Raw genomic sequence first — 53,330 nt, forward strand, 5'->3', positions numbered from 1 at the left:
GGCGCTTCGCGAAGTCCCGCAGTTCGTGGCGAGCGGCGGCGTGCACGCGGACGGACACCATCGCCTCGATCGAGAACCCCAGGCGCGCGACGTCCACCTCGGCCCGGTAGCCGCGGATCACCCCGGCGTCCTCGAGGGCACGGACCCGGGCGAGGCACGTCGAGGGCGCGATGCCGACCGCGGCCGCGAGCCGGTTGTTCGGGATCCGGGCGTCCGCGGCGAGGGTCCAGAGGATGCGCTCGTCGACCTCGTCCAGGCGCGGAGCGGGGTCGGGGCGACGTGCGGGTCGGCCAGACACCCCTCGACGCTACCGCGGCGGCGCGAGCAGGGCGCGGAGGGCGTCCTCGAGCGCCGCCGACACGACGGCGTCGTCGGCGGATGCCAGGGGTTCCACCGCGGTGGACTGCCGGAGCATCGACATCCCGAGCACCACCGCGAGCGCGATCTCGGCCCGGACGAGCAGCGCGTCGGACCCGGCACCGCCGACGGTGCCCGCGAGCCGTTCGGCGTAGCGACGCAGCGTCTCGCGGCGGATGGCGTCGGCACCGTCGTCGCCGGAGGACCGGAGCAGGAGCATCAGCTGCAGCGAGTCGTCGTCGGTGGGCGTCCGCACGATGTGGGTGATGATCCCCGTGAGCGCCCGCTCGAGCCCCTGTTCGCTCGTCTCCTCGGCGCCCAGGTCACGGACGACGCGGTCGAGGCAGGCGCGGAACAGCCCTTCCTTCGACCCGAAGTACCGGTTGATCAGGGCGACGTTGACCCCGGCGTCCCCGGCGATCTCGCGCACGGTCGTCGCGCGGTACCCGTCGAAGGCGAACCGTCGGCGGGCGGCCTGCACGAGCAGGAGTCGGGTGGCCGCGGCGTCCTTGCTCATGGAGCGCAGCCTAGCGGTCCTCACAGGGATGTAAGCAAGCGTTGACATGCGGTCGTTCCGGCGTACGCTCGTGATGTCAGCAGTTGTTTACATCGACCACGAGCACACGGAGCACGATGACCGACACCATGCAGGGCCCACGGACCGGCTCGCACCCCACCACGAACGGGCGCCGGCCGAACAGCACGGCGATCATCGTCTCCCTGTCCCTCGGCGGCCTGTCCTTCGCGGTCCTGCAGTCGCTGGTCGCCCCGGCGCTGTCGACCATCGGCCAGGACCTCGGCGCCTCCACCAGTGCGACGAGCTGGGTGCTCACGGCCTACCTGCTCTCCGCCTCGGTGCTCACGCCGATCCTCGGTCGCCTCGGCGACATGATCGGCAAGCGCAAGGTCCTGATCGTCGTGCTGTCGATCCTGCTCGTCGGGGCCGTGCTCGCCGCCCTCGCGCCGAACCTCGGCGTGCTGATCGTCGGACGGGCACTGCAGGGCGCCGCCGGTGCCGTGATGCCGCTGTCGATCGGCATCGTGCGGGACGAGCTGCCGAAGGAGAAGGTCAGCGTCACGATCGGTCTGCTGTCGGCGATCTTCGGGATCGGTGCCGGTGTCGGCATCGTCGCGGCCGGCCCCATCGTCGAGCACCTGTCCTGGCACTGGCTGTTCTGGCTCCCCGCCGTGCTCGTCGTCATCGCGCTGCTCGGGGCGGTCTTCGGCATGCCGGAGTCCCCCGTGCGGAAGCCCGGACGCCTCGACACGGCCGGCACGTTCGTCCTGGCGGTGTCGCTCGTCGCGATCCTGCTCGCCGTCAGCGAGGGCGAGACCTGGGGCTGGGGCGACGCCAAGACCATCGGCCTGCTGGTCCTCGGCGCCGTCGCACTGGTCGTGTTCGTCCTCGTCGAGCTGCGGGTCGCCGAGCCGCTCATCGACGTGCGGCTCTTCGCCGTCTGCGGCGTCTGGACCGCCCACGTCGTCGCACTGGTCTTCGGGTTCGCGATGTTCGGCACCTTCGTCCTCGTCCCGACGCTCCTGCAGCTCCCGACGGCGCTCGGCTACGGCTTCGGCAAGGACGTCACCCAGGCCGGGCTCTTCCTGCTGCCGACCGTCGTGATGATGGTGGTCGCCGGGCCGATCGCCGGCGTCCTGGTGCGCAAGGTCGGCCCGAAGCCGCCGATGCTCATCGGCGGGTTCGCCATCGTCGCCGCGTTCGTGCTGCCAGCCATCGCACACGCCGAGCTGTGGCAGGTGGTGGCCTCCGGCGTCCTGACCGGCATCGGCATCGGCATGGCCCTGGCAGCCTGCTCGAACGCGATCATCGAGAGCGTCCCCGCGAACCAGACCGGCGAGGCCATCAGCGCCAACACGGTCGTCCGCACCATCGGCTCGAGCGTCGGCACCGCCGTCATCGCCGCGCTCATCACCTCGCACAGCACGCCGCAGGGGCTGCCGACCGACGACGCCTTCACGATCGGGTTCTGGGCGTGCACCGGGGTCGCGGTCGTGGCCGTGCTCGCAGCACTCGTCGCCCCGTCGATGCGTGCCCGCCGCGCAGCGGCCGCCGCCCGCGGGATCGACGACCTCGAGGAGGTCACCGAGTAGCGCGGTGGACCCGGCCACCCCGCCAGGCCCGTCCTGCGTCGTCGACGCGGGGCGGGCCTCCGCGTCCGTTGCACAACCTGGGAACGCACCGCACGCACGCGCGGCGGCGTGACGATCATCGGGTCGGTCGCGTCCTGTCAGGGGACGCGGACCGCCGCGCCCGGACAGGAGACCCTCATGAGCAGCACCGATCACGACGACACCACCGCACCCGGCCGGCCGTCGTTCCGCGACACCGTGACCGCCGGACTCGTGCAGAAGGCCCTCGAGCCGGTGCTGCGCGCGGTACGTGAGGAGGTCGCCTCGGCGCGGCGGGAGATCGGCGAGCGCGCCAGCGGTGCGAAGACCGGGCTGGTGCTCACCGGGGTGGCCGTCGGGTTCGCCCTGACGACCCTGGTCGCACTGGCGGGCTTCGCGGTGGCGCTGTTGGCCCTGGCCCTGCCGCTGTGGGCGGCGACCGGGATCACGTTCGCGGCGTTCGCGATCGTCACCGCGATCCTGTTCGTCGTCGGCCTGCGCGGGATCCGGCGCGGGGTACCGCCGGTGCCGAAGGACACGATCCGGGCGGCCAAGCAGCGGGTGACGCACGCGGCGGACGCCCCGGCGGACAGCGCCGCGCGCGACTGACGCCCCCGCTCCCGCCGTCGCTGCGGGCGCAGCGGCTGCTGCCGGCGCGGGCTGGGCTGGGCTACATCGCCAGGGTCATGCCGACCACGGCGACGGTCATCGCGAAGACCTCGCCGCTGCGGACGGCTCGCCGGTCCTCGCGCCCCCACTCGTACCGGAGCAGCCAGCCACTGAAGGCGCAGTAGCCGATCACGCCGGCACCGAGCACCGCGGACAGCGCGATGCCGTGCCCGGCGTGGTCACCGGCGACGCCCGAGGCGTGGCCCATCAGCAGCATCCCCGCCATCACGACGGCGGAGAGCGCGCGGTGCACGTCCATCGGCTCCGCACGGCGGCCGTCGGCGCGGCGTCGACGCATGACGGGCAGCGGTGCGAGCAACAGCAGCAGGGTGGCGGCGAACAGGGTCCACACGGCGCCGGCGTCGACGACGGGCATGAGCATCGCGACGAGCATCACGCCCGCCGGCACGATCACGCCCGGACGCGGCCGGTAGCGGTCACCGACGATGCAGCACACGGACGCGAACTGCGGCACGACCAGCATGGCGTCGGCGACGGTCTCGTGCACGTGGGGCGTCCTCGGTGCGGCGGAGTGGTGCGGGTGGGGTCAGTCCTCGGCGCGGGCAGCGGCCTTGGCGGCACGCTCCTGCTTCACGCGGGCGTTCTCGGCGTGCACGGCGGCCTGCGTCGCACGCTCACGGACGAGCCACTCGGGCTTCTGCTCGAGCAACGTCTTGATGTCCGCCGTCGTCAGCGCGTCGTCGATCCCGGCGCGGCTCAGACCCGAGATCGAGATGCCGAGCTTCTGCGCCACGACGGGCCGCGGGTGCGGGCCGTCGCGTCGGAGGTCCTCGAGCCAGGTCGGGGGTTCGGTCCGGAGCTCGTCGAAGGCGGTCCGCGTGAGGGGAGCGCTCTGGAAGGACTCCGGAGCGGCCGTCAGCAAGATGCCGAGCTTCTTCGCAGCCGTCTCGGGCTTCATGGTCTGTTCCTGCGCCATGAGGACAAGGGTACGGCCCCTATGCTCGTCTGCATGACCGCGGCTCTCACCATCGCCTTCGTGCCGGGGGTCTCCCCCGCAAAGTGGGCCCGTGTCTGGCGGGATCGCTTCCCCTCCATCGAGCTCCGGCTGCGGCCGATCGGTGCCGACGACGTCGACGACACGCTGGCGGGCGAGGCTGACATGGTCTTCGCGCGCATGCCCGTGTCCGAGCGGCACAACGCCATCCCGCTCTGGACCGAGACGGCCGTCGTCGCGATGCCCAAGGACTCCCCCTCGCCGAACTCGCCGAGGTCGACCTCGCCGACGCCGAGGTCCACGTGATCGACGCGGGCCCGGTGCCCGCCGACATCGACGGATCGCTCGACCTGGTCGAGGCGAACGTCGGCGTCGTGGTGCTCCCCCAGTCGCTGTTCCGCGCCGCCAGCCGCAAGGACCTGGTCGGTCGTCCGCTCATGGACGCCGAGGGCACGCGCATCGCGCTGGTCTGGCGGGACGAGGACGCCACCGAGACCACCGAGGAGTTCATCGGCGTGGTGCGCGGGCGGACCGCCAACAGTTCGCGCCAGCCAGGAGGCCCGGATCGCGACGGCGACGACGACTCACGTCCGGCTCGTGGCGGCGCCAAGGCCGGCTCGGGCGCCAAGGGCGCGTCGGGCGGGTCGGGTGCGTCGGGCTCCAAGGGCGCCGGCGGCGCCGGCGGCAAGGCCAAGGCGAAGTCACCCGGCAGCGGCAAGTCCGGCGCCGGCAAGAAGTCCAACACCGGCAAGGGGCCCACGCCCGGACGCGGCAAGATGCGCGGCAAGCCGAGCCGGGGCTCCAAGGGCAGCCGATGACCGACACGCGGCTCGTCGCGATGCCGGCCACGCGCCTCCCGGCCTGGCTCCACCGCACGATGGCCGAGTACGTCGAGTCGCGGATGCAGGCGGGCGAGAGCCGCGAGCAGGCCGAGGCGAACGAGCAGCAGTCGCGGGACCGCTGGTTCCCGGACGGCTCCCCCGCTGACGGCCACCTGGTGTGGGAGGTCCTCGACCAGGACGACACCGTCGTCGGGTCGCTCTGGATCGGGTCGTTCACGACGGGCAGCACCGACTGGTGGGTGTTCGACGTCGAGATCGACGAGGCGCACCGGCGTCGCGGGCACGCCCGTCGCGCGCTCGAGCTCGGGCACCGCGCCGCTGCCGAACGCGGTGCGACGAGCATCGGGCTGAACGTGTTCGGCTACAACACGGGAGCGCAGGAGCTGTACGCGGCCCTCGGGTACCAGGTGACGTCGGCGCAGATGCGGAAGCCGCTGCGCTAGCGCAGGACGGCCGCGGGCGCGGCGCCGGTCACAACACCCCGCCTGCATGGCCCCGAGCGGTCACGAAGTGTCGGCTGGCCGCGCCCGGAACGACGTGTCGTGACCGCTCGGCGGAGACCAGCGGGGATTCGTGACCGTGTGGAGGTCCGCGTCAGCGCAGGACGGCTGCGGCGGCGCGGGTCACCCGGTCGCCGCGCGATTCCTCGGCTGCTGCACGGGCCCGGGCGATGACGACGGCGTCGGCGCGCTCGGCTGATCCGTGGTCGAACGGAGGCTGCGGGTCGTACTCGATCTGCAGCTGGATCGCCTCGGCCGCGGGGCGTCCGGCGAGCTCGGCCGCGAGCCACAGCGCCATGTCGATGCCCGCGCTCACCCCGGCGGCGGTGACGACGGCGCCGTCCCGAGCGATCCGGGCGTCGACCGGCTGCGCACCGAAGGCCTCGAGCATCGGCTTCGAGGCCCAGTGGGTCGTCGCGCGACGGCCGGCGAGCAGCCCGGCGGCGCCGAGCACGAAGGCCCCGGTGCACACCGACGTCATCCACGTGGCGTCCTCGGCCTGGCGCCGGACGAAGGCCACGACGTCCGGGTCGAGCATCGCGTCGAAGGCACCGTCACCGCCGGGGACGACCAGCACGTCCGCGGCGCCTGCATCCTGGATCGTCACGGTGGGGACGAGCGCGAGGCCGCAGTCGCTCGGCACGGGGTCGAGCGTCGCCGCGACGTACTCGACGCGCGCGCCGGGCACGCGGCTGAGCACCTGGGCCGGACCGGTCAGGTCCAGCTGGGTCAGGTGCGGGAACAGCAGGAACGCGATCCGGATCTCGTCGGCCATGTCGTGACCATAGTCCCGGCGCTCTCGTTCTCGTGCTCGTGGGCTCGGCCGTCAGTTCCAGACGCCCGAGGTCCCGCGCCGGTGGCTGCCGACCAGGTGGGTGTCGACGATGCCGAGCGCTTCCATCAGGGCGTACATCGTCGTCGGCCCGACGAAGGCGAAGCCGCGCTTCCGCAGCGCCTTCGACAGCGCGAGGGACTCGTCCGACTTCGTCGGGACCTCGGCGGAGGACCGAGGCTCGGGCGTGGTCGTCGGCCGGAACGACCACACGAAGCCGGCGAGCCCGCCGTCCTGCCGCAGGGCGATCGTGGCGTTCGCGTTGGTGATCGTGGCGAGGATCTTCGCGCGGTTCCGGACGATCCCCGCGTCGGCCATCAGCCGCTCGACGTCGTCCTCGCCGAAGGCCGCGACTATGTCGGCATCGAAGTCGGCGAAGGCTGCGCGGAACGCCGGTCGCTTCGCCAGGATCGTGCGCCACGACAGACCGGACTGGAACGCCTCGAGCGACAGCCGCTCGAACACCCCGCGTTCATCGCGCACGGGCATGCCCCACTCGGTGTCGTAGTAGGCGCGCAGCAGCTCGTCCGACGACGCCCAGACCGGCCGGGCCAGGCCGTCGTCACCGGTGACGAGGTCGGGCACGGGCGGGACGGCGACGGGCTCGGTGCTCATGCGACCATCCTGGCGGGCGCCCCCGACACCCCAAGACTCACTCGGCGGGCGGACCGTCCTGCGTCGCCTGCTCGTCCATCCACACGTACTCCCAGCGGTGTCCGTCCGGGTCGGTGAAGCTCCGCTGGTACATGAAGCCGAGGTCCATCTCCGGGCGGTCCTCGGTGCCGCCGGCTGCCACCGCGGCGTCGACGACACGGTGGACGTCCTCCTTCGACGGTGCGCTGAGCGAGTTGATGACCTCGATCGTGTCCGGACCGGCGATCGTCTTGTCGGTGAAGTCCGCGAACTTCGCCGTCGTCAGGATCATGACGGAGATCGTGTCGCTCACCACCACGCACGCCGCGGTGTCGTCGCTGAACGCCGGGTTGATCGAGTACCCGAGCGCCTCGTAGAACGCCTTCGAGCGCTCGAGGTCGATGACGGGCAGGTTGATGAAGACCATCGTTTCCATGGCGGTTCCTTTCGTTCCGCTCAACCTGGACCCAGCTGGATCAGCGCGCAACCGTTTCGTGGGGGAACCAACCGGTACGGGCGTCCGACGATGAGGGCTGAAACGACGAAGTCGCTGTCGTGCGACAGCGACTTCGTCGTTCTGCGTCAGGCCGGGGATGCCCGAGCCAGACGGGCTCAGGCCAGCTCGCGCCCCTCGCCCGCGGCACGCTGGTGTGCCTCGGCCTCAGCCTGGCCGATGATGTCCTCGGCGGGCACGGGGTTCAGGCGGTCCCAGAGGAAGAACAGCCCGCCGCCGACGAGCAGCGAGATCCCGACCCACAGGTTGATGTGGATCCCGCCGGTCTTCTCGGGGTCGGTGTTCCAGTGCACGATCCCGACGATGGTGGTGATCACGCCGTACAGGACGAACAGGCCGCCGAGGATGCGGCGCAGGTCGAGCCGGCGGGTGGAGCGGACCAGGGCAGCCTTCTGCTCCTCGGTCATCGCGCCGGGGGTGGTGGTGTCACTCATGAGCAGTGGTCTCCTTCGCGGATCAGAGGAACGGGAGGTACAGGACGACGCACAGCACGAGCGCGACGGTGCCGAGCAGCGCGGGCGAGCGGTACCAGGCGGTGTCCGTCGCAACCGAGTCGCCGTGCAGGTCGATCTTGCCGATGCCGTAGACGAGCCCGCCGAGTTCCTTCTCGTCCTTCGGCTTGGTCAGCATCGAGACGACGAAGCCGACGACCAGCACGGTGACGAACGAGATGATCGCGCCGTACAGGGTCTCCGCGGTGGCCGTGGCGAACAGGTCGGGGTTCACCAGGTACGCGATCCAGGTGATCGTCGGGGTCACGATGCCGAGGACGTAGCCCCACAGCGCACCCTGCGTCGTCATGCGCTTCCACAGCAGGCCGAGGATGAACACGGCGAACAGCGGTGCGTTGAAGAACGAGAACAGCGTCTGCATGTAGGTCATGATGTTCGACGCCTGGGCCGCGATGAACGCGGTCGCGATGCCGACCACGACGCCGACGACGGTGACCCAGCGGCCCGTCTTCAGGTAGTGCAGGTCGGGCATGTTCGGGCGGATGTAGCGCTGCCAGATGTCGTAGGTGAAGACGGTGTTGAACGACGAGACGTTCGCCGCCATGCCGGCCATGAACGATGCCAGCAGACCGGTCACCGCGATGCCGAGCACACCGGTCGGCAGGTACATCTGGATGAGCTTCGGGATCGCGTCGTTGTAGGTCAACGTGCCGTCGGCGAACTGGTTGCCCACCACGGCCGCGGCGATGAGGCCGGGGATGACGACGATGGCCGGGATGAAGAGCTTCGGGATCGCGGCGATGAGCGGGGTGCGGCGGGCCGCGGACATGTTCTTCGCCGAGAATGCACGCTGCACCTCGGTGAAGTTGGTGGTCCAGTAGCCGAACCCGAGCACGAAGCCCAGGCCGAGCACGATGGCGAGCCAGTTGGCACCGATCGGGTTGGTGACGTCACCGAAGCCGGTGCCGGCCCAGGCCTGCAGGTGCTGCACACCCTGGGTCTTGGTGATCGCCTTCGACAGGCCGTCCCACCCGCCGACGCGGTGCAGACCGACGATCGTCAGCGGGATGAGCCCGGCGATGATCACGAAGAACTGCATGACCTCGTTGTAGATCGCGCTCGAGAGTCCGCCGAGGGTGATGTAGACGAGCACGAAGCCCGCGGAGACGATGATCGCCAGCCACTCCGGCCAGCCGAGCATGGCCTCGATGACGATGGCCATCGCGTACAGGTTGATGCCCGCGATGAGCACGTTCGACACCGCGAACGCGATCGCGTTCACCAGGTGCGGCGCCTTGCCGAAGCGGCGCAGCATGAACTCCGGCACCGAGCGGACCTTCGAGCCGTAGTAGAACGGCATCATCACGAGGCCGAGGAACACCATCGCGGGCACGGCGCCGACGAGGTAGTAGTGCAGGGTGGCCATGCCGATCTGGGCACCGTTCGCCGCCATGCCGAGGATCTCGGTGGCACCGAGGTTCGCGGACACGAACGCCAGGCCCGTGATCCACGCCGGCATCGAGCGGCCGGACAGGAAGAAGTCCATGCTCGTCCGGACCTGCTTGCGGGCGGTGAACCCGATCCCGATGACGACCGCGAAGTACACGATGATCATCAGGTAGTCGACCCAGCCCAAGTCGAGCCGGATCCCTTCGTTCGCTGCAGCGAGAACCATTCACATCTCCACGTCAGTGTGTTGCAGTCGACAACTCTGCCGACCCGGACGAAGACGTTACACCGGTTTGTGACCGTTCACATAGCCCGCGCATGCATCGTCCGCGCCGCGCATCGCTCCCCCGGTTCGCTACGCTCGGCCCATGACCGACGCGTCGCGCATCCTCGTCCTCAACGGCCCGAACCTCGACATCCTCGGGCGCCGCGACCCGGAGCAGTACGGCACCGTGACGCTCGCCGAGATCGAGGCGATCGTGCACACCGAGGCGGCGGTGCACGGGCTCGAGGCCGACTTCCGCCAGACCAACCGCGAGGGCGAGCTGGTGGAGTGGCTGCACGAGGCGCTCGACGACTTCGCCGCGGTCGTGATCAACCCCGCCGCGTACGCGCACACCTCGGTCGCACTGCACGACGCGGTGGAGGCCCTGTGGGTCCCCGTCGTCGAGGTGCACCTGTCGAACACGTGGAAGCGCGAGCCGTTCCGCCACGTCGACCACGTCGCCACCGCCGCGACGGCGGTCATCGCCGGCGCGGGTGCCGACGGCTACCGACTGGCGGTCGCGCACGTCGCGTCCCTGCTCGCCTGACCCGCAGACGACCGGGAGGCCCGTGGCGGCGCCGCCACGGGCCTCCCGTCCGCCTGCTGCTCACGCCGGGTCGCGCCCGTTCCTTCCAATCGCACGCGCGATGCCAGGTGGTTCCGGGCGTCCCTGATGGGAACTTCCGACCAGGGACACCCGGAAGCACCGGGTACGCCCGGAAGGACGGGGCGCACGCGCGCGGATCAGAAGTCGGCGGGACGCCGCACGTCGGTGAGGCCTGCGGTGGCGAAGCCGCCACGGATCAGCGGTACGGCGCGGCGCACGGCCTGGTCGATGCGGAGCTCGAGGTCGACGCTCGCGATGTCGTAGCCACCCTCGCGCTTGGTGAAGTCCCGCTCGTTGCCGAACACCCCGAGCGGCAGCGTCGTGGACTGGAAGAAGCCGAACAACGGGCGCATCTGGTGCTCGACGAGCAGGGCGTGCCGGTCGCTGCCACCGGTGGCAGTGAGGAGCACCGGGGTGTCGACGAGGTCGTACTGGCCGACCCAGTCGAAGAACAGCTTGAAGGCGCCGGAGTAGGCCGCGCGGAAGGCCGGGCTGCCGACGACGAGCACGTCCGCGGCCTCCACCGTCTCGAGGGCCCGGCGGGTGCGGTCGGACATCGTCTCGCGACCCGAGGCCGCGCCGAGGTCGGCCAGCAGCGGGCCGATTTCGATCGTCTCGGTCCGGGCGCCGTCGATCTCCTCGGCCAACCGGGCCACCGTCGCCGCGACCAGGGTCGAGGTGCGCGAGGGGTCCGATGGGCTGCCACTGACGCCGACGACCAGTTCTCCGCTCATGCGGTCGATGCTCACACGCTGCCGGGGCGGGCGGCACGTTCGTGACGACATGTGTCGGGTGCCAGTCGGTCGGGGTAGCGTCCGCGCCATGCAGACCTTCCTGCCGTACGCCGACTTCCGGGCTTCCGCCGAGGTCCTCGACGACCGGCGGCTCGGCAAGCAGCGCGTCGAGACCCTGCAGGTGATGCGCGCACTGACGCTCCCTGACTACGGCTGGCAGCACCACCCGGTGACGGCGATGTGGCGCGGCTACCGTCCGGCGCTGATGGCGTACCAGGAGGCCACGTGCCGTGTCTGGGCCGAGCGCGGGTACGCCGACACGTGTCTCGAGAAGACCCTGCTCGACCTGGGCCGGTTCCCGGAGGACCTGGCGGCGTACGAGCGCGGCGACGTGCCGATCCCGCCGTGGAACGACGACGAGGCCCTGCACGTCTCACACCGGTCGAAGCTCGTGCAGAAGGCGCCCGAGCACTACCGGGAGCTGTTCCCGGACGTACCGGACGACCTTGCCTACGTCTGGCCGGGGACCCCCGAACCGGCGACGCCCACCGTCTGACCGTCAGGCGACCGCCCGGCTCTCAGGCGACCGGTATCCAGCGGCCGCCCTCGCGCCGGGTGACCACGTCGGAGCGGATCTCGACGACGTCGCGCAGCCCGTCGACGGTGGCGTCCCGCACGGCTGCGGCGGCCCGGTCGTCCTCGGCCTCGAAGCGCACGACGGCGCACGGCACACCGCGGAGCAGTCGGACGTCCTCGGCCTCGACCACGGCGTGTTCGCGCACCAGGGATGCTGCGGCGGGCAGGACGGCGTCCGGGGCCGTCCCGGGCGCGAGGGCACCGATCGCCAGGGTCACGCGGTACGAGGGCATGCACCGACGCTACCGGGGAACCGGAACCCGCCGTGGGCTGCAGGGGAACCGACGCCGCTGGAGGGGTGCGGACGTCGACCCACGGCGGGATCGCGGTGTACGGCGGGACACGACGACAGGGGAACGTCGCGCCCCGCGCCGGACGCCGATCAGGGGGTCGACATCCGGTCTGGGTCCACCGCGCGGCTCGGTTCAGGGGAACCGCACGGTGGTGGACCTCAAGGGTGTTCGGTGTCCTCTCGGTACCGGTCCGTCTCGGTCGGTGCAGGCATCGACCGGTGGGCGGCGGCTGGCCGGACCATCGGGAGCAGGGCACTCCCGGCGGTCGCGAGCGCTCCGACCACGGCGATGAGCCCGAGCGGGGCCGTGCCGAGGTCGTGCTGCGCTGCCAGGGCGAGCGCGACGAGGGTGGCCGGCGCCGGCAGGAGCTGCACCGCTCGGAAGCGGTCGTCCCGTCGTGTCCGGGCCACCATCACGTTCGCCATGACGACACTCTGACGCAGATCGGTTGTCCGCAGAAGAGGGGACACGTACCCAGAGATGGAGTAGAACGTCTAGTACACCTCAGCCGAGGGCGCGGACGGTCGCCACGGCGTCGGCCACGGCCCCCACGACGAACGGGACATCGCCGGCCGTGAGCGTCGCGTCGAACGTCAGACGGAGCCCGGTCCGGGCCACGTCCTCGGGGATCCCGAGCGCCGTGAGCACGTGCGAGGCTTCCGTGCTGCCCGCTGCGCAGGCGCTGCCCGACGACGACACGACGTCGCGCTGCTCGAGCTCGAGCAGGACGGTCTCGCCGTTGACGCCCGGGAAGCAGAACGACGCGTGCCCGGGCAGCCGGTGCTCCCGCGACCCGGAGACGAACGCACCGGGGACGGCGGCGAGCACGCCGTCGAGCACCGCGTCGCGCACCGTGGTCGCCGTGCCCGCCCCCGACCGCACCGACTCCGCCGCCAGCCCGAGCGCCGTGGCCACCGCCACCGCTCCGGCCACGTCCTCGGTGCCGGACCGCCGGCCCCGTTCCTGACCACCGCCGTGCAGCAGCGGCTCGAGCGGGACGCCGGAACCCACGGCGAGCACGCCGGTGCCCTTCGGAGCACCGAGCTTGTGCCCGGACAACGACAGCGCGTCGACGCCCAGGGTCCCGAGGCCGATCGGCAGCCAGGGCGCGGACTGCACGGCGTCGGTGTGGAACCGCGCCCCGACCTCGTGCGCCACCGCGGCGAGCACGGGGACGTCCTGCACGGTGCCGATCTCGTTGTCGGCGTGCGCGATCGAGACGAGCGTGGTGTCGGGGCGGAGCGCCGCGCGCAGCACCGCCGGGTCGACGCGGCCGTCCGGCCCGACGGGCAGCACGGTGACGTCGAAGTCGTGGAAGCGGGCGAGGTAGGCGCAGCTCTCGAGCACGGCCTCGTGCTCGATGGCGCTCGTGACCACGTGCCGACCGCGGGGCGCGGCGAGGGCGATCCCCTTGATCGCGGTGTTCGCCCCCTCGGTGCCGCCGGTGGTGAAGACGACCTCGGCGGGCCGGCACCCGAGCACCGCGGCGACGGCGGCCCGTGCGGCGGTGAGTCCTCGCGCGGCCTCGTCCCCGACCCCGTGCGTCGACGAGGGGTTGCCGAACACCCCCGTCAGGTAGGGCCACATCGCCTCGAGCACCTCGCGGCGGACCGGGGTGGTGGCCGCGCGGTCCAGGTAGAACACGACTAGTCCTGCACGGGCACCGCGACGTGCTCGGGCACCGCGACGTCGATGTCGAGCCCCAGGTCGAGCGCCCGCGCCGAGTGGGTCAGCGCCCCGACCGAGATGACGTCGACGCCGGTGGCCGCGATCGCCGCGACGGTGTCGAGCGACACGCCTCCCGAGGCCTCGACGAGCGCGCGCCCGGCGACGATCCCGACCCCGGTCACCAGGTCGTCGGGGGTGAAGTTGTCGAGCATGACCGTGTCGACCCCGGCCGCGACGACTGCTTCGATCTGGTCGATGCGGTCGACCTCGACCTCCACGTGCACGGTGTGCCCGAGCCGCTGGCGGGCCTGGGCGATCGCGTCGCCGATGCCGATCCCGCCGGCCAGGAGCACCGCCAGGTGGTTGTCCTTGGCGAGCACGGCGTCGGAGAGCGAGGTGCGGTGGTTGTGTCCGCCACCACACCGGACGGCGTACCGCTCGAGTGCCCGGAGGCCCGGCGTCGTCTTCCGGGTGTCGACGATCCGCGCAGCGGTGCCCGCGGCGGCGGCGACGTGGGCCGCGGTGACCGTGGCGATGCCCGACATCCGCTGCACCAGGTTGAGGGCGACCCGTTCGGCCCGCAGCACGGCCCGCGCCGACCCGGTCACGGTCGCGAGGACGTCGCCCGCCGCGAAGTGCGTGCCGTCGGCGACGTGCACCACAGCCTGGATCGACGGGTCGACGGCGTGCATCACGGCGACGAACACCGCGCCGCCGCTCAGCACGCCCGGCTCGCGCGCGCCGAGGGTCGCCGTCGCGGTCGCCTCCACGGGGATCAGGGTCTCGCTGGTGACGTCGCCCCAGGGCGCGTCCTCCTCGAGCGCGGTCTCGATCACGCGACGGAGCGCGTGCGGCGGGATGGTGCCGGGGTCGGTGGTCATGCGGGTACCTCCTGCGGGACGGCTGCGGAACCGTCGGCGCGTTCGTGGGCGTGCTGGTCGGGACCGGCGTCGGTGCGGTCGGCGACCCAGGCGTACGAGGCCGGGGCGGTGGGGTCGGTGTCGGGGTGGTCGGTGCGGGCGTGCGCCCCGCGGGACTCGGTGCGGGCCTCGGCGGCGAGCGCGACGAGTCGGGCCAGGTCGAGGAGCGCACGGTCCTCGTGCTCACGCACGCCGCCGCCGGTCGGCGCGGTCAGCGCGTCGAGGTCGCGGCGCGCGCTCGCCAGCCCGACGGCGTCACGGAGCAGGCCGACGCGGTCCGTCATGACGGACTGGACCGCCTGCCGGACGGCACCGGCGTCGTCGAGGTGGGTCGCGCCTCCAGGCCGGGTCGGACTGGGCCCACGCCTGCCGGTTCCGGCGCGCTGCGGAGCCTGCGGAGCGGCGTGACGGCCGAGCAGGTGGGGGGAGGAAGGGGTCGCGTCGGCCGCTCGGGGCACGCTGGTGACGTGGAGACCGGCGTCCCCGCGCAGGCGGAGCAGGCCGGGTCGCGGTGCGGCGACCGCGTCCGCTGCGCGGACCGCGAAGACGAGCCCCTCGAGCAGGGAGTTCGAGGCGAGCCGGTTGGCGCCGTGGACCCCGGTGCAGGCGGCTTCACCGACGGCGAGGAGTCCGGGCAGGCTGGTGCGGCCCTCGGCGTCGGTGGCGATGCCGCCCATCGAGTAGTGCGCGGCCGGTGCGACCGGGACGCCCTCGCGGGTCCAGTCGAACCCGGCGGCGCGGGTGGCCCGGGTGAGTCCGGGGAACCGGGTGACCAGGAACCCGGCGTCGAGGCCGGTGGCGTCGAGGAGCACGGGTGCGCCGCCCTGGTCGCGCACCGCGGCGGCGATCCCGCGGGCGACGACGTCACGGGGGGCGAGCTCGGCGTCCGGGTGCACGTCCGTCATGAAGCGGTGTCCGGCGGCGTCGCGGAGGACGGCACCTTCACCGCGGACGGCTTCGGACACCAGGCCGCCGCCGGGGACCGCCAGCCGCGTCGGGTGGAACTGGACGAACTCCAGGTCGGCGAGTACGGCGCCGGCTCGCCAGGCGGCGGCGACCCCGTCGCCCGTCGCCACCAGGGGGTTCGTCGTCTCGCGGTACAGGTGCCCCGCTCCCCCGGACGCGATGACGACGGCGTCCGCGTCGAGCCGGCGGGGTTCTCCGAGCAGGTCCAGGACGTCGGCGCCGACGACTGCCCCGTCACGGACGACGAGGTCGGTCAGGCTGGTGCGCTCCAGGATCGTGACGTGCCGTCGGTGCAGTGCCGCGATGAGGGTGCGCTCGACGGCGGCCCCGGTCGCGTCGCCGTCGGCGTGCACGACGCGCCACCGGCCGTGCGCGGCTTCACGACCGCGGGCCAGGTCGTCGCCGTACCGGTCGAGGGTCGCCGGGTCCGACGACCGGTCGAAGGGCACGCCGAGGGCGAGCAGGTCGCGGACGCGGGCCGGGCCGTCGGTGCACAGGACCTCGACGGCACGCGCGTCGGCACTGCCGGCCGCGGCGACGTGGGTGTCGGCCTGGTGCAGTGCCGCGGAGTCGTCGGCACCGAGCGCCACCGCGATGCCGCCCTGGGCGTACGCGGTGGCGCTGTCGGCGAGCGCCCCCTTCGTCACGAGGGTGACGTCGTGCAGGGCACTGGCGCGGATCGCTGCGGTCAGCCCGGCGATGCCGGAGCCGACGATGACGACGTGCACGGTGGTCTCCCTCGTTCGGTCGGACTCGTGTGTCAGCCGCGGGGCTTCGCCGCGAGCATGCGCTCGAGCGCGACCTTGGCGTCGGCCTGCACGTCGGCGGGGACGACGATCTCGTTGAGGACCTCGCCGCGGACGAGTGCCTCGAGCACCCAGGCGAGGTAGCCCGGGTGGATCCGGTACATCGTCGAGCAGGGGCAGACGACCGGGTCGAGGCAGAAGATCGTGTGCTGCGGGTACTCGGCGGCGAGCCGGTTCACCATGTTGATCTCGGTGCCGATCGCGAAGGTCGTCGGTTCGGTGGCGGCAGCGACGGTCTTCCGGATCAGGTCGGTACTGCCGGCGTGGTCGGCAGCGTCGACGACGGCCATCGGGCACTCCGGGTGCACGATGACCCGCACACCCGGGTGCTCGCGGCGGGCCCGGTCGATCTGGTCGACCGTGAAGCGACGGTGCACCGAGCAGAAGCCGTGCCAGAGGATGACCTTCGCCGCTTCGAGTTCACTCGTCTCGTTGCCGCCGAGGGGCTTCCGGGGGTTCCACATCGGCATCAGGTCGGTGCTGATGCCCATCGCCTTCGCGGTGTTGCGGCCGAGGTGCTGGTCGGGGAAGAACAGGACGCGCTGCCCGCGCTCGAAGGCCCACTCGAGCACCGTCGCTGCGTTCGACGAGGTGCAGACGATGCCGCCGTTGCGCCCGCAGAAGGCCTTGAGGTCGGCGGCGGAGTTCATGTAGGTGACCGGGATCACGGGCACGCGGCCGTCGGCGGCGGGCTCGGTGCCGTACACGGCGGTGAGCTCGGCCCACGCGGCCTCGACGCTGTCGATGTCAGCCATGTCCGCCATCGAGCAGCCGGCGGCCAGGTTCGGCAGGATCACGCGCTGGTCGTCGCGCGCCAGGATGTCGGCGGTCTCGGCCATGAAGTGCACGCCGCAGAACACGATCGCCTCGGCGTCGGGCTTGGTCAGGGCGGCGTTCGCGAGCTGGAACGAGTCACCGAGGAAGTCCGCGTGCCGGACGACCTCGTCGCGCTGGTAGAAGTGCCCGAGGACGACGACCCGGTCGCCGAGGGTGGCCTTCGCCCGCTCGATGCGCTCGTGGAGCTCGTCGGTCGGGGCCGTCTTGTACTCGTCGGGCAGGACGCCCTGGCGCGGGGCACTCGTCGGGATGACGTCGGACATCGACGATCCCGGGCCGTACCCGGGGCGGGAGTCGAAGTCCCACGTCGGCATCGCGAGGTCGGGCGTGCAGGTGCTGCCGCCGGCCTTGCCGTTGGAGATGAGCTCGATCGTCGTGGCGATGGACACGGGGTTTCCTATCGGTTCCGCTGCTGGTGCTGATCGGCCCCGGTCTGCAGCGGGCCGTTGTCCGCGTAGGCCAGGTCGGGGTTCGAGCGGTACAGCCGAGCCGGACGGTGCCGGCCCCCGCTCGTGGTCTCGTCGGTCGGCAGGACCGCGTCGGTCTTCTCGACCTGCCGACGGAAGTTCGCGGGGTCGAGTGCTCGGCCGAGCACCGCCTCGTACACGCCGCGGAGTTCGGCGAGGGTGAACCGGTCACCGAGGAACGCCTGCGCGATCCGCGAGTACGACATCTTGTTGCGCAGCCGCCACAGGGCGTACTCGACGATGCGGTCGTGGTCGAAGGCGAGCGGCGGGTGCTCGTCGGCCAGGAACCACCGGACGTTCCAGTCGTCGGGCACGACGTTCGCCTCGTCCGGGTGCACGAGCGCCCAGTACACGATCGACACGACCCGGCTCGGGGAGCGTCCGACGTCGCCGAACGCGTAGAGCTGCTCGAGGTAGCGCGGCTGGACGTTCGTCGTCTCGCGCAGTCGGGCGGCCGCCGAGTCCTCGAGCCCCTCGTCGTCGCCGACCCAGCCGCCGGGGAGCGCCCAGGATCCCTCGAACGGTTCGGCGACGCGACGCACGAGTGGCATCCACAGCGCCGGCGCACCGGTGTCGGGGTGCGGGCGCAGCGCCACGATCACGGTGGAGACCGCGACGCGGATGCCTGGTTCGTCCATGAGGGAGATAGTGTCAATCTGACTCGAAGTGTTCGGGTTGGGATGACACTATCACTGCCGACGGTGCGCGCTCGTCACGAGCCGGAAACAGATCGTCACGGGGCCGAAAACTCCCGGGAGCACGCCGCGGTTAGCGTGGAGGGCATGACGACGGTGACGAGGGTGCATGCCGTGGTGTCGGGGACCGTCCAGGGGGTCGGGTTCCGGTACTGGACCGCTCGGAAGGCCGACGGGCTCGACCTGGTCGGCTACGCGAGGAACCTCTGGGACGGCACGGTCGAGGTCGAGGCCGAGGGCCCCTCGGTCGCGGTCGACTCGCTGATGGCGTGCCTGCGCACCGGGCCGCCGTCGGCGACCGTGACCGACGTCTCCCTGCGGTCGGTCGTGCCGCACGGGGACGCCGACGGGTTCGCGATCCTGCACTGAGCGGACACGCCCGACGTCGCACGGGCACGTCGGGGGCGGCGCCGATCGTCCACCCGCGGATGTTGCCAGCGAAGCGGAATAATCGCATCCACTCAGGGAGTTGGCCTGTCTGCGCGCCCTGCGCCACACCCGTTCCACCCGTCGTGACCCACCAGGAGCACCCGCATGACCCAGGCCGTCGATTCCGCCCCCCGCACGGGAAGCGTCTCGCAGCCGTCCGCTGCCGAGACCCGACTCGTGATCGGGCTGCTGCTCGTCTCCGCGTTCGTCGTCATCCTCAACGAGACGATCATGGGCGTGGCGCTGCCCCGGCTCATGGACGACCTCGACATCAGCGCCGCGACCGGTCAGTGGCTGACCACCGGCTTCCTGCTCACCATGGCGGTCGTCATCCCGATCACCGGGTTCCTGCTGCAGCGGTTCAACACCCGCCCGGTGTTCGTCTGGGCCATGGGCCTGTTCTCGGTCGGCACGCTGATCGCCCTGCTCGCCCCCGGGTTCACGGTGCTGCTCATCGGCCGCATCGTGCAGGCCAGCGGCACCGCGATCATGATGCCGCTGCTCATGACGACGGTCCTGACCCTCGTCGACCCCGCGCACCGTGGCCGCATCATGGGCAACATCTCCATCGTCATCTCGGTCGCACCGGCGATCGGCCCGACGATCTCCGGCCTGATCCTCAACGCCTTCTCGTGGCGCTGGCTGTTCGGCTTCGTGCTGCCCATCGCGATCGCGGCGCTCATCCTCGGCATGGTCAAGGTGCAGAACGTCTCGACGCCGCGCAAGGCGCCGATCGACGTCGTCTCGGTGGTGCTCTCCGCCTTCGCGTTCGGCGGCATCGTCTACGGCCTGTCCAGCATCGGTGAAGCCGGCGCGACCGGTCCGCTCGTCCCGGTGACCGCCCTGGTCGTCGGCGCCGTCGCCCTCGCGGTGTTCATCGTCCGGCAGACACGCCTGCAGCGCACCGACAGCGCCCTGCTCGACCTGCGCACGTTCCGCACCCGCGGCTTCACGGTGCCGATCGTCGCGATGGGTCTGAGCTTCATGGCCATGTTCGGCACGCTCATCCTGCTGCCCATCTACCTGGAGCGCGTCCTCGGGCTCGAGGTCCTGCAGGTCGGCCTGCTGCTGCTCCCCGGTGGTCTGCTGATGGGCCTGCTCTCCCCCATCGTCGGTCGCATCTACGACCGCCGTGGCCCGCGCGTGCTGCTCATCCCCGGATCGATCATCGTCAGCGCTGTGCTCTGGGCGCTCTCCACCGTCGGCGTCGACACGAGCGTGTGGTTCGTCCTCGGTGCGCACGTCGTGCTGAGCATCGGGCTGGCCCTGACCTTCACGCCGCTGTTCACCGCGGCGCTCGGCGGGCTGCCCCCGAAGTTGTACTCGCACGGCAGCGCGGTGCTCGGCACGGCGCAGCAGCTCGCCGGTGCAGCGGGCACCGCCCTGTTCGTCACGCTGCTGACGATCGGTGCGGCCACCGCCGTCGAGGGCTCCGGTGCCCGTGGGGTCCAGGTGGCCACCGCGTCGGGCGTCGGCACCGCCTTCATGGTCGGTGCGATCATCTCGCTGTTCGGCATCCTGGCGTCGGTGTTCGTCCGCCGACCCGAGGTGCCCGAGGGCGCACCGACGCCCCCGCCCGCGCACTGACCGACGGACCCCGCCGGGCGCCGACCCCGTGACGGGGACCGGCGCCCGGCTCACACCCGGCTCGCGCCGGGCGCCGGACTGCGTGGCAGGGTGGGCGCCATGCGGTCGACGACGAGCGAGCTCAACTGGTCCGGCACGGTCACGTACACGGCCGAACGGGTCGTCCGTCCGTCGTCGATCGACGAGGCCGCCCAGGTCGTGGCGGACGCCGAACGGGCGCACGGACTCGGCACCCGGCACTCCTTCAACGACGTCGCCGACTCCCCGGGCGTCCTGCTCGACCTGACCGGGATCCCCACCGACCTGGTCGTCGACGCCGAGCACCGCACGGTGACGCTCGGTGCCGGCACCCGGTACGGCGACGTCGCGTCCGACATCGACCGCGCCGGGTTCGCCCTGCACAACACCGGATCACTGCCCCACATCTCCGTCGGGGGCGCGGTCGCGACCGGTACCCACGGCTCCGGCACGGCGCTGGGTTCACTCGCCACCGCCGTGCAGGCGTTCGAAGTGCTCGGTCCGGACGGCTCCGCCCGGACGATCGACCGGACGGACCCCGGGTTCGACGGTGCGGTGCTGCACCTCGGCCTGCTCGGCATCGTGACCCGGGTGACCCTCGACGTCGAGCCCACCTACCGGATGCGTCAGGACGTCTACGGCTCGATCCCCTGGGACACCTTCACCGCGAACGTCGCCGAGGTGCACGCCGCCGCGTACTCGGTGTGCGCGTACACGGTGTTCGGCGACGCGATCACCGAGGTCCTGGTGAAGTCGCGCGTGCCCGACGGCGGCGGGGACGTGCCGGTTCCGGACGCGCTGGCCGGGGCACCCCGCCTGCCCGGCACCCCCGGCGACGACCACCGGACCGCGCGCGACGGCTCCGTCGGCCCGTGGTGGGACCGGCTGCCGCACTTCCCGATCGGGTCGGTCCCGAGCCACGGGTCCGAAGTGCAGAGCGAGCACTTCGTCCCGCTCCGGCACGCGGCTGGAGCCCTCGACGCGCTCCGAGGACTGGCGGACCGGATCCAGCCGCACCTGCACGTCTGCGAACTCCGGACGATGGCCGCGGACGACCTCTGGCTCAGCCCGACCCAGGGCGAGGACGTCCTCTGCATCGCGTTCACCTGGCAGAAGCACCCGGCCGAGGTCGCCGCGCTCCTGCCCGACCTGGAGGCCCGGCTCGCGCCCTTCGACGGCCGCCCGCACTGGGGCAAGATGAGCTCGCTCGACCACGCGGCGATCGCCGCGCTGTACCCGCGGCTGGCGGACTTCCGCGACCTGGTCGCCCGAGCCGACCCGGAGCGGACGTTCGCATCCGCGTTCGGCGAGCGGGTGCTCGGGACCTGACCCGGGCCTCTAGGCCGCGCAGTGCAGGCAGCGCCGCGCAGCGCCGCGCAGTGCCGCGCAGTGCCGGGCAGTGCTGCCGTCGCCCCGCCGGAGGTCAGATCGACGTGAACGCGAGCGGCGTGATCGTCCGCGTCTCACCGTCCCAGTGCCGGACACCGCCCACGTCCAGCGTCTCCGGCAGCGGCACGGCACGCAGTGCCGCGACCGCCCGTGGCAGGTCCTCGTCGCGCACCCGGCGCGCCAGCGTGACGTGCGGCGACCAATGCCCGGGCACCGACGTCTCGACGCCGCCGGGGGCGACCGCGTGCACCTCGTCGTGGAAGGTGGTGAGCGCCGTGTCGAGGACCACCGCGCGCACGAGCACCGAACGGCCGGCGCCCGCGGGGAAGAGCAGCAGCCCGCCCAGCCGGATCGACGTCGGGACCGAGGTGCGGAACCCGGCGGGCACGGGCAGCGTCTCCCCGGCGGCCAGGGTGACGTGCGGCGCGTTCGACGGGGAGGGGTGTCGCCCCAGGCTCGGCAGGTCGGCGTCGATCAGGGCCTGCCAGGCCGACCGCACGCCGGCGTCCGACTCCGGGCCGAGGACGAGTTCGATGCTGCGCACGGTCCGAGTCAACCAAGTCGTGTCGGGACGCGTCCTGCGACGCACGCGGCACGGGTCGAGTGCTGCGTAACACGACGGAACGGAACTCGCTCCGGCGGTGGGGCGCAGGTCACACTCGTCTCCACGCCGCGGACCACCGCGGCTCCCCCGCACGCACGGCCCACGAGGAGCACCAGCATGTCCGCAGCCCCAGCACTGCCCGAGAAGCCGAAGGGCAGGCGTCCGATCGGCTGGATCGTCGCCGCCGCGATCGTCGTCGTGGCCATCGTCGTCGCCGTGGTCGTCGGAGCCCTGCGCTCCGGCAGCGACGGTGCCGGTGCCGCCGGCGACGCCGCGCCGAAGACCGTCACGATCGGTGTCTCGGACAAGTCGCTCGGCTACTGGAGCACGTACACGAAGCTGGCGAAGGAGAAGCTCAACGTCACGGTCAAGCTGACGAACTTCTCGGACTACTCGCTGCCGAACCCCGCGCTCAAGGACGGCCAGCTGGACATCAACCAGTTCCAGCACATCCAGTACCTGGCGGACTACAACGTCACGTCCGACGACGACCTGCAGCCCATCGGCTCCACCGCCGTGTACCCGCTGCCGCTCTACGCGACGAAGTACGACAAGCCGTCCGAGCTGCCCGCGAACGCGAAGGTCGCGATCCCGAACGACTCGATCAACCAGGCCCGTGCGCTCCTGATCCTGCAGGCGGCGGACCTGATCACGCTCAAGGACGGTGGCTCGGCGTTCTCCACCGCGGACGACATCGAGACGAAGAAGGTCGACGTCCAGCCCCTCGACGCCTCGCAGACCGCGAACGCGCTGCAGCAGGGCTCCGTCGCCGCCGCCGTCGTGAACAACAACTTCGCCACCGCGGCCGGCCTGCCGGTCTCGGACGCGATCTACCAGGACGACCCCTCGAGCGCGACCGCTGCCCCGTACGTGAACGTGTTCGCCGTCCGCGACGAGGACAAGGGCAACAAGACCTACCTCGAGCTGGCGGAGCTGTTCCAGGACGACGCCGTGCAGAAGGCCTTCGCGAAGGACCTGCCCGAGGCCGTCGCCCGCGACGAGAGCGCCTCGAAGCTGCAGGACGAGCTCGCCCAGGTCGAGCAGGACGCGAAGGCGGCCAAGCAGTAGTGCCGGTCCTCGTCGAACTCCGCGGCGTCTCGAAGCACTACCGCCGCGCCGACACCGGCGAGACCGTGGTGGCCGTCGAGGACGTCTCCCTGGACGTGCACCAGGGAGAGGTCCTCGGCGTCATCGGGTACTCCGGTGCCGGCAAGTCCACCCTGGTCCGCCTGGTCAACGCACTCGAGCTGCCGAGTTCCGGCACGGTCACCGTCGCGGGCCGCGAGCTGACGGCGATCCCCGAGCGGGACCGCCGTCTGGCACGTCGGAACATCGGGATGATCTTCCAGCAGTTCAACCTGTTCCGGTCCCGCACGATCGCCGGCAACGTCGCGTACCCGCTCAAGGTCGCCGGTGTGCCGAAGGTCGAGCGGGACCGCCGTGTCGCCGAGCTGCTCGACTTCGTCGGCCTGCTCGAGCGTGCCCACGCCTACCCGGAACAGCTGTCCGGCGGCCAGAAGCAGCGCGTCGGCATCGCCCGCGCCCTGGCGGCGTCGCCCGACCTGCTGCTCGCCGACGAGGCCACCAGCGCCCTGGACCCGGACACCACGTCCGAGGTGCTCGCGCTGCTGCGCCGGGTGAACCGGGAGCTCGGCGTCACGATCATCGTCATCACGCACGAGATGGACGCCGTCCGGCAGATCGCCGACCGGGTCGCCGTGATGGAGCAGGGCCGGGTCGTCGAGGTCGGGGATGTCTACGACGTGTTCTCCGCACCGAAGACCGGTGCCGCGCAGCGCTTCGTCCGCACCGCGCTGCACGACCGGCCCTCACCCGAGACGCTCCGGCGTCTCCGGGACCGGCACCCGGGTCGGCTCGTCACGGTGCAGATCACCGACGAGGCCGGGCTGCAGAACCGCATCGACGCCGCGTTCCGTGCCGCCGGGGTCACCGCAGAGCTGGTCTACGGCGGGGTCGGCGAGATCCGGGAGCGTCGGATCGGCTCGCTCACCTACGAGCTGAGCGCAGCGGGCGGTGCCTCCGGCGGGCCGGGCGGGCCGGGCGGGCCCAGCGGGCCCGGAGTGCCCAGCGGGCCCGGAGCGTCCGGCGGGCCCGGGGTGACCGGCGGTTCCGACGCCATCGACCGGGCAATCGCCGCGCTCCGCGCCGACGGCGTCACCACCGACGAGGAGGCCGCCGCGTGAACAACAACTCGTTCCAGAGCGTGATCGACACGTTCGACGTCTTCCTGGCAGCGATCCGCGACACCATCGTGATGTCGCTGATCTCGCTGGTCATCGCCGGGGTCATCGGCCTCGCGCTCGGCCTGCTGCTCTACGCGACCCGGCCGGGCAACGTGCTCGGCAACCGCACCGCGTACACGGTGCTCAACGTGTTCGTGAACCTGATCCGCCCGATCCCGTTCGTGATCTTCCTCGCCGCGATCGCCCCGTTGTCGCGGGTCGTCGTGCAGACCACGATCGGCGTCCCCGCGGTGACCTTCGCGATCTCGCTGGCCGCGGCCTTCGCGGTGTCCCGGATCGTCGAGCAGAACCTGCTGTCGGTCGACCCGGGCGTCGTCGAGGCGGCTCGGGCCTCGGGCGCGCACCCCGTCTCGATCCTGCTGACCGTGCTCATCCCCGAGGGTCTCGGCCCCCTGATCCTCGGCTACACGTTCATCTACATCGGCATCGTCGACATGACGGCGCAGGGTGCGTTGATCGGTGGCGGCGGCCTCGGCGAGTACGCGATCACCTACGGCTCGCAGCGCTACGACTGGTGGGTGGTCTACGTCTCGGTGGCGGCGATCGTCGTCATCGTGCAGCTCGGCCAGTTCATCGGCAACCGCTTGGCGCGGGCGACCCTGCGCCGCTGACCCGCGGTCGCGGGCTCTGCGGGCGACCGCCTGGAGGCCCGGTGCCGGTCCACGCGACCGGCACCGGGCCTCCAGTGCGTTGCGGGCTGAACGGGCGCGCCCAGCGTCGTCCGCCGAGCGGTCACGACTCCCCGCTCACGTCCGCCGGCTGGTCGCGCCCCCGGAACGCGGCGTCGACACGCCCGACCGCCCACCACCGAGCGGTCACGACTCCCCGCTCACGTCCGCCGAGGTCGCACGAACCGTCGCCCGCCGGGCCGCCAGCCGACACTTCGTGACCAGCCGGCGGCACACCCGCGGCAGGTCGCACCCTCGGAACGCGACACCGACACGCCCGACCGCCCACCGCCGAGCGGTCATGACTCCCCGCGCGCGACCGCCGAGGTCGCACGAACCGTCGCCCGCCCGGCCGCCAACCGACACTTCGTGACCAGCCGGCGGCACACCCGCGGCACGTCGCGCACCCGGCCGCCAGCCGACACTTCGTGACCAGCCGGCGATGCGCGCGCTGCAGGTCGCGCCCCCGGAACGCGACGCCAACACGCCCGACCGCCCACCACCGAGCGGTCGCGACTCCCCGCTCGCGTCCGCCGAGGTCGCACGAACCGTCGCCCGCCGGGCCGCCAACCGACAGTTCGTGACCAGCCGGCCATGCGCGCGCGGCATGTCGCGCGACCGCGGTAGCCAGCGGCCAGCGCCTGAGGGCACCCGGTCAGGCGGCGGGAGCCTCGACGGTGGTGACGGCGCCGGTCTCGCCCGGGTGCTCGTAGTGCGCTCGCACCAGGATCGGACGGTGGTCGGAGATGCCCGCCGGCAGGGTCTCGACGCCGGCGATGTGCAGCCCGACGCTCGTCGCGAAGTCGAAGTGGCCCGTGAACTTTCGGTAGCGCAGGTACGTCGGCTGGTCGGACAGCGACAATGCAAACCCGCCCTGCTCGATCTTGCGACGCAGGTTCGTCTGGAACCACGGGTAGTTGAAGTCGCCGACCATGACCGCGGGGACGTCCTTCGCGAGCTCGCGCAGGAACTGGTGCGCCGCCTCGATCTGCTTGCGGCGCAGGGAGTTCGTCGCGGTCAACGGTGAGGCGTGGAACGACGCGACGACGACCTCGGCGTCGGCCTCGGTGTCGCGCAGGTGCATCGCGATGAGCCGTTCGTGCGCGGGTGCGAGGACCCGGTCGTGCAGCGACTTCTGCAGCGAGTGGATGCTGAAGTCTTGCACCTCGAAGCGGTCGTCGCGCTTGTAGATCGCGAGCCCGAGTCGGTTGGTGCGGGTCGACGCGGCGAGCGACAGGCCGCCGATCGACGGAGCGAGGTCGTTGCTGTCGCACTCCTGCACGCACAGGACGTCGGCGTCGGATGCCTCGGCCAGTGCGGCGAGCTCGCCGTTGGCGGTGTGCTCGCGGAGGTTGTAGCTGACGACACGGAGCTGCGTGGGCTGCACGGTCTGGTCCGATGCGATCGTGCTCTGCTGCTCTGGCGCGGCCATGCTGCCTTCCTGTCCGGGTGTTCCGGTCACCCTGCCGCGGTCACCGTACTCGGGTACCGCGGACGGTTGCTGAGACTGTAACGCCTGCCGGGTTTCGTCCGTGTGACCGTGACGGAAACGGACAGCGGCGGGATCAGACGCGGACACGGCGGACCGGACGGACGGTGTCGCCCGCTGAGCGACTCATCAGGATGCCCTCGACGCAGGCGACCACGAGCAGGGCGGCGATGACCCAGAAGGCCACCGTGTACGGTCCGTCGCCCCCGAGCCCCGAGGCCGCGCGGATGACCACCGCGGCGACGGCGACCCCGAAGCCCGCGGCGGTCTGCTGCAGGGTCGACGACAGCGTGTTCGCCGGGGTCATGTCTGCTTGCTCGACGTCGGCGAAGGCGATGGTGTTGTAGGCCGTGAAGCCGACGGAGCGAGCAGCACCGCTGACGACGAGCAGCACGGCGAGCAGCCAGAACGGGGTGTCCTCGGTCATGAACGCCATCGCGACCACGGTCAGCGCGGCGATGGCCGACGACACGGTGATCACCGGGCGGTAGCCCCACCAGCGCAGGAACGGGGTCGTCATCGGCTTGATGCCGAGGTTGCCGACGAACACCCAGAGCACCGCTGACCCGGCGAGCACGGCGCTCCAGCCCCAGGCGTCCTGGAACAGCAGCGGGAGCACGAACGGCACCGCGGACACCGCCAGACGGAACAGGCTGCCGCCGGCGTGCGACACCCGGAACGTCTCGAGCCGGAACGCGTCGAGCCCCATGATCGGGTGCGGCGCCCGACGGAAGTGCCGGATCGCGAACCAGCAGCAGACGGCTCCGACGACACCGGACACGACGACGGCCAGGACCGGGATGACGTCGAGTGCGAGCAGGGACGCCATCACGACGAGCGAGCCGAGCCCGACGCAGGCGAGCAGCGACCCGAACCAGTCGAACGGCACCCGCTGCGCCGCACGCTCCTGCGGGACGAGCACCAGGGCGGCGACGAACGCGATGACGCCGAGCGGGATGTTGATGAGGAAGATCCAGTGCCACGACAGCGTCTCGACGAGCACGCCGCCGATGAACGGCGCGATGATCGGGGCGGCGAGGGCCGGCCAGGTCAGGATGGCGATGGCGGTGACGAGTTGTTCGCGCCCGGCGCTCCGGAGCACGACGAGCCGGCCGACGGGCACCATGAGCGCTCCGCCGAGGCCCTGCAGGATGCGCCACAGCGTCAGCTCCACCAGCCCGGTCGACAGCGCGCACAGTGCGGACGCGATCGTGAACAGCGCGATGGCCCCGGCGAAGACGGTCCGCGAACCGATCCGGTCGGTGAGCCAGCCGGACACCGGGATGAACACCGCGAGGGTGACGAGGTAGGCGGTGATCGCGACACCGACCGCGGCGGAGTCGACTCCGAGGTCACGCCCCATCGCCGGCGCGGCGGTCGCCAGGATGGTGCCGTCCAGCAGCTCCATGAAGTAGGCCCCGGCCACCAGCACGGCGACCGCAGTGCTGCCCGTCCGTCGTCTGGGTGTCGTCGCCGTCGTCGTCATCGCCCATCGAGACTATGCCCGCGGACGTCCCTGTCGTCACGACGTCGCCCGTCCCCACGCGGAACCAGGCGTCTGGACGGCGCGTGGAACGAGCCACCCACCGCACTCGGCACCGGCCGTCCACCGGGCGCGAGGTGGGATGCACGACGCAGGTCGGACCTCCAGGCGCGGTTCGGGGCGATCCTCACGCTCGGGCCGACTACCCTGGCCGGGTGCCGACCCGACCACCCGAACGCCGAGGAACTCGCGCGTGAGCCGCACCGACAGTGCCGGCGTGCTCGCCGGACGGTGGTCCGCCGGCCGACGGCGTGCCCTCGACACCGTGACGTCGCTGCCGGCGTGGGCGGCGGTCCTGCTCGTCTGGACCGGCGGCCGGGTGCTGTCCACACTGTGGCTCGCGCTCGCGTACCCGCTCATCGGTCGTGCCCTGCCGGACAACGCGATCTGGGGCAACGAACACGGGTTCGGCGCGTTCCTGGTCGCCTGGGACGGGCAGTACTACGAGCAGATCTCGCTGCACGGCTACCCGGATGCCCTGCCCCTCGACGCTGCCGGCAACGTCGCCCAGAACGCCTGGGCCTTCCTGCCGGCGTTCCCCTTCACCATCCGAGCGATGACGGCCTCGACCGGGGTGCCCTTCGACCTCGGCGCACCGCTGGTCGCGATCGTCGCCGGCCTGGTCGCCACCTTCTTGCTGCACCGGCTGGTGCGGGACCGGGCGGGGCACGCAGCGGCGATGTGGGCGGTCTTCTTCTTCAGCTGCGGTCCGTTGTCGTTCCTGCTGCAGGTCGGGTACGCGGAGAGCATGTTCCTCGTGTTGTCGTTCGGGGCGCTGCTCGCGCTGGAACGTCGGCGGTACGCCCTCCTGACCGCACTCGGGGTCGCCGCGGCGTTCACCCGCCCGGGCGCCCTGGCGATCCCGCTCGTGCTCGGCGTCGTCGCGCTCGTCCGGTGGGTCCGTGCGCGGCGGGAGACCGGCCGCGTGTTCGAGGGCTTCCCGCTCCGCGAGCAGGTCGGGGTCGTCGCCGCCGGCCTGACCATGGTCGCCGCTGGACTCGCCTGGCCGGTGATCGCCTCGCACGTCACCGGGACGCCGAACGCGTACCTGGAGACGGAGATGTCCTGGTGGGTGAACTTCATCGGCCGGGTGGACTTCGTGCCGCTGACGCCGTGGTTCCTCATCGCGGGCCGCTGGCTCGGCGTGGGCGGGATCCTGATCGTCGTGTTCCTGCTCGTCTCGTACCCGATCTGGCTGCTCCGGAAGTCGACGCGCCGGCTCGGGCCCACGACGGTGCTGTACTCGGCCGGGTACGCGCTGTACGTGTTCGCGGTGTCGTTGCCGATGGCCTCGACCCCGCGGCTGCTCATGCCGCTCGCGCCGCTGTTCGGGTCGCCCGAGCTGGTCGCGAAGCCCTGGATGCGGTGGACGCTCGTGTCCGCGGCGTTGGCGGGGCAGCCGGTGCTGGTCGCGGTGCTCTGGTTGCTCGGCCCGCCGTGAGCAGCTGACGCGCAGACCGGGCTGGTCTTCGCGCGACGCCGTCGTCTCGTCGCGGCAGGACGCCGGCGTCTTGTCACGACGCCGGCGCCTCGTCTCGTCTCGTCACGACGCCGGCGTCTCGTCGCGGCAAGACGCCGTCGTCTCGTCACGACGCCGTCAGGTGCGCAGGACGCCCCCGAATCCGGCGGCGTCATGCGCGCGAGGCGGCGCCACAGCAACACGACGGCGTCAGCGCACCAAGCCGGCGCCACAGCACCGCCCCGGGCCGGCCCCACCACGCCGTCAGGGCCTCAGAGCTCGAGCGTCCCGTGGTCGCCCGTGTCCGGCTGGCTCTGCTTGCCGAGTGCCGCCTTGAACATCTGCACCAGGCTGCCGACCGGCCCGGTGTCCTGGGTCCAGTACTCGACCGAGACCCCCTCGACCGTCAGGAGCCGGATCGTCGGGTCCTGACGCCCCTCCGGGAACCACGCTTCGGCGAACGGCGACCACAACTCGTCGATGACGGAGTCGTCCTGGGTCACGGTCGCGGTCCCGGCGATGGACAGGTACCCGCCCTGCGACTCGATCGAGACGTTGACGTGCGGGTTCCGCGCGATGTCCTCGACCTTCTCGCTGCCGTCCTGCACCAGGAACCGCAGGGTCCCGTGGAACGTCTTGTCCTGCACCGCGAGGGGCCTGGCGTGCAGGTTCCCGTCCTCGCTCACCGTGGTGAGCAGTGCCGTGTGGGCGCCGTGGACGATGTCCGAGATGGCGGCGCGCTGCTCAGTCTGTGTGTCGGTCATGGTGCTCCTTTGCGTCATGCGCCCCGATCCGCCCGACGTGCGACCGTCGGTTCACGGGGCCGTACCGTTCCGACCAGTGTGCCCCTCCGGCGCTGGACGCGTCAGCCCCGCGCGTCGAGGTGGTCCGGTCGAGGTCGGCCTGGAGGCCCGGCGCACCTCCGCCTCGCCGCCCCCGCCCCGGCAGATCCAGGCCGTCGGGCCGCACATGCGTGTGCAGGATGCGACACCACACGCGTCGATCGACAGGTGGAACGTCGTTGCATGCACACGCACCGGATGCGTGTGCATCAAGCGATCGGACACGAGTCGTTCGACACGTGCATCGTCGGAACATGCACACGCACGGAACCGACTCCCGGCCGGCCGGGCTCAGACGGGTTCGCGGATGGTGGTCTCGACGTCGACGACCTGCGGGATCTTCGGCATCGAGGCGAAGCCGAACGCCACGGGCGGGTCGAGCGGCGCAAGGTCCCCCAGGGACTCCCCCGCCCAGGTGCCGCGCACACCGGTGACGTCGTGCGCCCCGGTCACGCCGTAGTACTCGCGGCGGCCGTTGCCCGCCGAGCCCGCGGTGCCCGACCCAGGCGCGAGCAGGCGCGCCACGGGGTCGATCGCAGCGAGCCAGCGCGGGTCGCGGGCGATCGGCTTCGGCACGATGCGCAGGATCCGGCCGAGCGGCGAGATCCCGCCGACGTCGATCGAGGCCTGCAGCGCACCGGCGCTCAGTTCGAGGCCGCGGGCGGTGCGGCGGGCGTGGACATCGACGACCGACACCGTGTCGAAGCGGTAGGTGCCGGAGACGTACGCGGCGACGATCTCGTCCGGGGCGAGCAGCACGCTGGTGCCGTCGGGGAGCTCGAGGAACACGTCAGTGAACGGCCCGAACGGCGAGCGGTCCCACATGCCGACGACGATGCGGACGCCCGAGGTCGTGCCGACGCCCATGATCCGCCCGCGGAACCGGCGCTCGACGACGGAGTCGGAGGCGTGACCAGGAACGGGACCGGAGGCGTGGTCGGGGTGTGACGACATGCCCTGGACCGTACCCGCGGCCCCCGTGAGCCGATCTCGGTGGCCGCCCCGGGCCTCCCGGCCGTTGCCCGCGCGCCGCGCTGCCCGCCGGAACCTGCCCGCAAGACACCGGTGCTCACGCTCCGAACACCCGCGAAGGGTGGTGCGGAGTGCGAACACCGGTGTTTTGCGGACCCGGACCGGGACCGGTCGCTAGGCGACGGGGACGGGCTGCGCCAGCAGCTCGCGCACGCGGGGCGCGACCTCGGAGCCGTAGAGCTCGATCGACCGCATCATGTCGGCGTGCGGCAGGCGACCCGTCGCGTACCGCATGTCGAAGCGCGAGGCGCCGAGGATCCGCATGTTGCGTGCGACCTTGCGGGCGACGGTCTCCGGCGAGCCGACGTAGAGCGACCCGCCGGCCGACAGGCTCGCCCGGTACCCGGCGACGTCGAGGGGCGGCCAGCCGCGCTCCCGGCCGAGCTGGTCGGTGACGGCCTTGTGGTACGGCCAGTACCGCTCGGCGGCCTCTTCGTCGGTGGCCGCCACGAAGCCCGGCGAGTGCATCGCGATGGGCTGCTGCGGCAGGTCGAGCTGCGCGAGGGCCTGGCGGTACAGGCGCGAGAAGGGGGCGAACTGTGCCGGCTGCCCGCCGATGATGGCGAGGAAGAGCGGCATCCCGTAGGACGCGGCACGGATGACCGACTGCGGGGACCCGCCGACACCGATCCAGGTCGGGATGGCGCCGTGCTCGAGCTTCGGGAAGACGTCCTGGTCGACCAGGCCCGCGCGCTTGGTGCCGGACCAGGTGACGGCGTCGCCGCCGCGCAGGGCCGCCCAGAGCTGGAGCTTCTCCTCGAACAGGACCTCGTAGTCGCTCAGCTCGTAGCCGAACAGGGGGAACGACTCGGTGAAGGAGCCGCGGCCCAGGATGACCTCGGCGCGGCCGTTCGACAGCGCGTCCACGGTGGCGAAGCGCTCGTAGACACGGACGGGGTCGTCGGAGGACAGCACCGTGACCGCCGAGCCGATGCGGATGCGCTCGGTGCGGGCGGCGATGGCGGCGAGGACGACCTCGGGGGCGCTGACGACGAAGTCGGCGCGGTGGTGCTCCCCGACGCCGATGAAGTCGACGCCGACCTGGTCGGCGAGGACGGCCTGGTCGACGACGTCGCGGATGCTCTGCGCGTCGGACTGCAGGCTGCCGTCGGCGCGTTCGGTGACGTCGCCGAAGGTGTCGAGGCCGAGCTGCAGGGGCCCGACCCGATCGGGTGCGGGCGGCGGGACGTCCGACGGACGGTCGGTGCCGAATGCGTTGCTCATGGTGTCCTCCTGATCGCATTTCCATGCGTTTGCATCAATGTAGCACGATGCGCCCCAGCGCGCACGGGGTGGGCGACCGGTCCGGCACAGGCCCGGCCGGGGTCGGCCAGCCCGGACGAGTACGGTCACCCGCATGCCGAACCTCCCCGACCAGACCGGACGCCGCATCGTCGTCACCGGATCCAACAGCGGCACCGGACGAGAGGCCGCCCTGCGCCTCGCCGGAGCCGGCGCCAGCGTCGTGCTCGCCGTCCGCAGCACCGAGAAGGGCGAGTCCGCCGCCTCCGGCATCCGCGCCGCCCACCCCGGCGCCGACGTGGAGGTCCGCGAACTCGACCTCGCCGACCTGGCCAGCGTCCGCCGCTTCGCGAGCGGCATCGTGGACGAGGAACGTCCGATCGACGTCCTGGTCAACAACGCCGGCGTGATGGCCCCGCCGGAGCGCTTCGAGACCGTCGACGGTTTCGAGCTGCAGTTCGGCACGAACTTCCTCGGCCCGTTCGCCCTGACGAACCTGCTGCTGCCGTCGCTGCTCCGCGCCGGGGCAGCCCGGACCGGTGCACCCCTGGCCGAGGCACCCCGTGTCGTGACGATGTCGAGCCTCGCCGCGATCCCCGGCCGGATCCGCTTCGCCGACCTGCAGTGGGAGCGCGGCTACAACGGCTGGCGTGCCTACGCGCAGTCGAAGCTCGCCGACCTGCTCCTCGCGCTGCACCTGCACCGCCTGACGGTCGAGGCCGACGTGCCCCTGGTCAGCACCGCCGCCCACCCCGGCTACACCCGGACGAACCTGCAGGCCGCCGGGCGCTCGCTCGGTCGGTCGAAGCCGGTGCGGTCGAGCAACCGCGCGCTGCCCTTCACCCAGGCCGTCGAGCAGGGCACCGAACCGCTGCTCTACGCGGCGGTCGGCCCGAACGCCGTGGGTGGCGCGTACTACGGGCCCTCCGGTCCGTTCGGCATGACCGGTCCGACCACCACCGTGTCGATCCCGGGCTCTGCGCGGAGCGCCGACCTCGCCCGCTCGCTCTGGGCGGTCGCCGAGGACCTCACGGGGACGCGCCCGCCGCTCTAGCCGAGACGCCGTCGTCTCCCCAGGACGCCTCCAGCTCCACGAGACGCCGCCGAATCCGGAGGCGTCTCGTGGACCTGGCGGCGCCTGACAGGCACACCGGCGTCTCGCGCGCTCGAGAACGCAGGGACAGGCGGACGGGAGGCCCGTGGTCGCGCCACCACGGGCCTCCCGTCCGGTGGTGGGGAGCGCACGCTGCACGCCAGCGTCATCCCGAGACGCCCCGGAACGCACGAGACGCCGCCGTTTTCGGCGGCGTCTCGCGAGACGCCGGCGTCTCGCGACGGGCGCGGGGCGCAGCCGGGAGGCCCGGGTCGGATCCGGCACGTCGAGCGCGTCAGGCGCGGTGCAGCTCCACCGACCCGTCCAGCCGACCGGGTTCGGTCAGCCGGGCGTGCTGCAGGACGGTGCGGCCCGGCGCGATCGCCGCCGCGACGATCGACAGGGTCGTCATGTGCCCCTCGGCCTCGTGCACGTCGCGGAGGATCGCGTCGGGGTGGTCGCTCGGCAGCGCTGCGGACTCCGCAAGCACGCCGAACCAACCACCCCACCCGTCCCCGGCGTCGGCACCGGCGTCCACGGTGCGGAGTTCGTCGAAGGGGCCGAGCACCGGCGGGCCGGTCGGCGCATCGACCGAGCGGAAGGCCTCGAGCCACCGACCGATGCGCGGTGCCGCGGGGTCGTCCGCCGCACCGTGGGTGACCATGTGGACGCCGGGACCGAGCTCGGTGGTGCGGACCCGATCGCCGTCCCAGGTCAGCACCGAGGCGCCCTCGGCCGTGGCGCGCACCAGGTTGAAGGCCCGGGTGGTCGGCAGCGTGCCGTCGTGTCCGGGCAGCAGGTCGTCGGCGACGGCGTCCACCGGCACCACCCCGCGGGTCGTCCAGGTCCCGTCGGCGCTCGCGACGGGTTCGGCGCGGTTGAGCACCACGGCCAGTCCGGCACGGTCGGACGCAGCGAGCCAGGCTCCACCGGCGGAACGGTCACGGACACCGCGGACCTCGGGGTCGCGGTCCGGCCACCACGCGGCGGGCGGGTCCCACGGGCGTTCGGGCGACTCGTCCCGCAGGGCCAGGACGGTGACGGGCCACGCGGACCCGGGGTCGACGCGGACGACGACGGTGCACATGCCGTCGATCCTCGCACGTGGCCCCGGTAGCGTGAGCCAGGTGAACGCAGCAGCAGAGCGCGCCCTGACCGTCATCGTGGGGATCACCGGGGGCATCGCCGCCTACAAGGCCGTGGGGGTCGTCCGCGACCTGGTCAAGCGTGGCCACGACGTGCACGTCGTCCCGACCGAGGGCGCGCTGCGCTTCGTCGGTCTGCCCACGCTCGAGGCCCTCAGCCGCAACCCCGTCACCACGAGCGTGTGGGACGACGTCGCCGAGGTGCGCCACGTCGCGCTCGGTCGCCGGGCGGACCTGGTCGTCATCGCCCCCGCCACCGCGGACTCGCTGGCCCGGATGGCGCACGGCCTGGCGAGCGACCTGCTCGGTACGACGCTGCTCGCGACCGAGGCACCCGTCGTCGTCGCCCCCGCGATGCACCCGCAGATGTGGGAGCACCCCGCGACCCGGGCGAACGTCGCCACGCTGCGTGACCGCGGCGTCCACCTGGTCGGACCGGTCGTCGGCGCGCTCACCGGCGACGACGCGGGCATCGGACGGATGGCAGAGCCCGAGGACATCGTCGTCGCGGCACTCGCGGTGCTCGACGAGCACCCCGCCCCGGCCGGCCGCCGCGGTGGGGGGACCAGCACGGGCGCGGGGACCGGGGCCCGCGGTGAACAGGGGGACCTGGCCGGCGTCCGCGTCGTCGTCAGCGCCGGCGGCACCCGCGAACCCTTCGACCCGGTGCGGTTCGTCGGCAACCGCTCCAGCGGCCGCCAGGGCATCGCGATCGCCGCCGAAGCCGTCCGTCGTGGCGCGTCCGTGACCCTCGTCGCCGCGAACGTGGACGGCTCGCTGACCGCCGGACTGGACGCGACGGTGGTGCCCGTCGGGTCCGCGCTCGAACTCGCCGACGCCGTGCACGCGGCCGCCGCCGAGGCCGACGTCGTCGTGATGACCGCAGCGGTCGCCGACTACCGACCGGCCGAGGTGCACTCCGAGAAGCTCAAGAAGGACGCGCAGGGCGAGCGCATGACGCTCGAGCTGGTGCGGAACCCGGACGTGCTCGCCGACCTCGTCGCAGCACGGCGGACCGGGCAGGTCATCGTCGGGTTCGCCGCCGAGACCGAACCCGACCGCGATGCCCGGGTCGAACTCGGGCGCGCCAAGATCGGCCGGAAGCCCGCGGACCTGCTCGTCGTGAACCACGTCGGCTGGTCGGCCGGCTTCGAACGCGAGGAGAACGCGATCGAGGTCCTGGTCCCCGGTGGCCAGGTCGTCCGCGAGACCTCCGGCACGAAGGCCGAGGTGGCGACGGCGGTCCTCGACCTCGTCGCGACCGCACTGACGTGAACGCGCACTGCCGTGCGTGCGCACTGAACTGAGCCGCGCCTCCGGCTGCTTCCGAGGACGAGCGGGCACGATGGGCACATGCGACGACGTGAGCGGATCCGACGTGCCAACCGCACTGCCACCATCCTGGCAGTGGCCCTCGGCGGGGCGGGTGCCATGCACTTCCTGCGCCCCACCCACTTCGACCGGATCGTGCCGGAGGCCCTGCCGCCGCGGCTGACCACGCTGGCCTCCGGCGTGGCCGAGCTCGGGATCGCCGCGGGGCTCGCGTTCCCCGCGACCCGCCGCGCTTCGGGCTGGGCTGCGGCGGCACTGTTCGCGGCGGTGTTCCCGGCGAACCTGAAGATGGCGAACGACCTGCTCGAGCACCCCACCTCGAGCCGGGCGATGCGGCTGGTCGGGGTCCTGCGGCTCCCCCTGCAGCTGCCGCTGGTCCTCTGGAGCATCCGGGTCGGTCGGCACGCGCCGAAGCCGTGACCCAGCCGTCGTGGACCCGCGCGGCGGTGCCGTTGCTGCACCGCCCGGTCACCCAGCACGCGTGGGAGGACATCGTCTTCGCGCACTGGCGGCACGACCCGGCGTCGCTGCGGCGGCTCGTGCCGCGCGGCACCCACCCGGACGTCGTCGACGGCAGCGCCTGGGTGGGACTGTCGGCGTACGTGTTCCGTGAGACCCGGGTCCCACCGTTCCCGTCCGCCGGGCGGCTCGGCACCATGACCGAGGTCACGATCGAGGTCCTGACGGTCGACGACCAGGGACGGCGCGGGGTGACCTACCGCACGGTCGACACCGCGAACGTGCCCGCCATCGTGGCGGCGCACGCGCTGCTCGGCGTGCCGTACACGTTCGCGCACGCACGCTCCCGGCGCCGGGGTGACGCGATCGCGCACCGCTCCGTCCGGCACCCGACCCGCGCACTGCACCCGGTGCGGTGGGCGCGGTCGCTCCGGCAGGAACGCCCGACGGGTGCGGCCAAGCCGAAGCACGCAGCGTCGGTGCGGGTGACCGCGGGCGAGGTCGTCGACACCCCGCTGGCCGCGGAGCTCACGACCCGGGCCGGCATCCACGCGCGGTACCTGGCGCAGACGCTGTTCTGGCAGCGGCAGCACCCGGTGCTCACCACCCGTGCGGCCACGCTCGACCGGCTCGAGGGCGACCTGCCCGACGCAGTCGGGATGCCCGGGCTGTTCGACCGGCCGCCGGACTCCCTGCTCGTGGTCGACGGCACGACGGTCCGGTACGGCTGGGGCGGGGTCGTCCGGTGACCGACGACCCGTTCGACCTCGACCGCTTCGTCCGCGCCCAGCAGGGGGTGCACGACGTCGCACTCGACGAACTCCGCCGCGGCCGCAAGTCGTCGAGGTGAAGCTCCGGTCGTCGATGACGCTCTTCGCCCGGATCGCCGCCGACCCGGGCCCGTTCGTCGCCGTGCTGGAGCGCTGGTACGACGCTGCCGAGGACCCGGCCACGATCCGCCTGCTCGTCGATCGAGGACCCGCCCGAACCGGCACCTGACACCCCGGTACTGACACGCGCTGAACCGATCGCAACGCCGTTGTCATATCAGGTACGGTGATGCGAGCACGTGCGATGTCGACCGTGCCCGTTCGCCCGGCGCCCCGACGCCGCCACCCCCGAAGGAGAACGCATGCCGGTCCCCCGCAGCGCCCCGACCGAGCACCAGCTGCTCCGTGACACCGTCCGCCACAAGATCCACGACGCGATCATGGACGGCACCCTGCTCCCCGGGGAACGACTGAACGACGACGAGCTCATCTCGTGGCTCGGCGTCTCCCGCACGCCCATCCGCGAGGCCCTGAGCCAGCTGTCCCGCGCCGGCCTGATCGAGATGGCCCCGAACCGGTACACCCGCGTCACCACGCCGGACCCCGCCGAGGTCATCGAGGCGATGCAGACCCTCGGCGTGCTGTTCGGCGGCGTGGTCCGGCTCGCGGTCCCGCGCCTCGGCACGGCGAGCCGGAAGAAGATCCTGGCCCAGCTCGACAAGACGATCACCGAGCTCGAGGCGCACGAGGTCGCCGCCGTCAACCACGACGCCCTCGACGTCTTCGCCCTGTACGTCGCCGAGTGCGGCAACGAGAACCTGCAGCGCGTCTGCCGCGACACGATGGACGGCCTGGCGTTCCGGTTGCGGCTGCCGAACCTCGACGAACTGGTCGACTGGGACCGGATGACCGAGGACTTCCGACACCTGCGCGCGGCCACCGAGTCGGGCGACAACGTCGCGGCCGAGCTCGCGACCGAGGCGATCCACCAGCTGCCGGGCGAGAAGCGCTGAGTCCACCTGTACCCGCGTACAGGAACCGCCCGTCTCGCCGACGCGAGGCGGGCGCTCGGCGCTCCACGGGCCTCCCGGCCGGAGCGCCGGCCACGCGCCCGGCACTCCCAGTCCCGGGGCCGCACGGACCGATAGCATCGCTGGCGACCACCTGAACCAGGCACCCGGAGCAGCACATGAACCCCCGCCCGACGGACCGTACCGAGGTCGCCGCACGCCTGGCCGCAGCGGTCGGTCGGATCAACCGACGGGCCCGCACCGACTCGGCCTCGCTCGGGTACGGCATCGTCTCCGCGCTCGCGTCGATCCAGCGGCACGGACCCCTGCGCCCCGGCGACCTGTCGCGGATCGAGGTGGTCACGAAGCCCACGATGACCCGCATCCTGACCGAACTCGAGCAGCGCGGGTTCATCCAGCGCGAAGCCGACCCGCGCGACGGTCGGGCGTTCATGGTCACGGCGACGCCGGAGGGCATCGAGGCGGTCGAGCAGGCCCGCGCGAACCGCACCGGGATCGTGGCCGAGCTCATCGCCGAGCTCGACGAACCGGACGTCGAGGCGATCGCCGGAGCCCTGGCCGCACTCGAGCGTGTGGCCCAGGGCGAGCACGCCCAGGAACCTCACACCTTCTAGCCCCGCGCAGGACCGTTACCGAACCGTTACCAAGCGGTGGACGGACCGTTCTGCCAGCGTTCCTGGACGCGCTGCCCAGTCGGACCGGTCACAGTGACCGCTCCGCCTGACCGCGGCCACCCCACGGCCGCGTACCCGGCGGACGGACGGGCCCCACACCACCGTCCGGTCCTCACCGGCTCGAGGACTCCTCCGTCGTCGCCGACGGTGTCACCGACACCGCCAGCATCCGGCACGCCCGCACGACCCGTTGTGCGAGCAGGAGTCCGTCCCCACCGAGCCGCCGACCTGCGGAACCGATGCGACACACCCCTGAGCTCCCCACCCCCACCGCCTCGACCCGACGTGAGGCGCTGAACACCCCCAGCCGCCGGATGCGCCGTGCCCTGCGACACCGGGCGACGATGATCGCCGGCGGCGCCGCGGTCCTCGCCGTCGCCGGTGGCGCGTTGACCGTCGGCACGCAGCCCGCGATCGGCGAAGCCCTCGGCATGCCGACCGGCACCCCGAGTGCCTCGGCGACCGCCCAGCCCGCGCTGCACGGCACCGCACTCGACCGCGCCCAGGCCGCCGCCACGATCACCACGGCGAAGACCGTCATGCAGACCGCGAACGCCAAGGTCGACACCTCGTCGCTCGAGCAGCGGGTCGACGCCCTGAGCGACTACCCGGAACTGTCCGGTGCGGCGCTGACGAACCGGATCTCGACGACCGTCGCGTCCGCCACGCACGTCGCCGAGGCGAGTGCGACGCAGGACAAGCGGGACGTCGACGCGAAGGCAGCCGCCGCCGCGAAGGCCGCCGCCGACCGGCAGGCCGCCGCCGAGGCAGCCGAGGCCGCCCGGAAGCTCGCCGCCGGCAACACCGTCGCGGGGGCCAAGGCCACGGCGACCTCGCTCGCGTCGTCCGAGTACGGCTGGGGCGCCGACCAGTTCCAGTGCCTGGACAACCTGTGGACCAAGGAGTCCGGCTGGAACTACCAGGCCGTCAACGCCAACGGCGGTGCCACCGGCATCCCGCAGGCGCTCCCCGGGTCGAAGATGGCCACGGTCGGATCGGACTGGCGCACCAACGCCACCACCCAGATCACGTGGGGTCTGCGGTACATCAGCTCGGCGTACGGCACCCCGTGCGCGGCGTGGGCGCACTCGCAGGCGAGCAACTTCTACTGATCGGCGCGGGTCGCGACGGCGACCAGCAGACGAACGGGAGGCCCGTGGCGGATCCGCCACGGGCCTCCCGTTCGTCGTGTGGTCGCGGTCAGCCCACCCGCGCGACGCGCACGTCGACGCGGCTGAGCGCCAGGTCGTGGGCCGCGGCGGTCGCCAGGGCGACGTCGTGGACGGCGCGGGCGACCTCCGGGGCCGGGCGGAAGCCGTCGGTGCCGATGACGACGCGCAGGACCCCTTCGTCATCGACGACGATCCTGAGCGGGCCGGCGTTCGTGGCGATGCTCCGGACCGCCTGCACGGCGCTCGCGACCAGCGGGCGGGAGCGGTAGAGGTCGGTGACCCCGGAGACCTCGGTCACCGCGGTCTCGATCGCCGCGAGGGCCTCGTCGGTGGTCGTCATCGTGCCTCCTCCGGGTCGGTGCCGGTCGCGTCGTCGTGCTCCGGCAGCAGATCGCGGACGACCACGTCGATCGCCTCGACGAGCAGGTCGGTCTGCTCCGCCAGCGCCTCGCCCACCGCGGTCCGGACCAGGTCGGCGGCCGTCGGGATGGACAGGCCCGGGGCGATCGCGATCTCGACCACCACGCGCACCGGTGACGCGAGCTCGGTGACGTCGCCCTCCAGCTGACAGCGGGCGACGAGCACGCCGGTGACGGCGTCGCCGGTCCGCCGGATGAGGGAACGGATGGCGCCCTCGGTCATCACCGGGCGCTCCGTCTCGGACAGGGGGCGGAGCGGCACGTCGCGGCCGGATCGGGCCTCGATCGAGATGTTCGCCAGGACGCCACTGATCCACGACTCGTCGGCCGGGGCCTCCTCACGCGCTGCCACCTCGAGTGATCGGAGCGACGCGTGACGGACGCGGATGATCGCCGCGAGGGCGTTCTGGCACGCGGGTGAGTCGTCGATGCTCGGGTCGGCCGGCTGCATCCCCGCGTCGAGGTAGTCGGTGAGCTCGTCGATCGAGTGACCGTCGAGGTCGCCGGGCTCCAGGGCGTCGAGCGCCTCGGAGCTGTCGGGCAGGTCCGGACGGATGCCGTCGTGGTCGGTCATCGCCATCCCTCCATGAGTCGGATCATGTTCTTCCTCGCTCGGGACAGCAGTCCCCGGACCGTCGATGGTGGCAGGTCGAGTTCGGCGGCGATCTCCTCGTACCGGTACTCGAGCACCTCCTTCATGATCCAGCACCGTCGTTGGGCTTCGGGCAGTTCGGCCAGTGCACGTTCCACCGCGTCCTCGCGGGAACGCGCTTCGGCGACCCGGTCAGGTGCGTCGTCCGCGGGTGCGGCGACCTCGAGCTCGGTGACGTCGTCGTGGATGCGACGCGCACGGATGCGGTCGAGGCACTTCCGGCTGAGGATGCGCATCAACCACGACTTCACGCGGGCGAGGTCGTCGAGGGAGTCGAGGCGGTCCCACGCGGTGATGAAGGTCTCCTGCACGACGTCGTCGAGTTCGTCGGTGGAACCGAGGGTCCGACGGGCGTAGGCACGGAGCAGCGGGGTGTGGCGACGGATCAGGACCTCGAAGGCCCGGACGTCGCCGTCGGACGACCGGCCGGCGAGGACCGCGTCGTCGAGCTCGGCGAGGGACTGGTGGTGCACGCGTTCCTTCTACTGGTGGTGGATGGTGAACGGCTGGGTGCGCGGATGCGCCGGCACGACCGTGAACGGTCCGACCGGTCGGGCGGCCAGCGAGCGGACACGCGCCAGGGCGAGCACGTGCGCGGGGGCGTTCCTGGGGACTGCAGCGGTGCGGGTCACGTCGGCTCCTCGTGGTGTGGTCACCGATGAGACGGACGCCGGACCCGTTTCGTCACACACGACGTCAGGGACGCACCCGGACGGTGCCGGTGTGCGCCCCTGACCGGGCCGCTTCGTGTGCTGGGCGGTCCTACTGCTGGATGAAGGCGAGCAGGTCGGGGTTGATGACGTCCGCGTGGGTCGTCAGCATCCCGTGCGGGTAGCCCTCGTAGATCTTGAGCGTCGCGTTGGGCAGCAGCTCCGCCTGCTTGATGGCTGCGGCCTTGTAGGGCACGACCTGGTCGTCGTCGCCCTGGGTCACGAGGACCGGGACCGAGATCGCCTTGAGGTCCTCGGTCTGGTCGGTCTCGGAGAACGCCTTGATGCCCTCGTAGTGGGCCAGGGCGCTGCCCGTCATCCCCTGGCGCCACCAGTTGGCGACCACCGGGGCGGACACCTCTGCCCCCGGCCGGTTGAAGCCGTAGAACGGCCCCTCGGCGACGGCCTGGAAGAACTCCGCGCGGTTCGCGGCGAGCGCGCTCCGGAACCCGTCGAACACCGAGATGGGCGTGCCTTCCGGGTTCGAGTCGCTCTGCACCATGATCGGCGGCACCGAGGACACCAGGACCGCCTTGGCGACCCGGCCCTGGGGCTCGCCGTACTGTGCGACGTACCGCGCGACCTGGCCACCGCCGGTCGAGTGGCCGATGTGGACCGCGTTCCGCAGGTCCAGGTGCTGCACGAGCGCGTCCGTGTCGCTCGCGTAGTGGTCCATGTCGTGTCCGGTGCCGATCTGCGACGACCGCCCGTGCCCGCGACGGTCGTGCGCGATCACGCGGTAGCCCTTGCCGAGGAAGAACAGCATCTGGGCGTCCCAGTCGTCCGAAGACAGGGGCCAGCCGTGGTGGAAGACGATCGGCTGCGCGTCGCGCGACCCCCAGTCCTTGTAGAAGATCTCTGCCCCATCGCTCGTGGTGACGAACGCCATCTCGTGCCTCCCTGGTTGTCTGTTCCACTCGTGACGCGGGCTGGCCGCTGCCTCCACGTCGGCGGGAGGCCGGAACTCGTTCACCGTAGTTCCGAGGGAGGCTCACCCGCTAGCACCAACGTGTCGGGCCGGCGCGAGCGCGGCTTGGCGCACGGGCCCCGCGTGCGCCAGAGTGGCTCCATGCCGCTCGTCACCGCCGTCTGCCGCGTCGACCGCCTGCTGCCGGACTCCGGCATCATCGGCGTCACCGCGATCGACAAGCGCCCGGTCGCCGGCAGCGTCCGCGTCCGGCCCCTCGGCCTGCGTGCCGACGTGCAGGCGAACCGCAAGTACCACGGCGGCCCGGACCAGGCCGTGTACGCCTACGCCGACGAGGACGCCGCGTACTTCGCCGAGCTGCTCGACCGCGAGATCACGCCCGGCCTGTTCGGCGAGAACCTGCGCACCAGCGGCATCGACGTCACCGGTGCCGTGACCGGGGAGCGCTGGCGGATCGGCGACACCCTGGAACTCGAGGTCACGATCCCCCGGATCCCGTGCGGCACCTTCGCCAGGCGCATGGGGATCGACAAGTGGGTGAAGCGGTTCGCCGACGAGGGCCGACCCGGCGCGTACTTCCGCGTGGTCAAGTCCGGATCGGTGACAGCGGGCGACCTCATCGCGGTGACGTACCGGCCGGAGCACGGGGTGACCATCGGCGAGATCTTCAGCGACCTGTCGCCCGGACGTGCACGGGCCGTGCTCGAGTCGGGGGAACGGCTGGCGCCGAAGGTCGTGCAGGACCTGTCGAAGGTCGCCGCGCGGGCCTGAGCCCGTCGAGCCGCGTGCGTCCGCGCCGCTCCGTGCGTCCTGTCAGCTCCTTGCGTCCGGTCAGCTCCTTGCGTCCGGTCAGCTCCTTGCGTCCTGTCAGCTCCTTGCGTCCGGACGGCCCGGCAGCGCGCCCCGCGACGGGTCGATCGGGCGCTTCGCCGCGGGCAGTCCCGCGACCACCAGGTCGTAGGCGTTCGCCACGAGGTCCTCGACCAGGGTCTCGTCGATGCCGCCACCCGGCGCCAGCGTGATCCAGTGCCGCTTGTTCATGTGCCACCCCGGCGTGATCTCGTCGTGGTCGCGCACCAGCGCCGCCCCGTGCGGCGGCGCGCACTTCAGGTTGACGATCGGTGTCCCGCGTACCTCGGTGACCATCACGAACATCTTGCCGACGACCTTGTAGACGACGGAGCCCTCGCCGAACGGCTGCGTCTCGACGGCCGCCGGCAGCGCCAGGGCCGTGCGGCTCGCGATCTCGTGCAACTGCTCGCCGTCCATCTGACCAGGATGCCCGAGGCCGCCGACAGCGCACCCCGTTCGGGGGCAGGTCGTGAGCGTCGATCACGTCGTAGGATCACCACGCCGCGTACCCGACGCGGCGATCGCTCGCGCGATCACCACCAGTTCCAGGGGGAACCCGTGCGCATCATCCGTACCCTCGGCATCGCCGCCGCCACCGCCGTCCTCGCGACCACCGTCGTCGTCGGCGGGACCTCGACCGCCCAGGCAGCACCGAAGTCCTACGCCAACTGCACCGCGGTGCACAAGGTCTACTCCGGCGGCATCGCGAAGAAGTCCGTCAAGAAGAACAAGGTCGTCTCCGGTGGCAAGGCCACCTACCGCGCGCTCAAGGGCACGGTGAAGAAGGACGACGCGCTGTACCGGGCGAACACCAAGCTCGACCGCGACAAGGACGGCATCGCCTGCGAGAAGAGCTGACGCTCCCGCTCGCTCGGTGACACCGGCAAGACACCGGTGTTCGCGTCCTGAACACCCGCACGCCGGGGTGCGATGCGCGAACACCGGTGCTTTGCGTGCCCGGCGCGGTGCGATGCGCTCAGAGCGACGGGACGCCCTCGTGCCCGGACCGGGGACGAGGCGTCCCGGCCACCCCGGTGACCACCGACCCCGCCGGTACGTCCTTCGTGACCACGGTGTTGGCGCCGACGACGGAGTCCGGACCGATCGTGATCGCCCCGATGAGCGACGACCCCGCGCCGAGCACCACGCGGTCCCCCACCACCGGATGCCGTCGGGCGCTCGGGCCGTGGTCGCCACCGCGTCCACCCAGGGTCACACCGTGGAACACGAGCACGTCGTCCCCGATGACCGCGGTCTCCCCGATGACGACACCCATGCCGTGGTCGATGAAGAACCGGCGGCCGATGCGCGCCCCCGGGTGGATCTCGATCCCGGTGACCGACCGCGCGACCTGCCCGAGCAGCCGCGCCGCGAACCGCGACCCGGGCAGCCCCTGTGCGTTCCAGAGCCGGTGGGTCACCCGGTACGTCCAGATGGCGTGCAACCCGGAGTAGACGATCGCGTTCTCCAGGTCGCCGCGCGCAGCAGGGTCACCGCGGCGTGCTGCGGCCAGGTCCTCGCGGATGGTCCGCAGCACGCCTCGTCGGACGGGACGACTCACGCAGTGAGTCCCTCGAAGAGCACCGTCGACAGGTAGCGCTCTCCGGTGTCGCACACGATGGCGACGATCCGCTTGCCGGCGTTCTCGGGGCGGGCGGCGATCTCGAGGGCCGCGTGGATGATCGCGCCGGACGAGATGCCCGACAGGATGCCCTCCTCGGTCGCCAGGGCGCGGGCGACACGGAGTGCGTCGTCGAGCTCGACGTCGAACACCTCGTCGATGACGCTCTGGTCGAGGACCTCGGGGATGAAGTTCGCGCCGATGCCCTGGATCTTGTGCGGACCGGCCTTGCCCTCGGTGAGCAGGGGCGAGTCCTTCGGCTCGACGGCGACGATCTGCACGCCGGGCACGCGCTCCTTGAGCACCTGCCCGACCCCGGTGATCGTGCCGCCGGTGCCGACACCCGCGACGAACACGTCGACGTGCTCCTCGGTGTCGCGGAGGATCTCCTCCGCCGTGGTCTTCCGGTGGATCTCGGCGTTCGCGGCCGTCTCGAACTGGTGGGCGAGGATGGCGCCGGGGGTCTCCGCGACGATCGACTCGGCCTTGGCGACCGCGCCCTTCATGCCCTCGGGCCCGGGGGTCAGGACGATCTCGGCCCCGTACGCACGGATCACCGCACGGCGTTCGACGCTCATCGTCTCGGGCATCGTGATGACGACCCGGTACCCGCGGGCGGCGCCGACCAGGGCCAGGGCGATCCCGGTGTTGCCGGACGAGCCCTCGACGATGGTGCCGCCGGCCTGCAGCGCTCCGGAGGCCTCGGCGGCGTCGATGATCGCGACGCCCAAGCGGTCCTTGACGCTGGCGCCCGGGTTGTAGAACTCGAGCTTCGCGAGCACCTCGGCGCCGCCCGCCTTCGGCAGGCGGTTCAACTTGACGAGGGGGGTGTTGCCGAACGCCTGGGAGATGTTCTCGTAGATGGTGCCGCTCATCCGGTCCGTCCTTCGCAGCTCAGGTCGCGCATCGCTCTTCCTGGAGGCGCGGTGTGCGCCCGATCCTAGCCACCGGACCCCAGGTGGTCCTGTCCGTGACGGCGCGTGCGCGCCGGACCCGATTCGCGCATCCGGGCCGGTTGCTGCCCCGGCCTGCGAAAGCGACAGGTGTCCGCGGAAGGTTCGCACGGTTCTGTCGCTTTCGCGGGAGTGAGCACGACCAGCGCCGAGGAGAGTCGCTTTCGTGGCGCGATCGACCGCGTCAGCGCACGAACGCCGTCCGGGCGAACCGCTCGTCGGTCGCCTCGAGCACCCGCAGCACGTTGCCGCCGGCCAGCGCACGCAGGTCCGACTCGCCCCAGCCGCGGCGGACCAGCTCCGCCGCGAGCACCGGGTACCGCGACACGTCGCGCAGGTCCGGCGGCAGCACCGGGGTGCCGTCGTAGTCGCCGCCGAGGCCCAGGTGCGCCACACCGGCGGCGTCGCGGGCGTGCTCGACGTGGTCGGCGACGTCCGACACCGTGACCAGGGGCGGTTCGCCGGCCATGCCCGACTCCTCCCAGTCGGCCCACACCCGCGACACGAACTTCGGCACGAAGGTGATCATCACGACGCCACCGTTGTCGGCGAGCCGGGCGAGCACGTCGTCGGGCACGTTCCGCGGGTGGTCGTCGATCGCGACGGTCGACGAGTGGCTGAACACGACGGGCTGGGTCGCGATGTCGAGGGTGTCCCGCATGGTGGCCGGGGCGGTGTGGGACAGGTCGACGAGCATGCCGATCCGCTCCATCTCGGCGACGACCTGTCGCCCGCGGTCGGTCAGGCCGCCGTGCGCCCGTTCCCCGGTCGCGGAGTCGGCCCAGGGGGTGTCGTCGTTGTGTGTGAGCGTCATGTACCGGACGCCGAGCCGCGCGAGGGTGCGGAGGACGGCCAGGTCGTCGCCGATCGAGTGCCCGCCCTCGGCGCCGAGCAGGGACGCGATCCGGCCGGAGTCGACCGCCGCACGGACCTCGGCGGCGGTGCGGGCAAGCGCGAGGTCGTCGGGGTAACGCTCGATGATCCGGTGTGCGAGATCGACCTGCTGCAGCGTCGTCGTCACGGGGTCCGGGTCGTCCGCGGGCACGAACACCGACCAGAACTGCCCGACCACGCCGCCGGCACGGAGCTTCGGGATGTCGGTGTGCAGCGAGTCGGTCTCGGTGTCGATGCCCTCGACGCCGGAGTCGTGGCTGTCACGGCGCTCCCAGGGCAGGTCGTTGTGGCCGTCGATGACCGGGAACGGGAGCGCGTCGAACGTCATCCCCCGACGCTACCGCCCGCGCCGTCGTGGCTAGGCTCGTTCTGTGCAGCCCGTCACCCTCCGCACCGAGCGCCTGGTGCTCTCGGTCCCCGAGATCAGCGATGCCGACGACGATCGGTCCGCTCCGACGGTCTGGCCGACGTCGTGACCGTCTCGTTCCGTGTCGTGACGGAACTGCCGGTGCCGCCGGAGCGCGCCTTCGCACTGTCGCTGGACATCGGCGCGCACGAGCGCTCGATGGCAGCGACCGACGAACGCGCCGTCGCCGGCACGACGACCGGCACGATCGGCCTGGGCGAGACCGTCACCTGGCGGGCGCGGCACTTCGGGATCGTCTGGAAGATGACGAGCGGCGTCACCGCCCTGGAGGCTCCCCACCGGTTCGTCGACGAACAGGTGCGTGGGCCGTTCGCCCGCTTCCACCACGAGCACCGGTTCGAGCCGTCGGCCGGCGGGACGCGCATGGTCGACACCATCACGTTCCGCGCTCCGCTCGGTCCGCTGGGCCGCCTGGCCGAGGTGCTCGCGTTGGCCCGGTACATGCCGAAGCTCATCGCCGACCGCAACGCGTCGCTCGCCGCTGAGCTGCGTGCCGAGCTCGGCGGCGGGACGGACGGCGATCAGGGCGCTGCGAGTTCCCCCAGGGCGTCGTAGGCGGTGGCGACGGCGTCGACCCGCACCCGGCCACCGGGACCCGAGGCGTCGTAGACGTCGTTCGTGATCGCCGCGACGACGGCGAACAGCGCGGCCATCGAGTCGAACGCCGACGGTGAGTCGACCGGGCAGAGGATCGCGGTGGTGGCGGGAGCGGCGATGACCGCGGCCGTCGGGTCGCCGAGCACGACGACGTCCGCGCCGGAGTCGACGCAGTGCCGGACGATCCGTTCGACCCCGGCGGTGTGCCGGCGCACGGTCACCAGGACGACGAGGTCGTGCCGGTCGAGGTCGGCGACCTCTTCCCCGAGCCGCTGCCCGGGCGACGGACCGACCCGGACGTCGGACCGCACCTGCGCCAGTTGGGACCGCAGTTGCAGCGCGATCGGGTAGGCCCCGCGTTCGCCGAGGACGAGCACCCGGCGGGCACGGACGATCCGACGGGCCAGCCGCGGCCGGTCCGCTCGGCCGAGGGACGCGAAGGCTGCGTCGAGGTTCCGTGCCTCCACCGCACGCTGGTCGACGTGGGCGGCGTCCTCGGCGACCCACGGCAGGCCCGAGCCCCGCGCCGACATCAGGTTCTGCCGGACCTCGGCGGCGTCCTGGAATCCCAGGGACCGCACGAGTCGCGAGACCGTGGCCTTCGAGGTGCCGGACTCGGCCGCGAGTTCAGCGGAGGTGCCGACGAGCAGGAGTTCCGGATCGTGCCGCACCATGGCGGCGACTCGTCGTTCCGCGGGCGAGAGCTGTTCCCAGACGGAGTCGATCCGGGCGCGGACGTCGGGGCCGGCGGTGCTCATGCGCGTGCCACCCGATCGACGGCGACGGCCAGGGCGTCGAGGCCGAGGGCGATGTCCGGCGTCGACACGAACTCGTCCGGGTGGTGGCTGATGCCGTCGGGGTTGCGGAGGAACAGCATCGCGACGTCGGTGATGAGCCCGAGCGACATCGCGTCGTGGCCGGCTCGTGAGAACAGCTCCATCGGTGCGGCTTCGCCCGTCGACACGATCCCGGCGCGGACGGCGTCCATCAGCCGGGGCGAGCAGAACACCGCGGGCGCACGGTGCACCTCGGTCGGGGTGACGCTCACCCCGCGCCGTTCACCGATGAGCGTGAAGGCCTTGGTGAGTTCGTCCCAGACCTCGTCGCGCTCGTCGTCGAACTCGCCCCGCAGGTCGACGGAGAACCGTGCGAGTCCGGGGACCACGTTGACGGCTCCGGGTTCGACGGTCATCGTGCCGACCGTGCCGACCTGGTGCGACGCCCGGCAGATCCGTTCCACCGCCAACGCCGCTTCGGCAGCGGCGAGCAGGGCGTCGTGCCGTCGTTCGTAGGGGGTGCCGCCGGCGTGGCGGGCTTCCCCCACGGCCTCGACCGAGAACCGCCGGGCACTCGCGATGCTCGTGACGACCCCGAGGGCCTGGCCGGCCTGCTCCAGGTGCGGCCCCTGCTCGATGTGCGCTTCGAGGTAGCCGACCACGGAGGCCGGGTCGACCGCAGCGTCACCGACACGCTCCGGGTCGAGGCCGAAGTCGGTGAAGGCCTGCCGCAGGGTCGTGCCGTCATCGTCGGCAAGGTCCCACCAGGCGTCGTCCCAGACCCCGGCCACGGCGGACGACCCGAGCAGTGCCTTGCCGAAGCGGGTGCCTTCTTCGTCGGAGAACGCGATGACCTGGAGTGCGACGGGCAGCGGGCCGTCGGCGGTGAGCCGGGCGGCGGTGCGGATCGCCATGAGCACCCCGACGATGCCGTCGTACCGGCCGGCGTCCACCACGGTGTCCAGGTGGGAGCCGAGCAGCAGCACGGGGGCGTCGGGCGTCGCGCCCGCGGCCCGACCGTGCAGGTTGCCGGCGGCGTCCTGCCACGTGGACAGTCCGGCGTCCTGCATCCAGCCCGCGACGAGGGCGTTGGCCCGAGCGTGCTCCGGCGACAGGTAGACGCGGGTGATCCGGCCCGGTTCGGCGCTGAGGGCGGCGAGCTCGTCGCACCAGCCGGCGACGAGTTCGGCGTCGGCGGTGCCCACGGCGGTCGCGTTCAGGACGGGCACGGCGCTCACGCGAGCACCTCGGCCTGGGCGCGTGCGGTGGCGGTGGCGGTGGTGTCGCGGAAGACGTCGAGGGCGGCGTCGACCCCGCCGCCGTGCGGCACCGCGTGCCCTGCCCGACGCAGGGCGTGCTCGAGCGCGGCCAGGGTCGTGACGACGGTGTCCTTCCGCGCGTTGTAGCCCATGGTGCCGAGGCGCCAGACCCGCCCGTGCAGCGGCCCGAACGACGTGCCGATCTCGATGCCGTGGTCGTCGAGCATCGCGGCGCGGACCTGGTCGCCGACCACGTCGGACGGGATCTCGACGGCGACGACGTTGTGCATCTTGTGGGCGACGTCGCCGAAGACCCGGAGGCCGAGGGCCTGCACGCCGTCGAGCATCGCGCGCCCGGCGGTCTCGTGGCGGGTGACGACGGCGTCGCGGCCTTCTTCGAGCAGGATGCGGGCGCACTCGTGGGCGGCGTAGAGCATCGACGCAGCCTCGGTGTGGTGGTTCAGTCGGCGCGGACCCCAGTAGTCGAGGATCATCGCGAGGTCGAGGTAGTTCGAGCGGATCGGTTCGTCGGCGACGACGTCGCCGGGTTCGCGGATGCCGGCCTCGACGCTCCGCCGCTCGTCGAGCACCGCCACGGCCTTCGGCGACAGCGTGACGGGAGCACTTCCGGACGGGCCGCCGAGGCACTTCTGCAGCCCGGCGCTCACGGCGTCGATCCCCCAGGCGTCGACCTCGAGCGGGTTGCCGCCCACGGTCGCGGTCGCGTCGGTGTAGAGCAGGACCCCGTACCGCTCGCAGATCACACCGAGCTCGTCGAGGGGCTGGTTCATCGTGGTCGAGGTGTCGCCCTGCACGACCGCCAGCACCTTCGGCCGGACGCGGGCGATCGCCGACTCGATCGCGGACGGCGTGAAGACCTGGCCCCACTCGGTCTGGATGGTGTGGACTTCGGCACCGGCACGGCCGGCGATCTCGGCGAGCAGGTGTCCGAACCGGCCGAACACCGGCACGAGCACGCGGTCCCCCGGGGCGAGCAGGGACACGAGCACCGCTTCGATGCCCGCGCGCGAGGTGCCGTCGACGAGCAGCGTGGCGTCGTTCTGCGTGCCGAACACGCGGCGGTAGAGCGCCTGCGTCTCGTTCATCGTCGCGGTCATCCACGGGTCGTACTGGCCGACGAGCGGCGTCGACAGCGCCCGGAGCACGCGCGGGTCGGCGTCGATCGGCCCCGGGCCCATGAGGAGACGGGCAGGTGGGTTCACTGGGAGCATGGTGGTTCCTTCCGTTCCTGATCCGACGATACCGGAACGATCGTTACAGGGGTGTTTCCGACGCGAGCACGGGACGACTGGCCAGCTGACCCTCGACCCGCACCACGCCGCCGTCGGCCGTGGCGATGCGGTGGCCACGGAGCCAGGTCTCGGTGACGCTGCCGCGCACACGGAGCCCGTCGAACGCCGAGACCGGGTTGCGGTGCTCGAGCCCGGCGACGTCGACCACGGACCGGGCAGCCGGGTCGAACACGGCGAAGTGGGCCAGCGCACCGGGCGCGATCACGCCGCGGTCGTGCAGCCCGACCAGGGCGGCGGGACCGGTCGTGAACAGCGGCAGCAGTGCCTGGAGCGGGACTCCGCGGCGCTCGGCCTCGGTCCACACCGCTCGGAACCCGACCTGCAGCCCGGCGACCCCACCCCAGGCCAGGCCCCAGTCGTCGGTCTTCAGGTCCGCGGTGGAGGGCGAGTGGTCCGACACCACGAGGTCGATCGTGCCGTCGAGCACGCCCGCCCACAGCGCGTCGCGGTTGGCATCGTCACGGATCGGCGGACAGCACTTGTAGGCGGTCGCGCCGTCCGGGATCGTGCCCGCCTCGAACGACAGGTAGTGCGGACACGTCTCGACCGTGATGCGCACGCCGTCGTCCTTCGCCGCGCGGAGCATCGGCAGCGCGCCCGCGTCGGACAGGTGCAGCACGTGCACCCGTGCCCCGGTGGCCCGTGCGCCGTCGATGACCTGCGCGATCGCGGACCGTTCGGCGGCGACGGGCCGGGTGGCCAGGAAGTCCGCGTACCGGCCACCGAGCGCCTGGTGCGGCACGAGGTGTTCCGGGTCCTCGGCGTGCACGATCAGCAGGGCGTCGATCCGCGCGACCTCGGCGATCGCGGCGCGGAGCTGCTCGGGGTCGAGGTGCGGGAACTCGTCCACACCGCTCGGCGCCGTGAAGCACTTGAAGCCGAAGACGCCGGCGTCGTGCAGGGCGTCGAGCGTCCCGAGGCTCGCGGGGACCGCACCGCCCCAGAACCCGACGTCGACCGCCACCCGGCCCGAGGCGCTCGCCCGCTTGACGGCGAGCGCCTCGACCGTGGTCGTCGCGGGGATCGAGTTGAGCGGCATGTCCACGATCGTGGTGACACCGCCCATCGCAGCGGCCCGGGTCGCGGATGCGAAGCCCTCCCACTCGGTGCGGCCGGGCTCGTTGACGTGCACGTGGGTGTCGACGAGCCCGGGGAGCAGTACCTGCCCGTCCGGCACGGTGTGGTCCTGCACGGTGTCGACGACCGCATCGACCGGCAGGACGTCGGTGACCCGTCCGTCGTGGACGACGACCGCGGCCGGACGGAACGTGCCGTCGACCCAGGCTCGGTGCGCGCGGACGACGAGGTCGGCGGTGGCGGCCGCCGCCGGGAGGCCCGTCACGCGCCCGCCCCGGCCGTCGCGACCGCCACCGGGTGGCGTTCGAAGCCGGCCAGCAGCCCCGACATCGCCTTCGTCGGCGGCAGGGCGTACTCACCACGCTTGCCCGTGGACACCCCGAGGC

General features: G+C 72.2%; 64 protein-coding genes (2 of these 64 cut by a window edge). 26 read left to right on the top strand and 38 right to left on the bottom strand.

Annotation, left to right across the window (positions count from 1 at the left end; genetic code table 11):
* Positions 1-298, bottom strand: partial view of an Lrp/AsnC family transcriptional regulator gene (locus MXD64_RS12655; protein ID WP_263136534.1) — the 5' portion only. It extends 230 nt beyond the left edge of the window; 298 of the gene's 528 nt are visible here — the first part of the coding sequence; its start codon is at positions 296-298; the stop codon falls past the left edge of the window.
* Between the two features lie 9 nt (positions 299-307).
* Entirely contained in the window at positions 308-874 is a 567-nt protein-coding gene (locus MXD64_RS12660; RefSeq protein WP_017888553.1) for a TetR/AcrR family transcriptional regulator, read from the bottom strand.
* Positions 875-990: 116 nt separating this feature from the next.
* Between MXD64_RS12660 and MXD64_RS12665 the strand changes: the two genes are divergently transcribed.
* Together MXD64_RS12665 and MXD64_RS12670 are read left to right on the top strand one after the other, a co-directional pair.
* A complete protein-coding gene (locus MXD64_RS12665; RefSeq protein ID WP_263136535.1) occupies positions 991-2,466 on the top strand; it encodes an MFS transporter in 1,476 nt (491 codons plus the stop codon).
* A 177-nt stretch (positions 2,467-2,643) separates the two neighbouring features.
* The gene (locus MXD64_RS12670) at positions 2,644-3,093 is read left to right on the top strand and encodes a phage holin family protein (protein WP_194589791.1); all 450 of its coding nucleotides are present in this window, start codon (positions 2,644-2,646) and stop codon (positions 3,091-3,093) included.
* Positions 3,094-3,154: 61 nt separating this feature from the next.
* Here the strand turns inward: MXD64_RS12670 and MXD64_RS12675 are convergent, their stop codons facing one another.
* Together MXD64_RS12675 and MXD64_RS12680 are read right to left on the bottom strand one after the other, a co-directional pair.
* Positions 3,155-3,661, bottom strand: coding sequence for a hypothetical protein (locus tag MXD64_RS12675; protein WP_017888550.1), 507 nt, complete (start codon positions 3,659-3,661; stop codon positions 3,155-3,157).
* A 39-nt stretch (positions 3,662-3,700) separates the two neighbouring features.
* On the bottom strand, positions 3,701-4,090 hold the full coding sequence (locus MXD64_RS12680; protein ID WP_017888549.1) for a DUF5997 family protein: 390 nt from the start codon (positions 4,088-4,090) through the stop codon (positions 3,701-3,703).
* 33 nt (positions 4,091-4,123) lie between these two features.
* Here MXD64_RS12680 and MXD64_RS12685 point away from each other — a divergent pair, with 33 nt between their 5' ends.
* From MXD64_RS12685 to MXD64_RS12695, 3 genes are read left to right on the top strand one after another with little or no spacing between them, the layout of a single operon-like run.
* The gene (locus tag MXD64_RS12685) at positions 4,124-4,414 is read left to right on the top strand and encodes a LysR family transcriptional regulator substrate-binding protein (RefSeq protein WP_263136536.1); all 291 of its coding nucleotides are present in this window, start codon (positions 4,124-4,126) and stop codon (positions 4,412-4,414) included.
* A gap of 14 nt (positions 4,415-4,428) precedes the next feature.
* Positions 4,429-4,926 carry a hypothetical protein gene (locus MXD64_RS12690; RefSeq protein ID WP_263136537.1) on the top strand — a complete coding sequence of 166 codons (498 nt, stop codon included), beginning with the start codon at positions 4,429-4,431 and terminating at the stop codon, positions 4,924-4,926.
* Positions 4,923-5,393, top strand: a complete 471-nt coding sequence (locus MXD64_RS12695) for a GNAT family N-acetyltransferase (protein ID WP_263136538.1) — start codon at positions 4,923-4,925, stop codon at positions 5,391-5,393. Before MXD64_RS12690 ends, MXD64_RS12695 begins: the two co-directional genes overlap by 4 nt.
* Positions 5,394-5,544: 151 nt before the next feature.
* On the opposite strand, the gene MXD64_RS12700 is transcribed toward MXD64_RS12695, so the two are convergent.
* The 5 genes from MXD64_RS12700 to MXD64_RS12720 all read right to left on the bottom strand — a co-directional run bounded on the left by MXD64_RS12700 (position 5,545) and on the right by MXD64_RS12720 (position 9,556).
* On the bottom strand, positions 5,545-6,225 hold the full coding sequence (locus tag MXD64_RS12700) for a DJ-1/PfpI family protein (RefSeq protein WP_017888546.1): 681 nt from the start codon (positions 6,223-6,225) through the stop codon (positions 5,545-5,547).
* 51 nt (positions 6,226-6,276) lie between these two features.
* Complete coding sequence (locus MXD64_RS12705) at positions 6,277-6,897, bottom strand: DNA-3-methyladenine glycosylase I (protein ID WP_263136539.1); 621 nt, start codon at positions 6,895-6,897, stop codon at positions 6,277-6,279.
* Positions 6,898-6,934: 37 nt separating this feature from the next.
* On the bottom strand, positions 6,935-7,351 hold the full coding sequence (locus MXD64_RS12710; RefSeq protein WP_214518808.1) for a VOC family protein: 417 nt from the start codon (positions 7,349-7,351) through the stop codon (positions 6,935-6,937).
* Positions 7,352-7,527: 176 nt separating this feature from the next.
* A complete protein-coding gene (locus MXD64_RS12715) occupies positions 7,528-7,863 on the bottom strand; it encodes a hypothetical protein (protein ID WP_017888543.1) in 336 nt (111 codons plus the stop codon).
* A 22-nt stretch (positions 7,864-7,885) separates the two neighbouring features.
* On the bottom strand, positions 7,886-9,556 hold the full coding sequence (locus MXD64_RS12720; RefSeq protein ID WP_017888542.1) for a sodium:solute symporter family protein: 1,671 nt from the start codon (positions 9,554-9,556) through the stop codon (positions 7,886-7,888).
* Positions 9,557-9,698: 142 nt separating this feature from the next.
* Between MXD64_RS12720 and aroQ the strand changes: the two genes are divergently transcribed.
* Positions 9,699-10,142 (top strand): type II 3-dehydroquinate dehydratase, encoded by a 444-nt coding sequence (aroQ, locus tag MXD64_RS12725; RefSeq protein ID WP_017888541.1) that lies wholly within the window; start codon positions 9,699-9,701, stop codon positions 10,140-10,142.
* 197 nt (positions 10,143-10,339) lie between these two features.
* On the opposite strand, the gene MXD64_RS12730 is transcribed toward aroQ, so the two are convergent.
* The gene (locus MXD64_RS12730) at positions 10,340-10,936 is read right to left on the bottom strand and encodes an NAD(P)H-dependent oxidoreductase (protein WP_056071056.1); all 597 of its coding nucleotides are present in this window, start codon (positions 10,934-10,936) and stop codon (positions 10,340-10,342) included.
* Between the two features lie 88 nt (positions 10,937-11,024).
* On the opposite strand from MXD64_RS12730, the gene MXD64_RS12735 reads away from it, so the two are divergent.
* Entirely contained in the window at positions 11,025-11,492 is a 468-nt protein-coding gene (locus tag MXD64_RS12735; RefSeq protein ID WP_071252022.1) for an MSMEG_6728 family protein, read from the top strand.
* A gap of 22 nt (positions 11,493-11,514) precedes the next feature.
* Here MXD64_RS12735 and MXD64_RS12740 read toward each other — a convergent pair whose 3' ends face one another.
* The 7 genes from MXD64_RS12740 to MXD64_RS12770 form a co-directional block, all read right to left on the bottom strand.
* Entirely contained in the window at positions 11,515-11,805 is a 291-nt protein-coding gene (locus tag MXD64_RS12740; protein ID WP_259575936.1) for a hypothetical protein, read from the bottom strand.
* Positions 11,806-12,023: 218 nt separating this feature from the next.
* Positions 12,024-12,290 (bottom strand): hypothetical protein, encoded by a 267-nt coding sequence (locus MXD64_RS12745; RefSeq protein WP_017888537.1) that lies wholly within the window; start codon positions 12,288-12,290, stop codon positions 12,024-12,026.
* Between the two features lie 79 nt (positions 12,291-12,369).
* On the bottom strand, positions 12,370-13,509 hold the full coding sequence (locus MXD64_RS12750; RefSeq protein ID WP_263136540.1) for a cysteine desulfurase family protein: 1,140 nt from the start codon (positions 13,507-13,509) through the stop codon (positions 12,370-12,372).
* A gap of 2 nt (positions 13,510-13,511) precedes the next feature.
* Positions 13,512-14,414 carry a carboxylating nicotinate-nucleotide diphosphorylase gene (nadC, locus tag MXD64_RS12755; protein WP_017888535.1) on the bottom strand — a complete coding sequence of 301 codons (903 nt, stop codon included), beginning with the start codon at positions 14,412-14,414 and terminating at the stop codon, positions 13,512-13,514.
* Complete coding sequence (locus MXD64_RS12760; protein ID WP_263136541.1) at positions 14,411-16,147, bottom strand: L-aspartate oxidase; 1,737 nt, start codon at positions 16,145-16,147, stop codon at positions 14,411-14,413. The genes nadC and MXD64_RS12760 overlap by 4 nt, the downstream gene beginning before the upstream one ends.
* A 32-nt stretch (positions 16,148-16,179) precedes the next feature.
* On the bottom strand, positions 16,180-17,451 hold the full coding sequence (nadA, locus tag MXD64_RS12765; RefSeq protein WP_263136542.1) for a quinolinate synthase NadA: 1,272 nt from the start codon (positions 17,449-17,451) through the stop codon (positions 16,180-16,182).
* 8 nt (positions 17,452-17,459) lie between these two features.
* A complete protein-coding gene (locus MXD64_RS12770; RefSeq protein WP_017888532.1) occupies positions 17,460-18,167 on the bottom strand; it encodes an NUDIX hydrolase in 708 nt (235 codons plus the stop codon).
* Between the two features lie 144 nt (positions 18,168-18,311).
* On the opposite strand from MXD64_RS12770, the gene MXD64_RS12775 reads away from it, so the two are divergent.
* The 3 genes from MXD64_RS12775 (at position 18,312) to MXD64_RS12785 (ending at position 21,587) form a co-directional block, all read left to right on the top strand.
* The gene (locus tag MXD64_RS12775) at positions 18,312-18,593 is read left to right on the top strand and encodes an acylphosphatase (RefSeq protein WP_052481700.1); all 282 of its coding nucleotides are present in this window, start codon (positions 18,312-18,314) and stop codon (positions 18,591-18,593) included.
* A 165-nt stretch (positions 18,594-18,758) separates the two neighbouring features.
* The gene (locus MXD64_RS12780) at positions 18,759-20,240 is read left to right on the top strand and encodes an MDR family MFS transporter (protein WP_140449020.1); all 1,482 of its coding nucleotides are present in this window, start codon (positions 18,759-18,761) and stop codon (positions 20,238-20,240) included.
* Positions 20,241-20,339: 99 nt separating this feature from the next.
* Positions 20,340-21,587, top strand: coding sequence for a D-arabinono-1,4-lactone oxidase (locus MXD64_RS12785; protein WP_263136543.1), 1,248 nt, complete (start codon positions 20,340-20,342; stop codon positions 21,585-21,587).
* Between the two features lie 94 nt (positions 21,588-21,681).
* Here MXD64_RS12785 and MXD64_RS12790 read toward each other — a convergent pair whose 3' ends face one another.
* Positions 21,682-22,191 carry a 2'-5' RNA ligase family protein gene (locus MXD64_RS12790; protein ID WP_056070552.1) on the bottom strand — a complete coding sequence of 170 codons (510 nt, stop codon included), beginning with the start codon at positions 22,189-22,191 and terminating at the stop codon, positions 21,682-21,684.
* Positions 22,192-22,368: 177 nt separating this feature from the next.
* Here MXD64_RS12790 and MXD64_RS12795 point away from each other — a divergent pair, with 177 nt between their 5' ends.
* Genes MXD64_RS12795 through MXD64_RS12805 form a run of 3 tightly spaced genes read left to right on the top strand, consistent with a single transcriptional unit; the run spans position 22,369 to position 25,126 of the window.
* Entirely contained in the window at positions 22,369-23,319 is a 951-nt protein-coding gene (locus MXD64_RS12795) for a MetQ/NlpA family ABC transporter substrate-binding protein (protein ID WP_214518802.1), read from the top strand.
* Positions 23,319-24,455, top strand: a complete 1,137-nt coding sequence (locus MXD64_RS12800) for a methionine ABC transporter ATP-binding protein (protein WP_262161473.1) — start codon at positions 23,319-23,321, stop codon at positions 24,453-24,455. Before MXD64_RS12795 ends, MXD64_RS12800 begins: the two co-directional genes overlap by 1 nt.
* On the top strand, positions 24,452-25,126 hold the full coding sequence (locus MXD64_RS12805; RefSeq protein ID WP_017888525.1) for a methionine ABC transporter permease: 675 nt from the start codon (positions 24,452-24,454) through the stop codon (positions 25,124-25,126). The genes MXD64_RS12800 and MXD64_RS12805 overlap by 4 nt, the downstream gene beginning before the upstream one ends.
* A 712-nt stretch (positions 25,127-25,838) precedes the next feature.
* Here MXD64_RS12805 and MXD64_RS12810 read toward each other — a convergent pair.
* Positions 25,839-26,615, bottom strand: a complete 777-nt coding sequence (locus MXD64_RS12810; RefSeq protein WP_017888523.1) for an endonuclease/exonuclease/phosphatase family protein — start codon at positions 26,613-26,615, stop codon at positions 25,839-25,841.
* Positions 26,616-26,748: 133 nt separating this feature from the next.
* On the bottom strand, positions 26,749-28,158 hold the full coding sequence (locus tag MXD64_RS12815; RefSeq protein ID WP_263136544.1) for an MFS transporter: 1,410 nt from the start codon (positions 28,156-28,158) through the stop codon (positions 26,749-26,751).
* A gap of 250 nt (positions 28,159-28,408) precedes the next feature.
* Here MXD64_RS12815 and MXD64_RS12820 point away from each other — a divergent pair, with 250 nt between their 5' ends.
* Positions 28,409-29,656 carry a hypothetical protein gene (locus MXD64_RS12820; protein WP_263136545.1) on the top strand — a complete coding sequence of 416 codons (1,248 nt, stop codon included), beginning with the start codon at positions 28,409-28,411 and terminating at the stop codon, positions 29,654-29,656.
* A 290-nt stretch (positions 29,657-29,946) separates the two neighbouring features.
* On the opposite strand, the gene MXD64_RS12825 is transcribed toward MXD64_RS12820, so the two are convergent.
* The 3 genes from MXD64_RS12825 to MXD64_RS12835 form a co-directional block, all read right to left on the bottom strand.
* A complete protein-coding gene (locus MXD64_RS12825) occupies positions 29,947-30,438 on the bottom strand; it encodes a pyridoxamine 5'-phosphate oxidase family protein (protein WP_214562025.1) in 492 nt (163 codons plus the stop codon).
* Positions 30,439-30,807: 369 nt separating this feature from the next.
* Entirely contained in the window at positions 30,808-31,470 is a 663-nt protein-coding gene (locus tag MXD64_RS12830) for a hypothetical protein (RefSeq protein ID WP_214532294.1), read from the bottom strand.
* 192 nt (positions 31,471-31,662) lie between these two features.
* Positions 31,663-32,772, bottom strand: a complete 1,110-nt coding sequence (locus MXD64_RS12835) for an LLM class flavin-dependent oxidoreductase (RefSeq protein WP_017888518.1) — start codon at positions 32,770-32,772, stop codon at positions 31,663-31,665.
* A gap of 133 nt (positions 32,773-32,905) precedes the next feature.
* Between MXD64_RS12835 and MXD64_RS12840 the strand changes: the two genes are divergently transcribed.
* Positions 32,906-33,844, top strand: a complete 939-nt coding sequence (locus MXD64_RS12840; protein WP_159556818.1) for an SDR family oxidoreductase — start codon at positions 32,906-32,908, stop codon at positions 33,842-33,844.
* 334 nt (positions 33,845-34,178) lie between these two features.
* On the opposite strand, the gene MXD64_RS12845 is transcribed toward MXD64_RS12840, so the two are convergent.
* Positions 34,179-34,970 (bottom strand): NRDE family protein, encoded by a 792-nt coding sequence (locus MXD64_RS12845; protein WP_194589803.1) that lies wholly within the window; start codon positions 34,968-34,970, stop codon positions 34,179-34,181.
* Positions 34,971-35,034: 64 nt separating this feature from the next.
* Between MXD64_RS12845 and MXD64_RS12850 the strand changes: the two genes are divergently transcribed.
* The 8 genes from MXD64_RS12850 (at position 35,035) to MXD64_RS12885 (ending at position 40,406) form a co-directional block, all read left to right on the top strand.
* Positions 35,035-36,303: a bifunctional phosphopantothenoylcysteine decarboxylase/phosphopantothenate synthase gene (locus MXD64_RS12850; RefSeq protein WP_031260447.1), complete on the top strand. Its 1,269-nt coding sequence runs from the start codon at positions 35,035-35,037 to the stop codon at positions 36,301-36,303.
* 78 nt (positions 36,304-36,381) lie between these two features.
* Positions 36,382-36,780, top strand: coding sequence for a DoxX family protein (locus MXD64_RS12855; protein WP_017888514.1), 399 nt, complete (start codon positions 36,382-36,384; stop codon positions 36,778-36,780).
* The gene (locus MXD64_RS12860; protein ID WP_263136547.1) at positions 36,777-37,568 is read left to right on the top strand and encodes a YqjF family protein; all 792 of its coding nucleotides are present in this window, start codon (positions 36,777-36,779) and stop codon (positions 37,566-37,568) included. Before MXD64_RS12855 ends, MXD64_RS12860 begins: the two co-directional genes overlap by 4 nt.
* The gene (locus tag MXD64_RS12865) at positions 37,565-37,669 is read left to right on the top strand and encodes a DUF1810 family protein (protein ID WP_017888512.1); all 105 of its coding nucleotides are present in this window, start codon (positions 37,565-37,567) and stop codon (positions 37,667-37,669) included. The genes MXD64_RS12860 and MXD64_RS12865 overlap by 4 nt, the downstream gene beginning before the upstream one ends.
* Positions 37,666-37,818 carry a DUF1810 family protein gene (locus MXD64_RS12870; protein WP_017888511.1) on the top strand — a complete coding sequence of 51 codons (153 nt, stop codon included), beginning with the start codon at positions 37,666-37,668 and terminating at the stop codon, positions 37,816-37,818. The genes MXD64_RS12865 and MXD64_RS12870 overlap by 4 nt, the downstream gene beginning before the upstream one ends.
* A gap of 133 nt (positions 37,819-37,951) precedes the next feature.
* Positions 37,952-38,602, top strand: coding sequence for a GntR family transcriptional regulator (locus MXD64_RS12875; RefSeq protein WP_214518794.1), 651 nt, complete (start codon positions 37,952-37,954; stop codon positions 38,600-38,602).
* 176 nt (positions 38,603-38,778) lie between these two features.
* Positions 38,779-39,234: a MarR family winged helix-turn-helix transcriptional regulator gene (locus MXD64_RS12880; RefSeq protein ID WP_017888509.1), complete on the top strand. Its 456-nt coding sequence runs from the start codon at positions 38,779-38,781 to the stop codon at positions 39,232-39,234.
* Between the two features lie 299 nt (positions 39,235-39,533).
* On the top strand, positions 39,534-40,406 hold the full coding sequence (locus MXD64_RS12885; protein ID WP_139179821.1) for a hypothetical protein: 873 nt from the start codon (positions 39,534-39,536) through the stop codon (positions 40,404-40,406).
* Positions 40,407-40,494: 88 nt separating this feature from the next.
* Here MXD64_RS12885 and MXD64_RS12890 read toward each other — a convergent pair whose 3' ends face one another.
* The 5 genes from MXD64_RS12890 to MXD64_RS12910 all read right to left on the bottom strand — a co-directional run bounded on the left by MXD64_RS12890 (position 40,495) and on the right by MXD64_RS12910 (position 43,136).
* Entirely contained in the window at positions 40,495-40,806 is a 312-nt protein-coding gene (locus MXD64_RS12890) for a hypothetical protein (protein WP_017888507.1), read from the bottom strand.
* Positions 40,803-41,459, bottom strand: coding sequence for a hypothetical protein (locus MXD64_RS12895; RefSeq protein ID WP_139179820.1), 657 nt, complete (start codon positions 41,457-41,459; stop codon positions 40,803-40,805). Before MXD64_RS12895 ends, MXD64_RS12890 begins: the two co-directional genes overlap by 4 nt.
* Positions 41,456-42,010, bottom strand: a complete 555-nt coding sequence (locus tag MXD64_RS12900; protein ID WP_017888505.1) for an RNA polymerase sigma factor — start codon at positions 42,008-42,010, stop codon at positions 41,456-41,458. The genes MXD64_RS12895 and MXD64_RS12900 overlap by 4 nt, the downstream gene beginning before the upstream one ends.
* Positions 42,011-42,019: 9 nt before the next feature.
* Complete coding sequence (locus tag MXD64_RS12905; protein WP_156155306.1) at positions 42,020-42,169, bottom strand: hypothetical protein; 150 nt, start codon at positions 42,167-42,169, stop codon at positions 42,020-42,022.
* A 130-nt stretch (positions 42,170-42,299) separates the two neighbouring features.
* On the bottom strand, positions 42,300-43,136 hold the full coding sequence (locus MXD64_RS12910; RefSeq protein ID WP_159556824.1) for an alpha/beta fold hydrolase: 837 nt from the start codon (positions 43,134-43,136) through the stop codon (positions 42,300-42,302).
* A 180-nt stretch (positions 43,137-43,316) separates the two neighbouring features.
* Here MXD64_RS12910 and MXD64_RS12915 point away from each other — a divergent pair, with 180 nt between their 5' ends.
* Positions 43,317-43,946: an MOSC domain-containing protein gene (locus tag MXD64_RS12915; RefSeq protein WP_250891566.1), complete on the top strand. Its 630-nt coding sequence runs from the start codon at positions 43,317-43,319 to the stop codon at positions 43,944-43,946.
* Positions 43,947-44,042: 96 nt separating this feature from the next.
* Here the strand turns inward: MXD64_RS12915 and MXD64_RS12920 are convergent, their stop codons facing one another.
* Complete coding sequence (locus tag MXD64_RS12920; protein WP_042538129.1) at positions 44,043-44,444, bottom strand: MmcQ/YjbR family DNA-binding protein; 402 nt, start codon at positions 44,442-44,444, stop codon at positions 44,043-44,045.
* 141 nt (positions 44,445-44,585) lie between these two features.
* Here MXD64_RS12920 and MXD64_RS12925 point away from each other — a divergent pair, with 141 nt between their 5' ends.
* Positions 44,586-44,885 carry an excalibur calcium-binding domain-containing protein gene (locus tag MXD64_RS12925; protein ID WP_017888500.1) on the top strand — a complete coding sequence of 100 codons (300 nt, stop codon included), beginning with the start codon at positions 44,586-44,588 and terminating at the stop codon, positions 44,883-44,885.
* Positions 44,886-45,003: 118 nt separating this feature from the next.
* Here the strand turns inward: MXD64_RS12925 and epsC are convergent, their stop codons facing one another.
* The 3 genes from epsC to MXD64_RS12940 all read right to left on the bottom strand — a co-directional run bounded on the left by epsC (position 45,004) and on the right by MXD64_RS12940 (position 47,823).
* On the bottom strand, positions 45,004-45,588 hold the full coding sequence (epsC, locus tag MXD64_RS12930) for a serine O-acetyltransferase EpsC (RefSeq protein ID WP_235045701.1): 585 nt from the start codon (positions 45,586-45,588) through the stop codon (positions 45,004-45,006).
* Positions 45,585-46,523 (bottom strand): cysteine synthase A, encoded by a 939-nt coding sequence (cysK, locus tag MXD64_RS12935; RefSeq protein ID WP_017888498.1) that lies wholly within the window; start codon positions 46,521-46,523, stop codon positions 45,585-45,587. The genes epsC and cysK overlap by 4 nt, the downstream gene beginning before the upstream one ends.
* A 262-nt stretch (positions 46,524-46,785) precedes the next feature.
* Positions 46,786-47,823, bottom strand: a complete 1,038-nt coding sequence (locus tag MXD64_RS12940) for a dipeptidase (RefSeq protein WP_262117833.1) — start codon at positions 47,821-47,823, stop codon at positions 46,786-46,788.
* A 144-nt stretch (positions 47,824-47,967) separates the two neighbouring features.
* Here MXD64_RS12940 and MXD64_RS12945 point away from each other — a divergent pair, with 144 nt between their 5' ends.
* Positions 47,968-48,477: an SRPBCC family protein gene (locus MXD64_RS12945; RefSeq protein ID WP_017888495.1), complete on the top strand. Its 510-nt coding sequence runs from the start codon at positions 47,968-47,970 to the stop codon at positions 48,475-48,477.
* Here the strand turns inward: MXD64_RS12945 and MXD64_RS12950 are convergent.
* The 5 genes in view from MXD64_RS12950 to MXD64_RS12970 are tightly spaced (at most 43 nt apart) and all read right to left on the bottom strand, a layout consistent with a single transcriptional unit that may run on beyond the window.
* Positions 48,444-49,277, bottom strand: a complete 834-nt coding sequence (locus MXD64_RS12950) for a MurR/RpiR family transcriptional regulator (RefSeq protein ID WP_017888494.1) — start codon at positions 49,275-49,277, stop codon at positions 48,444-48,446. The two genes, MXD64_RS12945 and MXD64_RS12950, sit on opposite strands and share 34 nt — an antisense overlap.
* Positions 49,274-50,533 carry an allantoate amidohydrolase gene (locus MXD64_RS12955; protein ID WP_194589807.1) on the bottom strand — a complete coding sequence of 420 codons (1,260 nt, stop codon included), beginning with the start codon at positions 50,531-50,533 and terminating at the stop codon, positions 49,274-49,276. Before MXD64_RS12955 ends, MXD64_RS12950 begins: the two co-directional genes overlap by 4 nt.
* Positions 50,530-51,786 (bottom strand): pyridoxal-phosphate-dependent aminotransferase family protein, encoded by a 1,257-nt coding sequence (locus tag MXD64_RS12960; RefSeq protein WP_056070513.1) that lies wholly within the window; start codon positions 51,784-51,786, stop codon positions 50,530-50,532. Before MXD64_RS12960 ends, MXD64_RS12955 begins: the two co-directional genes overlap by 4 nt.
* Positions 51,787-51,829: 43 nt before the next feature.
* Positions 51,830-53,209: an allantoinase AllB gene (allB, locus tag MXD64_RS12965; RefSeq protein WP_263136549.1), complete on the bottom strand. Its 1,380-nt coding sequence runs from the start codon at positions 53,207-53,209 to the stop codon at positions 51,830-51,832.
* Positions 53,206-53,330 carry the 3' portion of an aspartate/glutamate racemase family protein gene (locus tag MXD64_RS12970; RefSeq protein ID WP_259575968.1) on the bottom strand. 640 nt of this gene lie beyond the right edge of the window, so the window shows 125 of its 765 coding nt (coding positions 641-765); its start codon lies off the right edge, out of view — the gene reads right to left on this strand; its stop codon occupies positions 53,206-53,208. Before MXD64_RS12970 ends, allB begins: the two co-directional genes overlap by 4 nt.

Source organism: Curtobacterium sp. Arg-1 (genome assembly GCF_025643395.1).
GTDB lineage: Bacteria > Actinomycetota > Actinomycetes > Actinomycetales > Microbacteriaceae > Curtobacterium > Curtobacterium poinsettiae.

What these genes read in the sequence shown, in the direction of transcription:
- MXD64_RS12660 (WP_017888553.1), bottom strand. Translation starts at nt 874, where the DNA reads ATGAGCAAGGACGCCGCGGCCACCCGACTCCTGCTCGTGCAGGCCGCC.
- MXD64_RS12665 (WP_263136535.1), top strand. Translation starts at nt 991, where the DNA reads ATGACCGACACCATGCAGGGCCCACGGACCGGCTCGCACCCCACCACG.
- MXD64_RS12670 (WP_194589791.1), top strand. Translation starts at nt 2,644, where the DNA reads ATGAGCAGCACCGATCACGACGACACCACCGCACCCGGCCGGCCGTCG.
- MXD64_RS12680 (WP_017888549.1), bottom strand. Translation starts at nt 4,090, where the DNA reads ATGGCGCAGGAACAGACCATGAAGCCCGAGACGGCTGCGAAGAAGCTC.
- MXD64_RS12685 (WP_263136536.1), top strand. Translation starts at nt 4,124, where the DNA reads ATGACCGCGGCTCTCACCATCGCCTTCGTGCCGGGGGTCTCCCCCGCA.
- MXD64_RS12695 (WP_263136538.1), top strand. Translation starts at nt 4,923, where the DNA reads ATGACCGACACGCGGCTCGTCGCGATGCCGGCCACGCGCCTCCCGGCC.
- MXD64_RS12700 (WP_017888546.1), bottom strand. Translation starts at nt 6,225, where the DNA reads ATGGCCGACGAGATCCGGATCGCGTTCCTGCTGTTCCCGCACCTGACC.
- MXD64_RS12705 (WP_263136539.1), bottom strand. Translation starts at nt 6,897, where the DNA reads ATGAGCACCGAGCCCGTCGCCGTCCCGCCCGTGCCCGACCTCGTCACC.
- MXD64_RS12710 (WP_214518808.1), bottom strand. Translation starts at nt 7,351, where the DNA reads ATGGAAACGATGGTCTTCATCAACCTGCCCGTCATCGACCTCGAGCGC.
- MXD64_RS12715 (WP_017888543.1), bottom strand. Translation starts at nt 7,863, where the DNA reads ATGAGTGACACCACCACCCCCGGCGCGATGACCGAGGAGCAGAAGGCT.
- MXD64_RS12720 (WP_017888542.1), bottom strand. Translation starts at nt 9,556, where the DNA reads ATGGTTCTCGCTGCAGCGAACGAAGGGATCCGGCTCGACTTGGGCTGG.
- aroQ (WP_017888541.1), top strand. Translation starts at nt 9,699, where the DNA reads ATGACCGACGCGTCGCGCATCCTCGTCCTCAACGGCCCGAACCTCGAC.
- MXD64_RS12730 (WP_056071056.1), bottom strand. Translation starts at nt 10,936, where the DNA reads ATGAGCGGAGAACTGGTCGTCGGCGTCAGTGGCAGCCCATCGGACCCC.
- MXD64_RS12735 (WP_071252022.1), top strand. Translation starts at nt 11,025, where the DNA reads ATGCAGACCTTCCTGCCGTACGCCGACTTCCGGGCTTCCGCCGAGGTC.
- MXD64_RS12740 (WP_259575936.1), bottom strand. Translation starts at nt 11,805, where the DNA reads ATGCCCTCGTACCGCGTGACCCTGGCGATCGGTGCCCTCGCGCCCGGG.
- MXD64_RS12745 (WP_017888537.1), bottom strand. Translation starts at nt 12,290, where the DNA reads ATGGCGAACGTGATGGTGGCCCGGACACGACGGGACGACCGCTTCCGA.
- nadC (WP_017888535.1), bottom strand. Translation starts at nt 14,414, where the DNA reads ATGACCACCGACCCCGGCACCATCCCGCCGCACGCGCTCCGTCGCGTG.
- MXD64_RS12770 (WP_017888532.1), bottom strand. Translation starts at nt 18,167, where the DNA reads ATGGACGAACCAGGCATCCGCGTCGCGGTCTCCACCGTGATCGTGGCG.
- MXD64_RS12775 (WP_052481700.1), top strand. Translation starts at nt 18,312, where the DNA reads ATGACGACGGTGACGAGGGTGCATGCCGTGGTGTCGGGGACCGTCCAG.
- MXD64_RS12780 (WP_140449020.1), top strand. Translation starts at nt 18,759, where the DNA reads ATGACCCAGGCCGTCGATTCCGCCCCCCGCACGGGAAGCGTCTCGCAG.
- MXD64_RS12785 (WP_263136543.1), top strand. Translation starts at nt 20,340, where the DNA reads ATGCGGTCGACGACGAGCGAGCTCAACTGGTCCGGCACGGTCACGTAC.
- MXD64_RS12795 (WP_214518802.1), top strand. Translation starts at nt 22,369, where the DNA reads ATGTCCGCAGCCCCAGCACTGCCCGAGAAGCCGAAGGGCAGGCGTCCG.
- MXD64_RS12810 (WP_017888523.1), bottom strand. Translation starts at nt 26,615, where the DNA reads ATGGCCGCGCCAGAGCAGCAGAGCACGATCGCATCGGACCAGACCGTG.
- MXD64_RS12815 (WP_263136544.1), bottom strand. Translation starts at nt 28,158, where the DNA reads ATGACGACGACGGCGACGACACCCAGACGACGGACGGGCAGCACTGCG.
- MXD64_RS12825 (WP_214562025.1), bottom strand. Translation starts at nt 30,438, where the DNA reads ATGACCGACACACAGACTGAGCAGCGCGCCGCCATCTCGGACATCGTC.
- MXD64_RS12830 (WP_214532294.1), bottom strand. Translation starts at nt 31,470, where the DNA reads ATGTCGTCACACCCCGACCACGCCTCCGGTCCCGTTCCTGGTCACGCC.
- MXD64_RS12835 (WP_017888518.1), bottom strand. Translation starts at nt 32,772, where the DNA reads ATGAGCAACGCATTCGGCACCGACCGTCCGTCGGACGTCCCGCCGCCC.
- MXD64_RS12840 (WP_159556818.1), top strand. Translation starts at nt 32,906, where the DNA reads ATGCCGAACCTCCCCGACCAGACCGGACGCCGCATCGTCGTCACCGGA.
- MXD64_RS12845 (WP_194589803.1), bottom strand. Translation starts at nt 34,970, where the DNA reads ATGTGCACCGTCGTCGTCCGCGTCGACCCCGGGTCCGCGTGGCCCGTC.
- MXD64_RS12855 (WP_017888514.1), top strand. Translation starts at nt 36,382, where the DNA reads ATGCGACGACGTGAGCGGATCCGACGTGCCAACCGCACTGCCACCATC.
- MXD64_RS12875 (WP_214518794.1), top strand. Translation starts at nt 37,952, where the DNA reads ATGCCGGTCCCCCGCAGCGCCCCGACCGAGCACCAGCTGCTCCGTGAC.
- MXD64_RS12880 (WP_017888509.1), top strand. Translation starts at nt 38,779, where the DNA reads ATGAACCCCCGCCCGACGGACCGTACCGAGGTCGCCGCACGCCTGGCC.
- MXD64_RS12885 (WP_139179821.1), top strand. Translation starts at nt 39,534, where the DNA reads ATGCGACACACCCCTGAGCTCCCCACCCCCACCGCCTCGACCCGACGT.
- MXD64_RS12890 (WP_017888507.1), bottom strand. Translation starts at nt 40,806, where the DNA reads ATGACGACCACCGACGAGGCCCTCGCGGCGATCGAGACCGCGGTGACC.
- MXD64_RS12895 (WP_139179820.1), bottom strand. Translation starts at nt 41,459, where the DNA reads ATGACCGACCACGACGGCATCCGTCCGGACCTGCCCGACAGCTCCGAG.
- MXD64_RS12910 (WP_159556824.1), bottom strand. Translation starts at nt 43,136, where the DNA reads ATGGCGTTCGTCACCACGAGCGATGGGGCAGAGATCTTCTACAAGGAC.
- MXD64_RS12915 (WP_250891566.1), top strand. Translation starts at nt 43,317, where the DNA reads ATGCCGCTCGTCACCGCCGTCTGCCGCGTCGACCGCCTGCTGCCGGAC.
- MXD64_RS12920 (WP_042538129.1), bottom strand. Translation starts at nt 44,444, where the DNA reads ATGGACGGCGAGCAGTTGCACGAGATCGCGAGCCGCACGGCCCTGGCG.
- cysK (WP_017888498.1), bottom strand. Translation starts at nt 46,523, where the DNA reads ATGAGCGGCACCATCTACGAGAACATCTCCCAGGCGTTCGGCAACACC.
- MXD64_RS12940 (WP_262117833.1), bottom strand. Translation starts at nt 47,823, where the DNA reads ATGACGTTCGACGCGCTCCCGTTCCCGGTCATCGACGGCCACAACGAC.
- MXD64_RS12950 (WP_017888494.1), bottom strand. Translation starts at nt 49,277, where the DNA reads ATGAGCACCGCCGGCCCCGACGTCCGCGCCCGGATCGACTCCGTCTGG.
- MXD64_RS12960 (WP_056070513.1), bottom strand. Translation starts at nt 51,786, where the DNA reads ATGCTCCCAGTGAACCCACCTGCCCGTCTCCTCATGGGCCCGGGGCCG.